Below are 54,621 nucleotides of genomic sequence, written 5' to 3' on the forward strand. Positions count from 1 at the left end.
CGAGATGGTCATGCCCGGCGACAACGTGTCGTTCGGCGTTGAGCTGATCGCACCGATCGCGATGGAGCAGGGCCTGCGCTTCGCGATCCGCGAAGGCGGCCGCACCGTCGGAGCCGGCGTTGTGTCGAAAATCACTGAATAATTCGCGCAAGCGAATGATCAGACGAAAAGGGCGTCCCTCGGGACGCCCTTTTTCGTTTGAGCCATACAGTTCCGAGGTGGGCTTAAACATTTTCGAACCGAGATGACGTTTAGAAAGCTCGCCGTCGTTAAGGGCAAAACGGATTGAGGTTTCTTAATCCAAAGTCCACCTCACCCAAATACAGGAAACCCACATGTGATCTGAAACAAAAAAAGCGGGGCGTGCGCAGGCCGAGCCGCTGACGTAATCAGGAGGAAATCATGTTAGGTTTTGAATTCTTGAACTATGGAACGCAAATCCTTCACAGCAAGGATCTGGAGGACATGCGTGCCGCTATCCTTAGTGACGACGACCAAGAAATCGACTGTGATATCAGTGAGTTTAGCCGCGAGCGTAGGCGGTTCGACGTCCGGCTTGTCGAGCAGCCTAGCAGAATCTGATGCGTTTAAGCGTGTCCAGAACCTGTGTCGTCAACCAGCGTATTCACCGTAACGTGGGGTGAAAACCTTCCAGACCGTTTCGGTTTTCTCTGACTGCTCAATTGTCGCATGTAGGCTGTACACCTCGCCCATAGTCCTTTAGCGCGTTCTTGTTGCGAAGTTGGTCCTGAAGATCAGTACTTGGTGCTGGGTCGTGTCGCTCTTTGAGGTGGGACAAAGCCAACAAACCCCTTGCCAAACCCCACCAACACCACTAATACGCGCGAGTTCTCGATAAGAACGTCAAGGCGGGGTGATTCCCGCCTTTTGGGTTCGAAGAGGGTTGGCGATGCGCGTCTGTCCTCCTCTCAACCTCAACGCCTGATAAAAGGCTGTATCTATGCAAAGCCAAAACATCCGTATTCGGCTGAAGGCATTTGACTATCGCGTTCTGGATGCCAGCACGCAAGAGATCGTCAACACTGCCAAGCGGACCGGCGCGAACGTGCGCGGCCCGATCCCGCTGCCGAACAAGATTGAGAAGTTCACGGTTCTCCGTGGCCCTCACGTTGACAAGAAATCCCGCGACCAGTTCGAGATCCGTACGCACAAGCGTCTCTTGGACATCGTTGATCCGACCCCCCAGACCGTTGACGCGCTGATGAAGCTCGACCTCGCTGCTGGTGTGGACGTCGAGATCAAGCTGCAGTCGTAAGATCGGAGGGTATAGATTATGCGCTCTGGTATTATCGCAAAAAAAGTTGGCATGACCCGCCTGTTCATGGAAGACGGCAAGCAGATCCCTGTGACCGTTCTTCACCTGGACAACCTGCAGGTTGTTGCACAGCGTACCGCTGACAAAGACGGCTACACCGCCGTTCAGTTGGGCGCCGGTGCTGCCAAGGCAAAACGCACCTCGAAAGCCATGCGCGGGCACTACGCCGCTGCAAAGGTTGAGCCCAAGCGTAAGCTGGCCGAGTTCCGCGTCTCCGAAGATGGCCTGATTGATGTGGGCGCCGAGATTTCGGCAGAACACTTCCTGGAAGGTCAGAAAGTTGACGTTTCGGGCACCTCGATCGGTAAAGGCTTTGCCGGTGCGATGAAGCGCTGGAACTTTGGTGGTCTGCGCGCCTCGCACGGTGTTTCGATCAGCCACCGTTCGCACGGTTCGACCGGTCAGTGTCAGGACCCAGGCAAGGTGTTCAAAGGCAAGAAGATGGCCGGTCACATGGGTGCTGCCCGTGTAACCACCCAGAACCTGGAAGTCGTCAAAACCGACGCCGACCGGAACCTGGTCTTCATCAAAGGCGCCGTTCCTGGACCGAAATCGGGCTGGGTCACCGTCAAGGACGCCGTGAAGAAGAAAGCACCGGAAGGCCTGCCTTTCCCGGCTGCTGTGAAATCGGCTGCAACCGAAGCACCTGCGGAAGAAGCTCCCGCGGAAGGTGGTGAAGCATGAAACTTGATGTAATCAAACTGGACGGCGGCAAAGCCGGCGACATCGAGCTGAACGCCGATCTGTTCGGTCTCGAGCCGCGTGCGGACATCCTGCACCGTGTGGTCCGTTGGCAGCGCAACAACGCGCAGGCCGGCACCCACAAGGTCAAGACCCGCTCGGAAACCAGCTACTCGACCAAGAAGATCTATCGCCAGAAGGGCACCGGTGGCGCACGCCATGGTGACCGCAACGCGCCGATCTTCCGTGGTGGTGGTATCTACAAAGGCCCCGTCGTGCGCTCGCACGGCCACGACCTGCCCAAGAAGTTCCGCAAGCTTGGCCTGCGCCACGCTCTGTCGGCCAAAGCCAAGGCAGGTGAACTGGTTGTGATCGAAAACGCCGAAGCCGAAGGCAAGACTGCTGCTCTGGCCAAACAGGTTGCAAACCTGGGCTGGAAACGTGCTCTGGTCATCGACGGCGCGACCGTGAACGAAGGGTTCCTGAAAGCGTCTAAAAACATCGAAGGTCTGGATATCCTGCCGTCGATGGGCGCAAACGTCTATGACATCCTCAAGCGTGACACTCTGGTGCTCACCAAAGCGGCTGTCGAAGCACTGGAGGCTCGTCTGAAATGAGCGCGAAGGCAGAACACTACGACGTGATCCGCAAGCCGATCATCACCGAAAAGTCTACCATGGCGTCAGAAAACGGCGCGGTTGTCTTTGAAGTGGCGATCGACAGCAACAAGCCGCAGATCAAAGAGGCCGTTGAGGCGCTGTTTGGTGTGAAGGTCAAAGCGGTGAACACCACCGTGACCAAAGGCAAGGTCAAGCGGTTCCGCGGCCAGCTGGGTCGCCGGAAAGACGTCAAAAAAGCATATGTGACCCTGGAAGAGGGCAACACAATCGACGTGAGCACCGGTCTTTGATCCGACGCTTACTGCAACTATTCACGGCCTCGGCGGTTCAACCCGCCGGGGCCGATTTCGTTTCAGACCCTGAAACTGTGCGTTCGCAGGTTCTGGATCAAATGCGGGCGTTCAGCGCCGAGCCCTATTTCCAGATTGCCGACGAACAGCTGGGGCTGCTGTCCGTCTTCGATGATCTGAAATATGACCGGGCGGATGTGGACATGATCTCTCCGGCGATGCGCAAGCATGTGGTCGGCAAGCTTGGTCCGCTGGGGTTCCGCCAGACCTCCGGCACGGTATTGGAGCACGCCGAGGCTGATATGCGCGTGCACATCCCCAAGTTTCACGCCCTCGGCGCGTCGCCTTTCGACATCGCGCGCTATACCGAGAAACGCCCGCAGGATTGCTGTCTGCTGACGCCGACGCAGGTGGCCTGTCAGTACGTGGATCACTATGAGTTGGACGAGGCCGTGCAGCGGATTGAGGCGTTGATTGCGAAGCACCCGATCAACCTGCTCAAACTGGCGGATTATCTGGAAGGCAAACCCAAACACCGCGCCTTTCGCGAGGTGCTGGGGCATATCAAACTCAAGCAGAGGATCGCGGTGGAGTCCGAGCCTCTTTGCCGCAGGCGGTCTTTGGGGTGAGTACTGGGTGAAGCCTTTGTTGTGTGATCAATAGACACCCCTGCGATACCGGAGTCTGCGTATGCGACAGAAACGATCAAATCGACTTGTTATTGCGTCTTGATAGTAATCTGCGACGCAAGGACCTCTGCTCTATGCACACAGAGCGCTGAACCCAGAAAGATGATACAACAACAATAAGTTTCAAATACAATGTCATAAGAACCTGAGAAGTGTCACCACCAGTTCGTGGAGGTATCGAAATTGAGATTGTCTGTCTTTTGCGTTTTTACCCTGGCCTTGCCGTTTCCCTGTTTTTCACAGGAATCAACTCCAACCGACATTAAGAATGCCATTCTGACCAGCAGATCAGGCGATTGCGCTGACTACATTGGTAGCTACAAAGCGGACGTCGAGGATATCCAAAAGGGCACCTCCTACGAGGCACAAGTCAAGATAGACGCCGACAACGAGACTTGTACAATTGCTACGAATGGGACGCCCAACCATGACTTCAATGGTGCGACAGCACGTTTTGCCAATGACTTTCGTCCCTTGTTGAGTGAATTCCAAATTGCGCGAAAGCCAGAAAAGGCTACAAACCCGAGTCCCCTCGGCCAACAGGCATACAACGCCATATTGTTGAATGGCGTACCTGTGGATTTGCTTTCGGCAGGTTGCTATCGACCAGATGCTCCCCGAGCTGACAAAAACGGCAACGTGCTTGCTGGTTGTACCATCCGCGACCCCTGGCTGATCGATCCGCCATCTTACGATAAGTACTTTGGGGTTGATTTACATAATGCGCATACACAGCCAGATGGCAGATATCACTACCATTCGAACCCGAACGCACTGTTCAATGACCGACAGTTCGATGCGCCTTCTCCAGTAATCGGTTTTGCGTCAGACGGTTTCCCGATATACGGAACAATCTTCGAGGATAGCGACGGGAAAATTCGAGCGGCCCTCTCGGGCTATGAGTTGAAGTCTACGGAGAGGCCAAAACCGCCGAACGGCCCGGGTGGTATGCCGGATGGCACTTACATTGAAGACTATGAGTTCACAGGCAATGGAGATCTGGATGAATGCAATGGTATGACCGTTGATGGTCAATACGGGTACTATGTCACAAGCTCGTATCCATGGATTCTGAATTGCTACACAGGAACTCCCAACCCTTCGTTCCGAAAGTGATTTGGAAACGGTTGTCCAAAACTGTTCAATCTGTGGCGCCACAGGTAAGAATTAACGAGTGCTACCGAGATTTGCAGCATGCACTTGGCTAGCTTGAAAGAATCCGCCGCCCCCTATAGACACCCACCCCCAACCCTGTTACACGCTCCCAATCTTGCGGCCTCGGATTCGTTCCGGGGCCTCTGATATTTGTAACCGGGGACCTTCGGGGCCCTATACCCTTGGCACCTACGGGGGCCTATCACATAGCGGGGAAACTCCCTGCACTTGCTAAACGGAAGACAGAAAGCATGGCACTCAAGTCGTACAAGCCGACGACGCCGGGCCAGCGCGGGCTGGTGCTGATCGACCGTTCGGAGCTTTGGAAAGGACGTCCGGTCAAGTCTCTCACTGAGGGTTTGACCAAATCGGGCGGCCGGAACAACACCGGACGGATCACTTCACGCCGCCGCGGCGGTGGCGCAAAGCGTCTCTACCGGATCGTTGACTTCAAACGGAACAAATTTGATGTCGCGGCAACCGTCGAGCGGATCGAATATGACCCGAACCGGACCGCATTCATCGCACTGGTAAAATACGAAGACGGCGAGCAGGCATATATCCTGGCTCCGCAGCGTCTGGCTGTTGGTGACAAAGTCGTGGCATCCGCCAAGGCCGACATCAAGCCGGGCAACGCGATGCCGTTCTCGGGCATGCCCATCGGTACCATCGTCCACAACATCGAGATGAAGCCTGGCAAAGGCGGTCAGATCGCACGTGCGGCCGGTACTTACGCTCAGTTCGTTGGTCGCGATGGCGGCTACGCTCAGATCCGTCTGAGCTCGGGCGAGCTGCGCATGGTCCGTCAGGAATGCATGGCCACCATCGGTGCCGTGTCCAACCCCGACAACAGCAACCAAAACCTCGGTAAAGCCGGTCGCATGCGCCACAAGGGCGTTCGTCCGTCGGTTCGTGGTGTTGCAATGAACCCGATCGATCACCCGCACGGTGGTGGTGAAGGTCGTACCTCGGGTGGCCGTACACCGGTTACGCCGTGGGGTAAGGACACCAAGGGTAAGCGTACCCGCAACAAGAACAAAGCGTCCCAGAAGCTGATCATCCGCTCGCGGCACGCCAAGAAGAAGGGACGTTAATCCATGTCTCGCTCTGTTTGGAAGGGTCCTTTCGTCGATGCTTACGTGCTGAAAAAAGCCGAAGCAGCGCGCGAGTCGGGCCGCAACGAAGTCATCAAAATCTGGTCGCGTCGTTCCACCATTCTGCCCCAGTTCGTGGGTCTGACCTTTGGTGTGTACAACGGCCAGAAGCACATTCCCGTCAACGTCTCGGAAGACATGATCGGTCAGAAGTTCGGTGAATACTCGCCGACCCGCACCTATTATGGCCACGCCGCAGACAAAAAAGCGAAGCGGAAGTAAGTCATGGGCAAGGAAAAGAACCCCCGCCGCGTGGCTGAAAACGAAGCAATGGCGAAAACGCGCATGCTTCGCACCAGCCCGCAGAAACTGAACCTGGTTGCGCAAATGATCCGCGGCAAGAAAGTCGAGAAGGCTCTGACCGACCTGACTTTCAGCAACAAGCGTGTCGCGCAGGACGTTAAGAAGTGCCTGCAGTCCGCAATCGCGAATGCCGAAAACAACCACAACCTGGACGTTGACGAGCTGATCGTCGCCGAAGCATGGGTTGGCAAGAACCTGGTCATGAAGCGCGGTCGTCCGCGTGCCCGTGGCCGTTTCGGCAAGATCATGAAGCCGTTCTCGGAGATCACCATCAAGGTGCGTCAAGTTGAGGAGCAAGCCTAATGGGTCATAAAGTAAATCCGATCGGCATGCGCCTGCAGGTCAACCGCACCTGGGACAGCCGCTGGTACGCCGACACCAAGGACTACGGTGATCTTCTGCTGGAAGACCTCAAGATCCGTGAGTTCATCAACAAAGAGTGCAAGCAGGCCGGTGTTGCCCGTGTGATCATCGAACGTCCGCACAAGAAGTGCCGCGTTACGATCCACACAGCACGTCCCGGTGTCATCATCGGCAAGAAAGGTGCAGACATCGAAGTTCTGCGCAAAAAGCTTGCTCGCATGACCGACAGCGAACTGCACCTGAACATCGTCGAAGTGCGCAAGCCCGAGCTTGACGCGCAGCTGGTTGCCGAGTCCATCGCTCAGCAGCTGGAACGTCGTGTTTCGTTCCGTCGCGCAATGAAGCGCTCGGTTCAGAACGCCATGCGCATGGGCGCCCTGGGTATCCGGGTGAACGTCGCTGGTCGTCTGGGCGGCGCCGAAATCGCACGGACCGAGTGGTACCGTGAAGGCCGCGTGCCTCTGCACACTCTGCGTGCCGACATCGATTACGCACATGCCGAAGCGATGACCCCCTACGGGATCATCGGGATCAAGGTCTGGATCTTCAAAGGTGAGATCATGGAGCACGATCCGCAGGCACGTGACCGTAAAGCACAGGAACTCCAGGACGGCCCTGCACCTCGTGGTGCTGGTGGCGGTCGTCGCTAAGGAGGGAAAGATATGCTTCAACCAAAGCGTACTAAATTCCGCAAGATGCACAAAGGCCGGATCAAGGGTCTCGCCAAGGGCGGCTCTGATCTGAACTTTGGCACCTACGGCCTGAAAGCTCTTGAGCCTGAGCGTGTAACTGCACGCCAGATCGAAGCTGCACGTCGTGCCATGACGCGTCACATGAAGCGTCAGGGTCGCGTCTGGATCCGCATCTTCCCCGACACTCCGGTCACTGCAAAGCCGATCGAAGTTCGTATGGGTAAAGGTAAAGGTTCGGTCGACCGCTGGGCATGCAAGGTCAAGCCTGGCCGCGTAATGTTCGAGATCGACGGCGTCAATGACGACATCGCCCGTGAGGCCCTGCGCCTGGCCGCGATGAAGCTGCCAATCAAGACTCGCGTCGTGGTTCGCGAAGACTGGTAATCAGTCCGGGGAAACCCGAACAGCATTGCCCCCGCCGAGAAATCGGTGGGGGCTTTTTCGTTTGTGGCCTCTCGCAAACCCGCTAGGCGCCCAATTCCGAGATTCAATACCGGCATTGCAAAAAAGATGGGGCTCAGGGGTGGCATATTCTCTCATCTGGTGAAAAGAAGCGCTCGCAATACCTTCTCAATCAGAGCTTGGGTCGATCATCCTCCGATACGGCTTGAGCACGAACTGTGCCTTGGCTCTGAAACCCCGCTGAAAGACCGAGGACACGTATGGGCCTTACTTGCCGGGACGTCATGGTCCCCCCTGAAAAACAGAAGACAATTCATCCCGATGACACAGTCGCCAAGGCGTTTGAGATCATCCGCGACAGCCGCGCCCGGTTCTTGCCGGTGGTGGGGGATGACGGTAGCTTCCAAGGCGTTTTCACCGCGCCCACGCTGATCAAGATGATCCTGCCGCGTGCGGCCCGTATTGGTGTTAGCGATGAGACGTCGCGCGTTGCAATCAGCCATCTCAGCTTTATGGATTTGACCAAGGAAGACATCAGCGAACAGATCAAGCGCCTGCACGAAGAGCGGGTCGGAGATCACATGTCGAACCCGGCCAACATCCCGGTTCTCGCACCAGACACGCCGGTGATGGAAGGCATTTTCCTGATCCACAAATTCAAACGCCACGTTTTCCTCGTGGAACCCGAGACCAATCGCTTTGTCGGCTCTGTCAGCCCGAACTCGTTGATTGATCACGCGCTGAGCTAACCCCTAAAGACCGGATCAGACCATTGACCGACCATTCCGTTTCGCATGGAGAACACGCGTTCTCCGTTCCTCAGCTGTTGGGGATTGACCCTCTGTGGGTCGCCACCGGTATCCTGATTGCAGTTTATGCCGTCCTGGTGACCGAAAAAGTAAACCGCGCCATTCTGGCCATGCTGGGGGCATCGCTGATGGTGCTGTTCGGCATCATCAACCAGGAACAGGCTGTCGCGGGCGTTGATGCCAACACATTGGCGCTGCTGATCGGCATGATGGTGATCGTCGGGATCACCAGTAAGTGCGGGTTGTTCCAATTCGTCGCCATCAAGGCCGCAAAGGTGGTCAAGGCCAATCCGACCGGCATTTTGATCATGCTGACGCTGATCACGGCGGTGTTCTCGGCTCTGCTCGACAACGTGACTACCGTTCTGTTGATCGCACCAATCACCTTGCTGATCACGGACGCGCTCGAGACGCGTGTTTACCCGTTCTTCTTTGCCGAGATTCTGGCTTCGAATGTGGGCGGTACGGCCACTCTGATTGGTGACCCGCCGAACATCATCATCGGCTCGGCTGCGGGCCTCAGCTTCAATGACTTCGTGGTCAATCTTGCGCCGATCTCGGCCATCTGTCTGGTGGTGCTGACCGGTATCATTTATTTGATGAACCGCCGCACGCTGGCCGCCATTCCGAAATCGGCCTGCGAAAAGATCATGCGTTTCAACGAAAACGAAGCGATCACCGATGTCGGCCTGATGATCAAATCCCTGTCGGTTCTGGCGCTGACCCTTCTTGGCTTCACGCTTGGCCATGGCTACGGCATCCAGCCGGGCACCTCGGCGCTGGCTGGCGCCGCGCTGTTGATGCTGTTGGCCTATGGGCACCAGCACGGAGAAGAACAGTCCGAATCCGTTCACCACATCTTTGGCGAGGTTGAGTGGATCACCATTTTCTTCTTCGGCGGTTTGTTCGTCATCGTTGCAGGTGTCGAGCATGTCGGCCTGCTTGAGTTCTTCGGTGAGAAAGTGCTGGAGCTGACCGAAGGCGACATGATGTGGACTGCGTTCTTCATCTTCTGGGCCTCGGGTATCTTGTCGGCCATTCTGGATAACATCCCGTTCGTGGCCACGATGATCCCTCTGATCGAGTCCACGGCTGACACGTTCGGCGGGCCTGATGCGATCGAGCCTCTGTGGTGGTCGCTGGCTCTGGGCGCCTGTCTGGGCGGCAACGGGACCTTGCTGGGCGCAAGCGCCAACCTGACGGTTGCTGCCTTTGCCGAAAAGGCCAAGCAGCCGATTGGCTTCGTCAAATTCGCGCTCATGGCGTTCCCGATCATGATCCTGACCCTGATGATCGCCAACGTCTACCTCTGGCTGCGCTACTTCTACTAAAGCGCTTAACGATAAGTCGCACCCAAGCAGCCGCTTTTCTGAGGCGGCTGCTCTCGCCCTTGTGCCTCGGCTGGGATATAGCCGGGGCATGGCACAGATTGAATCACTCTTCGTTACCCGTCTCTATCGCGCAGCTTTGTCCGAGTTCGATCCCAAGATCGACGCGGGCGAGCTGGAAAACTCCTGTCTTGTTATTGCCGAGGATGATGAGGCCGGGCAGGAATGGTGTGAAGAGAATGGCTATCCCGGCTACACCAGCTACGCCTCGCTGACCGATTTGCCCTGGCGCTTCCCGATCTTTAACGATTTGGTAAAGGCGCTGGATCAGCACGTCGCCGTCTTTGCGAAGGATCTGGAATTTGATCTGGGCGAGGGTGCGCTGAAGCTTGAAGACCTATGGATCAACATCCTGCCGGAGGGTGGGATGCATTCCAGCCACCTGCACCCACACAGTGTGATCTCAGGCACGACTTATGTTGCCATGCCCGAAGGGGCGAGCGCGCTGAAGCTGGAGGATCCGCGTTCAGGTCGCATGATGGCCGCGCCGACGCGCCTAAAATTTGGGCGAAAGGACTTGCAACCTTTCATTTATGTTCAACCTCAAGTGGGGGATGTGCTACTCTGGGAGAGTTGGCTGCGCCACGAAGTTCCGATGAATATGGCCGAGGATGATCGGATCAGTGTCAGTTTCAACTATAAGTGGGAATGAGAGTGAAAACCCTCAATGTTGATTAAATTTTTTTTAGGCAGTTCTTTTCTAGTAGCGTTGCTAGCGTCTTCGGTTAGCGCGGAATGTCCCAGTAAAGAACACGTTGATACCGGCATTGTCCTTGTTCGCGAGCCTGGCAAGAATCTGGATGACATTGAATACGTCTCTCATGCAGGGGGTATTCTTGCGAGTACTGTCGACCCGGGGGCAAATGAAACTCGGCGAGAAGTTTATTTTGCCCATCCAATTTTGCCGCCCCAAGGGTTGCCCGACACAAAATGGTTCCGAAGTTATGAGCGAAAATTGGACTCGCTAGATATCCTGGACAGTCAAAAGAAGTGGAACTCAGACTTCGTCGACTATCCCAACACCGACAATGCCCAGTCGGGTTCAATTGAGGTCGAGTTTCAAAGATACCGGATTGAAAGGGTTGGGGCCTGCAAGTATCGAGTTTGGGATGTCCTGCTCAAAGAGAGTGTCGAGGGTTCCCACGCGTTTACTGAGCGGATGTTATATGCCCCTGAGCTGCAAATGGTGCTGAGAAGAGGCGTGGCTGCGGGTGACTCTTTACCTGTATTGGACAGCGGATTTCACCAATTGCAAATCAAAGACGACAATTCATAGGCCTTAGCTTCAACCCGACGTCGGTGAGACACGGTTTTTCTGTCCAATTCGCACCCTAAAACTTCCTCTTGCCACCCACCGCTTAAACCCTTATACGGCGGCATCCTGCAAGTCCCCCGGCCGAGTCGGGGGATTCGCATGTCTATCATTCATCCACCAGGTCCAAGGTGACCCTGTCAGGGGGCCTTCTGGTGTTTTGAGCAAAGGAAAAAGGCGATGAACGCCCAAGAACTGCGTGACAAGACCCCGGACCAGCTCCGCGAGGAACTGGCCAACCTGAAGAAAGAAAGCTTTAACCTGCGCTTTCAACAGGCAACCGGTCAGCTGGAAAACACTGCTGGCATCAAAGCGGCTCGCCGCAACGCTGCCCGCGTCAAAACCATTCTGAACGAAAAGGCCGCTGCTGCGGCATCGGAGGAGTAATCCTATGCCCAAGCGTATCCTGTCCGGCGTAGTCACCAGCGACGCCAACGAGCAAACCGTAACCGTTTCGGTTGAGCGTCGTTTCAAGCACCCGCTGCTGCACAAAACCGTTCGTAAGTCCAAGAAATACCGGGCTCACGACGAAAAGAACGCCTTCAAGGTCGGTGACACAGTCCGCATCATCGAATGCGCGCCGAAATCGAAGACGAAACGTTGGGAAGTTCTGGAAGCGTAAGCCTCCGGGATTTTCCCATTTGTCGAAACCCTGGGGGATCTAACGAGACCAGCCCCCACAGGTCGGGAGAAACCACATGATCCAGATGCAGACCAATCTGGATGTCGCTGACAACTCCGGCGCACGCCGAGTTCAGTGCATCAAGGTCCTGGGTGGTTCCAAGCGTAAATACGCCTCCGTTGGCGACATCATTGTCGTCTCGGTGAAGGAAGCCATCCCGCGCGGCCGCGTAAAGAAAGGTGACGTCCGCAAGGCCGTCGTCGTACGCACCGCCAAGGAAGTCCGTCGCGAAGACGGCACCGCGATCCGCTTCGATCGCAACGCCGCCGTCATCCTGAACAACAACAACGAGCCAGTCGGTACCCGTATCTTTGGCCCCGTTGTTCGTGAACTGCGCGGCAAGAACTTCATGAAAATCATCTCGCTGGCTCCGGAGGTGCTGTAATCATGGCTGCTAAACTCCGCAAAGGCGACAAGGTCGTCGTGCTGGCCGGCAAGGACAAGGGCAAAGAGGGAACCATTTCCTCGGTTGACCCCAAAGCCGGTAAAGCTGTTGTCGAAGGCATCAACATTGCCATCCGTCACACCCGTCAGTCGCAAACTTCGCAAGGTGGTCGTCTGCCTCAGGCAAACCCGATCCAACTGTCGAACCTGGCGCTGCTGGACAAGAACGGCAAAGCAACCCGCGTTGGCTTCCGCATGGAAGGTGACAAGAAGGTCCGCTTCGCCAAGACCACAGGGGACGTGATCGATGCTTGATTCCGCAACCTACACCCCGCGTCTGAAAGCTCAGTACGCCGAAACCATCCGTGCCGCTCTGAAAGAAGAGTTCGGCTACAAGAACGACATGCAGCTGCCCAAGCTGGACAAAATCGTTCTGAACATCGGTTGTGGTGCTGAGGCGGTCAAAGACTCGAAGAAAGCGAAAGCTGCTGTCGAAGATCTGACTGCGATTGCTGGTCAAAAGGCCGTTGCAACCAAGGCGAAGAAGTCGATCGCGGGTTTCCGCGTCCGTGAAGACATGCCGCTGGGCGCGAAAGTGACCCTGCGCGGTGACCGGATGTACGAATTCCTGGATCGCCTGATCACCATCGCGCTGCCGCGCGTTCGTGACTTCCGCGGTGTTAAGCCGTCTTTCGATGGTCAGGGCAACTTTGCCATGGGCATGAAAGAGCACATCGTGTTCCCGGAAATCGACTTCGACAAAGTCGACGAGGTCTGGGGCCTGGATATCGTAATTGCCACCACAGCGAAAACCGACGCTGAAGCGAAGAGCCTGTTGAAAGCATTCAACATGCCGTTCAACGCGTAAGCGCCGGGAGGATTGAGACATGGCTAAGAAAGCAATGATCGAACGCGAAAAGAAGCGCGAACGCCTGGTGGCCAAATATGCCGCAAAGCGTGCCGAGCTGAAAGAAATCGCGAATGACGAGAGCCGCCCGATGGAAGAGCGTTTCAAAGCGCGTCTGAAACTGGCGAAACTGCCGCGCAACAGCTCGGCTACCCGTCTGCACAACCGTTGTCAGCTGACCGGTCGTCCCCACGCTTACTACCGTAAGCTGAAGGTCAGCCGTATCGCGCTGCGCGAGCTGGGTTCTGCTGGTCAGATCCCCGGCATGGTGAAATCGAGCTGGTAAGGGAGACATAGATATGAATGATCCTATCGGCGATATGCTCACCCGTATCCGCAACGCGCAAATGCGCGGCAAGTCCACCGTTTCCACCCCGGCTTCCAAGCTGCGCGGTTGGGTTCTGGACGTACTGGCGGACGAAGGCTACATCCGTGGCTATGAAAAGACGACCGGTGCAAACGGTCATCCGGCCATCGAAATCAGCCTGAAATACTACGAAGGCACCCCTGTCATTCGCGAGTTGAAGCGGGTTTCGAAACCCGGTCGTCGCGTCTACATGGGCGTCAATGACATCCCGCAGGTCCGTCAGGGTCTGGGCGTGTCGATTGTCAGCACTCCGAAAGGTGTGATGTCGGACGCAAACGCTCGCTCCAACAATGTTGGCGGCGAAGTGCTCTGCACCGTCTTCTAAGGAGGTCTGCAATGTCTCGTATTGGTAAAAAACCGGTCGAGCTGCCCAGCGGCGTTACCGCCTCTGTGTCTGGCCAGACCATCGAAGTTAAAGGTCCGAAAGGCACCCGCAGCTTCACCGCCACCGACGACGTGACGCTGTCGGTTGAAGACAACGTGGTCAAGATCGACCCCCGTGGCATGTCCAAGCGTGCCCGCCAGCAGTGGGGCATGAGCCGCACCATGGTTGCCAACCTGGTAACCGGTGTGACCGAAGGCTTCAAAAAAGAGCTGGAGATCCAGGGTGTTGGTTACCGGGCTCAGATGCAGGGCAACACCCTGAAGCTGAACCTGGGTTACAGCCACGATGTTGATTTCACTGCTCCGGAAGGTGTCACCATCACCGCGCCGAAGCAGACCGAAATCGTTGTGGAAGGTATCGACCAGCAGCAGGTGGGCGAAGTCGCGGCCAAAATCCGCGAATGGCGCCGTCCCGAGCCGTACAAAGGCAAGGGCATCCGCTACAAGGGCGAATTCATCTTCCGCAAGGAAGGCAAGAAGAAGTAAGGACGCAAACAATGGCAAACAGCAAAAGAACCCTGTTTCTGAAGCGCCGCCTGCGCGTTCGGAACAAACTTCGCAAAGTCAACGCCGGCCGTGTACGCCTGTCGGTTCACCGTTCGAACAAGAACATCAGCGTTCAGCTGATCGACGACGTTCGCGGCGTGACCCTGGCATCGGCCTCGACCCTGGAAAAAGATCTGGGTGTTGTTGGCAAGAACAACGTCGAAGCGGCCACCAAAGTGGGCGCGGCCATCGCCGAGCGTGCCAAGAAGGCAGGCGTCGAAGAGGCCTATTTCGATCGTGGTGGCTTCCTGTTCCACGGCAAGGTGAAGGCAGTTGCCGACGCCGCGCGTGAAGGTGGTCTGAAGATCTAAGACTTGCGGGCAGCTTTGCGGCTGCCCCGATGATCCGGGGGCCTCGGCAACAGTCGCGGCTCACTTGGATTGAAGCAAACGGCGCCGTATGCGCCACATGAGAAGAGGGATGCCAAATGGCAGAACGTGAAAACCGTCGGGGCCGTGGCCGCGACCGTGAAGAAGCACCGGAATTTGCAGATCGCCTGGTCGCAATCAACCGCGTGTCGAAAACCGTAAAAGGTGGTAAGCGCTTTGGCTTCGCCGCTCTGGTGGTTGTCGGCGATCAGAAAGGCCGCGTCGGCTTTGGTAAAGGTAAAGCGAAAGAAGTACCTGAAGCCATCCGTAAGGCGACTGAGCAAGCCAAGCGTCAGATGATCCGCGTGCAACTGCGCGAAGGTCGTACTCTGCACCACGACATCGAGGGCCGTCACGGCGCTGGTAAAGTGGTTATGCGCACCGCACCTGAAGGTACTGGTATCATCGCCGGTGGTCCGATGCGTGCTGTGTTCGAAATGCTGGGCGTTAAGGACGTTGTGTCCAAGTCGCTGGGCTCGCAGAACCCGTACAACATGATCCGCGCCACCATCAACGGCCTGCAAAAAGAGCAGAGCCCGCGTTCGGTTGCCGCACGTCGTGGTAAAAAAGTTGCCGACATCCTGCCCAAGCGGGACGAAGCACCGGCTGAAGCCGAAGCGTAAGGAGTAGCGAGCAATGGCAAAAACCATCGTCGTCAAGCAGATCGGTTCTCCGATCCGTCGCCCCGCCGAACAGCGCGCAACCCTGATCGGTCTGGGCCTGAACAAGATGCATCGCACCCGTGAGCTGGAGGACACGCCTTCGGTTCGCGGCATGGTCAACAAGATCCCGCATCTGGTTGAGATCATCGAAGAGCGCGGTTAAGCGCCCTCTCGATATGTTTTGGAAACGCCTCTGACCTGTGTCAGGGGCGTTTTCTTTTGCCCGACTGCATCTGCGAATCGCCTCGTTCGATCGCTTGACTCACGCATTGAATAGGGACGAGCGGGCCGCTGAATCCGTTGGCAACAACGGCGCAGAGGTCCTCTTACAAGGTCGAGTTTCAGCTTTCCCAATCCCGAAATTTGTCTTTTCCTAAATGGGGTTAGAAGATCGAATAGAGTTTCGTTTTCGGCTCCACAAACGCTTGCAAAAGCGATTTCGCCTCTGACAGAGTGGCCGGGCAGGAACCGGAAGCAGGGGCTGACTATGGCGCGCGACTATCTCAAAAAGGCGATGCTGACGGCGCAGTCTGATGCGCCTGAGGTTCACGATACGGTCAAGACCATTCTGGCGGAGATAGAAGCAGGCGGCGACGCGAAGGCGCTGGAATATGCGGCCAAGTTCGACAGGTTCGATGGGAACGTTCTGATGACGCAGGACGAGATCGACGCCGCAATTTCGCGGGTGCCCGAAAAGCTGAAGGCGGATATCCGTTTCGCTCATAACAACGTCCGCCATTTTGCCGAGGCGCAGAAGGCCACGATGACCGACGTACAGACCGAGATCGTGCCCGGCGTGATCGCTGGTCAAAAGGCGATACCTGTGGATGCGGCGGGCTGCTATGTGCCCGGCGGTCGGTACAGCCACATCGCCAGTGCAATAATGACCGTGACAACTGCCAAAGTGGCCGGATGTCGCCACATCATCGCGTGTTCTCCTCCGAAACCAGATGAAGGCGTTGCGCCTGCAGTAGTCTATGCAGCCCATATCTGTGGGGCCGACAGTATTCTGGCGATGGGAGGTGTGCAGGGTGTCGCCGCAATGCGATATGGCCTGTTCGGCCTGCCACGCGCAAATATCCTTGTAGGGCCGGGGAACCAATTCGTCGCGGAGGCCAAGCGCATCCTCTACGGTGAGGTTGGCATCGACATGATCGCAGGTCCGACCGACAGTCTAGTTCTCGCCGACAGCAGTGCAGATCCGCTTGTAGTGGCGACCGATCTCGTCAGCCAGGCGGAGCACGGGTATAACTCTCCTGTCTGGCTGGTGACAGATGACCGGGCGCTTGCGCAGAATGTCATGACACTGGTGCCCGAGTTGATTGCAGATCTTCCTGACCTGAACCGAGAGAACGCGGCTGCTGCGTGGCGTGACTATGCCGAAGTCATCGTATGTTCGGATCGCGAAGAGATGGCCGCTTGTTCCGATGACTACGCGCCGGAACACCTGACAGTCCAGGCCGAGGATCTGGAATGGTGGCTGGATCGCCTGACCTGCTATGGCTCTTTGTTTTTGGGGGAAGAGACCACGGTATCTTACGGGGACAAGGCGACGGGAACCAACCACGTACTCCCGACATCGGGGGCGGCCAGCTACACGGGCGGGCTAAGCGTCCACAAATACATGAAGATCGTGACATGGCAGCGGGCGACTCGAGAGGGCTCGAAACCCATTGCCCTGGCGACCGCCCGGATTTCGCGTGTAGAAGGGATGGAGGGGCATGCGCGGGCGGCCGATGTACGCCTCGCCAAGTATTTCCCGGATGAGGAATTTGATCTGCGTGCCGAGGGATGATCGGTCCAACCACCACCTGCCAAACTGTTCTCTGGCCTTGATACCGCACTGGGTACTATCCTTGGCTTGATAGGGCCGACCGGGTCGAAAGGAGTTTGACATGTACAAGAAAGTTCTCGTTCCAATGGCGCTGGATCACGATATCTCGCAACACACTCTGGAAGTGGCGCGTGCCTTGTCTCAGGGCGGCGGAGAGATCATTGCTCTGCATGTCTACGAAATGCCGCAGGGCTCGGTCAGTGCGTTTCTGGACAAGGATCTGGTGGCAGAAGGATATCGCCGCGCCCGACTGGAACTTTCGCGCAAAGTCGAAGGGTTGGAAGGGGTGAGTTCCGAACTCGTGAAGGGCCACACAGCACGCACGATCATAGATTATGCGGCTGAGAACGGTGTCGATTGTATCGTCATCGGGTCTCACAAGCCCGATCTCAGCGACTATTTCCTGGGCTCCACCGCGTCGCGCGTGGTGCGTCATGCCCCTTGCGCGGTGCATGTGTACCGCAGGTGACAACCGTCAATCACGCCCTTGGGCGACAACAATAGGACTTACAGCCGGAAGATGAATATAGACAAGAAGATCACCGACGATCTGGTGGCGAATGATATTTCGTTCGTGACCACCGTCCCCTGCAAACAACTGGCTGGTGTCATTGACGAGATCGACCAGCGCGAAGGCATTTATCACATCCCGTCAAACAAAGAGGACGAAGGGATGGGCCTGTGCGCAGGTGCATGGATGGGTGGCAAACGGCCCGCCATTATCATGCAGAACACAGCGATCGGGGTGACGATCAACACATTGGCGACTCTGATCCAGTACTACCGGATGCCACTGCCGATGCTGATCTCGTACCGAGGCGAACTGCGCGAGCCGATTGCATGTCAGGTTGAGATGGCCGTTCACACCAAAGCATTGCTGGCGCAGCTCAATATTCCGACTTACCACTTTCACCATCAGGCGGATGTGGCCGAGCTGGATGCAATCCTGAAATACACATTCATGTGCAACAAGCCGGTTGCCATTCTGACCGATGCCAACTTCTGGGGAGGCTATGGCGACCAATGATCCGTTCTGAAATCCTGAAAGAAATCGCTCCGATCCTGCGGGATCAACTGGTGGTTTGTAACATCGGCATTCCCAGCCAAGAGCTGCACGCGATTGATGACCAGCCAACGAATTTCTACATGCTGGGCACGATGGGGTTGGCCTCATCCATTGGCCTGGGGTTGGCCTTGTCCCAGCCCAAGCCGGTGATCGTGATCGACGGGGACGGGTCCGTTCTGACCAATCTGGGAACGCTACCGACCATCGCGAACAACGTGGCTGACAACTACATCCTCCTGATCGTCGACAATGGCTCATACGGGTCCACCGGGGATCAGCCGACCTATGCGGGGTTGAAGACGTCATTGGCGAAAATGGCGGCTGCGGCAGGATGTGAGCGTGTGATTGAATGTGCCGCCGAAGATACCGGTCGCGTGTTGCAAGAGGCACTGGACGCCCGGCAGATGACCATCATCGTCAGTAAATGCGAAAGCGGCAATGCCAAGATGCCGCCGATCACGATGGACCCTGTAGTGATCCGAGATCGTTTCATGAAAGCCGTACAGGCTTGAACACTTCTTCGGTTTTGCCGAATGCACTGATCAAAGCCGTCCTTTGCAGGCGGCTTTGGCACTAAATGTCTAGCGCGACAGAAGACGCCGTTTCTCCGCCATGACCTCGCGGCGCTGCTGTTCTATCCCCGTCCTGAACGAGCGCTCGACAAAGTCGATATGGTCCAGCGCGGCTTGTTCGGCGCGCTTTTCGTCTCCGTCAATCACCGCTTGACCCAGGGCAAGGTGCTGATCCAGCAGCTGTTTGCCCGAACCGTCAATCGATTTCAGGAAACTGCGGTTGTAGAAAACACCTCGCTTGGTCAATTCGTAGATCGAAGCCATCATATGGATCAAAGTGGCGTTCTGGCTGGCGTCGACGATGGCCGCATGCAGGGCGAAATCCGCCTCGCGTGAGGCTTGCGCATCGTTCGCCTCCCACGCTCGAACATTCTCGTCGAGGATTTCGGCGATCCTCTCCTTGTCGGCTTTGGTGGACCTGCGGGCGGCGAGACGGGCGGCAAAGCCTTCTTGTTCGCGGCGGTATTCCAGGTGGTCGAAAAAGGCAGGCTCGTGCCGTTCGTAGAGCGCCAGAAGGGCCGGCAACATCGCTTGCCCGGTCAGGGCGGCGACAAAGGTCCCCTCACCATGCTGAGTGGTGACCAGCCCGCGCTCTTCCAGTACGGCCAGTGCTTCGCGCAGCTTCGGCCGTGAGACCCGAAGCATCTCGGCCAGATCCCTCTCGGACGGCAGCTTGCGGCCCTGTTTCAGAATGCCCGACGCGATGAGGTCTTCGATCTGCGCCACTACGGCGTCGGCCAGCGATTCGTGTCCGACCGGTTCAAAAATCGCCTTGGTGTTCATGGGATATACCTAAGTAAGATGCCGAAGTGAGATATATTGGTAAATAAATGTAACCATATTGGTGCGTTTTTCAAGCATTCAGTCCGAGCATGGAAATACATCTTAATGCGCTCAACCAAATAAGAATTTCCGAAAACACGTAGGTTTCCATCGAAACGGAGTGCACCCAGCCAGGAACACTTCTGCAGTTCCAGTGGTAAACAAAATTATTGACTGAGCAGCACTGGTAAAGTTAGTGAACCACTAATGCAAACCCGCAAGGGTCTGCGTTTGTGTTTGAGGCAGATGCCCGACCCACCCAGGAGGAGACATTATGAAAAAGACCCTGACGAGCCTTGCCGTAGCCGCCAGCCTGATGGCCGCACCTGCGGTTGCTAAAGATAAGCTGCTGTTGAAAACCCCGATTGCGTTCTCGACCGAACTGCCTGGTCTTGGTTCGCCAATCCCGCGCGTTGCCGAGCAGTTGGACCTGATGTCGGGTGGTACGCTGAAGATGAAGGTATATGAGCCAGGCAAACTGGTTCCACCGTTCGAAATTCTAGACGCGGTTTCGACTGGCAAGATCAACTCCGGCTACACCACCGCTGGTTACTGGGCGGGTAAAATCCCGGCTGCTCCTCTGTTCTCGGCCGTTCCTTTCGGCCCTGAGGCGGGCGAATACATGGCGTGGCTCTACTACGGCAACGGCATGACGCTGTACCAAGAGATGTATGATCAGGCGGGCTACAACGTCCACGTGATCCCTTGCGCAGTCATCGCCCCCGAGACCTCGGGCTGGTTCGCGACTGAAATCAACTCACCTGAAGACCTGAGCGGTCTGAAGATGCGTTTCTTCGGTCTGGGCGGCAAGGTTATGCAGAAACTGGGTGTTGCGACCTCGTTGCTGCCCGGGGGTGAGATCTTCCCGGCGCTGGAAAAAGGTGCGATCGACGCGACCGAGTTTTCGATGCCCGCCATCGACGCACGTCTGGGCTTCCACAAGCTGGTCAAGTTCAACTACTTCCCCGGCTGGCACCAGCAAGCGACCGTGTTCGAATTGATGATCAACAAAGACGTCTGGGCAGAGACCAGCGACCAGCACAAGGCCATCATCGAAAACGCCTGTAAGGCTTCGATGGCCGACAGCTTTGCCGAAGGCGAAGCGATCCAGCACGCAGCGCTGATCGACAACGTTGAAAACAACGGTGTCACCCTCAAGCAGTGGTCGCCCGAGATGTTGGATACCTTCCGCAGCACTTGGGAAGAGGTCGCCGCCGAAGAGGCCGCAAATGACGCCTTCTTTGCCAAGGTTCTGGCCGACATGACCGAGTTCCGTGACGGCTACAATCTCTGGAAGACCAACGCCTTCCTCCCACGTCAGTAACTTCCTCACTGACGTCTCTGGGGCAGCGGACACTGCTGCCCCAGTCGATTTCTGATCTTCGGATTTTTCCAAACTTTCACCGCCCTTGCACAGGGCCGCCGGGCGAGGAATGACCATGAGCAATCCAAATACCACCAAAGATCCGGTTGAGGCCTATGAAGGCATCCTGGAGCATCCCGATACCGACCGCCAAAAGATCGCCGTAGCCATTGATACCAGCGTCAAGGCTGTTGGCCATGTCGTCATGTGGGCGAATGTTCTGCTGATGGCAGCGATTTTTTCGCAGGTCGCGCTGCGCTATCTGCTCAGCCAGAACTACCCCAAACTGGATGAGATTCAGTGGCACTTCTACGGCATCGTTACGATGATCGGCATCTCATATGCCTTGATCACAGACAGCCACGTGCGCGTCGACGTTCTGCATATGCAATTGTCCCGCCGGGCGCAGCGGATCATCGAGGTGATCGGCATTCTGACCCTGCTGACCCCGTTCATCTATCTGATGATCGACCAGGGCTATGACTATTTCTACGAAAGCTTCCGCGTCAACGAACGCTCGGACAGCCCCACCGGTCTGCCTGCGCGTTGGGCCTTCAAGGCGGTCATTCCGATCAGCTTTGTTCTGTTGGCGCTGGCTGCTCTGGCACGGTTGATCCACGACGGGCACGCACTGATGTACGGACCGGCTTCGGAACGAGAGGGCGCTCCGCTGCGTCGTATCCTGCTGGTTCTGGCTGTGTTTGCCGCCGTCTGTGTGGGCCTGACCTTCCTGGTCGAAACGACCGAGGAAAAGCTGGTCATCGCGATGTTCCTGACCTTCATCGCGCTGCTCTTTACCGGCTATCCGGTGGCTTGGGTGCTGGCAGGTGTGGGCGTCGCCTACTGTGGTCTCGCATATCTGTTCGACAATGACCTGATGCTGTGGACCGGTTTGGAGAGCACCTTTACCGGGCTTGACTACCTGACCCTGGGCGCCGTGGTGAACCGGGTCTACGCGACCATGTCCAACGCGGTTCTGGTCGCGCTACCTATGTTCATCTTCATGGGCCTGATGCTGGACGAATCCGGTGTGGCCGAGCGTCTGATGACCTCGATGCAGCGCCTGTTCGGCACCGTGCGGGGCGGCCTTGCCATCACCGTGACCTTGATCGGGATCATTCTGGCGGCCTCGACCGGTATTATCGGTGCCTCCGTGGTGTTGCTGGGTGTGCTGTCTTTGCCGTCGATGATGCAGCAGAAATATCAGCCGACGTTGGCGGCGGGCGTGGTCTCTGCCTCTGGCACGCTGGGTATCCTAATCCCACCCTCGATCATGCTGGTGATTATGGCCGACCAGATGGCACTATCCGTCGGAGACCTGTTCATGGCCGCCGTCTTTCCCGGTGTGATCATCGGGGGGCTATACCTGACCTACATCTTCATTCTCGCACAGGTGAAGCGTGACGCGGCCCCCGTGCCAGAAGGCGCGAAAGCGCCCGACTGGGATGCTGTCAAAGACGTTCTGATCGCGGTCATTCCAACGCTGCTGCTGATCCTCGCGGTTCTGGGCTCGATCTTCGGAGGTCTGACCACTCCGACCGAGGCCTCGGGCATCGGCGCCTTGGGCGCGACGCTGCTGGCGCTGGGATATCGCAAGCTGACCTTCGCGAAATTGTGGAACGTGCTGGTTTCGACCTTCAACACCACCGCCTATATCTTCGCGATCTTCCTTGGCGCGACGGTATTCTCCTATGTGCTGCGGGAACTTGGCGGCGATGAACTGATCGAACATGTGGTCCAATCCACCGGCTTTGGTGCCAATGGCACGATCCTGTTCATCCTGTTCATTGTTTTCCTGCTGGGTTTTGTTCTGGACTGGATAGAGATCACCCTGATCGTGCTGCCTCTGATGCGTCCGATCGTGAACGGCTTGGGCATCGACATTCCGGGCTTCGGAGTGCTGGATGAACCCGCGCTGGTCTGGTTCGTGATCCTCGTGGCGGTGACGCTGCAAACCAGCTTCCTTACCCCGCCGGTTGGCTTCGCGCTCTTCTACCTGAAAGGTGTCTGCCCGCCCGAGATCAAGCTGATGCATATCTACAAAGGCATCATCCCCTTTGTGCTGCTACAACTGACCGGATTGGCGCTTGTCTTCCTATGGCCGACACTCGCCACCTGGCTGCCCTCTGTGGCGTACTAAGGAGATCACGCTATGCGTCTCAAGCATTGCCACAACTTTCACGACTTCCGGCAGCTGGCCAAGCGCCGCCTGCCGGGGCCAATCTTCAACTATATCGATGGCGGCGCGGATGATGAGGTAACCTATCGCCAGAACACCGCGGCCTTCGACCGCTGCGATCTGCTGCCCTCGGTTCTGCGTGGAGTGAAGGACGTGGACATGTCCGTCACCGTGATGGGCCAAAAGCTGGATATGCCATTCTACTGCTCGCCGACCGCTCTGCAGCGGCTGTTCCACCATCAAGGCGAACGCGCCGTGGCCGCTGCAGCCGAGAAATATGGCACCATGTTCGGTGTGTCTTCGCTGGGCACCGTTTCGCTTGAAGAACTGCGCAAGAAGCACAAGAACCCGCAGGTTTATCAGTTCTACTTCCACAAAGATCGAGGCCTGAACGCGGCCATGATGCAACGCGCGAAAGAGGCCGGGGTCGAGGTCATGATGCTGACCGTCGACAGCATCACCGGCGGCAACCGCGAGCGTGACCTACGAACCGGTTTCTCGATCCCGTTCCGCTTGACACTGGGTGGCATGATCCAGTTTGCGATCAAGCCGATGTGGGGGATCAACTATGTCACCCACGAAAAGTTCCGCCTGCCGCAATTGGAAGAGCATGTGGATATGGGCGGTGGTGCCAGCTCGATCGGCGGCTATTTCACCGAGATGCTGGACCCTTCGATGAATTGGGATGACGTAGCGCAGATGGTGCGCGATTGGGACGGTCAGTTCTGCCTCAAGGGGATCATGACAGTCGAAGATGCCAAGCGTGCGGCTGAGATTGGCTGTACCGGGATTATTCTGTCGAACCATGGCGGGCGGCAGTTGGATGGCTCACGCACGCCGTTTGATCAACTGGCCGAAATCGTAGATGCGGTTGGCGACAAGCTGGACGTGATCATGGACAGTGGCATTCAGCGCGGTACTCATGTGCTGAAGGCGCTTTCGATCGGCGCGAAAGCGGTCGGTGTTGGACGTCAGTACCTGTATCCTCTGGCCGCCGCTGGTCAGCCGGGTGTCGAACGCGCGCTGGGCCTCATGCGGGCCGAGATCGAACGCGACATGAAGCTGATGGGTGTGACTAGAATCGACCAACTGAGCCGCGAGAATATCCGTTTCCGCGCCGCATAAAGACACGAGGGATGCCATGACCAATGACGCGTTGATTGAACATTTCCGCTCTGTCGTTGGAACGCGGCATGTCCTGACTGGCGAACGCGCGACGGAACGGTTCCGGCGTGGCTTTCGCTCGGGCGAGGGTGAGGCGCTGTGCGTCATCCAGCCCGGCAGCCTTCTGGAGCAGTGGAAAGTCCTGAAGGCCTGCGTTGCAGCCGATAAGATTGTCATCATGCAGGCGGCCAATACCGGCCTAACCGAAGGGTCGACCCCCTCGGGCAGCTATGACCGCGACGTGGTGCTGATCAACACACGCCGCATGGACACTCTGGTGCCGCTGAACGACGGCGAGCAGATCGTCAGCTTTCCCGGCGCCACCCTGTTTGCACTGGAAAAACTGTTGGCCCCACTGGGTCGAGAGCCGCATTCGGTGATCGGCTCCTCATGTATAGGCGCGTCGATTGTGGGCGGGGTCTGCAACAACTCGGGCGGGTCACTGGTGGAACGCGGCCCTGTTTACACCGAACTCTCCGTCCACGCGCGGATATCCGAGAAGGGCGAGCTGGAGCTGGTCAACCATCTGGGAATTGATCTGGGCGACACGCCGGACGAGATCCTGGCAAATCTCGATGCAGGCACGTTCGACCGCAACCCGGGGGCCACGAACAAACGCGCCTCGGCCAGTGACTACGCGCAGATCGTGCGCGACGTCGACGCCGAAACGCCTGCGCGGTTCAACGCGGACAAGGCCAAGCTGTTCGAATCCGCTGGCTCGGCGGGCAAGCTGGCCGTCTTTGCCGTACGGCTTGATACGTTCCCAAAGAACGAGGCCGAGAAGGTCTTTTACATCGGAACAAACAGCCCCGATGATCTGGCCGCCCTGCGCCGTCACATCCTATCCGAATTCAAGTCGCTGCCCGTTTCCGCCGAATACATGCAGCGCGAGGTGTTCGACATCACGGCGCGTTACGGTAAGGATACGGTCGTGATGATCGACAAACTGGGCACTGACCGGCTGCCGATGTTCTTTGCGCTCAAAGGCGCAGTCGATGCCCGCCTGCGCCGAATTCCCTTCCTGCGCAACTTCACTGATAGATTTATGCAGATGGCGGTCTCGGTCTGGCCGCGTGTCTTGCCAAAACGGATGGTCGAGTTTCGCGACCGCTTCGAACACCATCTGATCCTGAAGATGAAGAACGAAGGGATTGCCGAGGCTGCTGAATGGCTGCCCATATTCCTCAAAGATCGTGACGGCGATGCCTTCGAATGCACTCCACGAGAGGCCAAGATCGCAGGGTTGCACCGCTTTGCCGCCGCCGGAGCTGCGGTCAGGTACATGGCACTGCATTGCAATGAGGTGGAAGACATCATTGCGCTCGATGTGGCTTTGCGGCGCAACGATCAGGACTGGCTTGAGACGCTTCCGCCAGAGATTGAGGACCAACTGGTCCACAAGCTCTACTACGGTCATTTCATGTGCCACGTGATGCATCAGGACTACGTGGTCAAAAAAGGCGCTGACCCAAAGGCTTTGAAAGCCGCGATGTTGGAGTTGTTCGACAGGCGCGGCGCGGAATACCCCGCCGAACACAATGTGGGGCATTTGTACAAGGCCAAGCCCGATCTGGCAGCCCACTACAAATGCTGCGACCCGACCAATTCCTTCAATCCGGGGATCGGCAAAATGTCCAAAGCGCAGAACTACGCCGAGCCCGAATAACTCGGACGCATGGTGCGTATGGTCAGGGCCTTGATCGCCCCTCAAACCTGAGGTCAAGCGCGGGTTTCACTGCTTCGTTGAGGCAAAAAAATCCAGCCCTACGGGAATCCCCCAATTTCGCCATCTGTCGCGTCCCGATAAACAAGTGACAACAACTGGCCCCAAAGGGCCACACAGAGTTTCCCCGATGAGGGGCTGGTCCATACCCCCTCGGCCGGCCCCTCAATAATTTTCAGGGTATGCGCTGAGGCCTATTTCACCTGAGCAGACATCTGCACAATCTGCGCGACCAGGGGCGGAATCTCCTCCGCCTTGTCATAGGCAACGTCGTGCGGAATATCTGTCACGGGCGACTTCCGATACCCCCGCGTGAACAGCAGAAAGGGGATCTCGGCGCGCTCGGCTGTTTCTGCGTCCACCTCGCTGTCGCCCACGAAAACACGCGACCCATGTGTCGGCAGCGCGTCAAAGCTTGCAAAAAGATGCTGAGGGTCGGGTTTCCTTGTGGTCAGGCTGTCTCCACCCAGAACCGCGTCGAAATATTGCGACAGGTCCAGTGCGTCGAGGATATGCCGGGCAGGGGCCTCGGGCTTGTTGGTGCAGACGCCCAGTGTATGCCCCTGCGACCGCAAGCTGGCCATAGCCTGAGGAATGCCGGGATAGGGCACCGTCGTCTTGCTGGCCCCTGCCGTGTAATGCGCGAGCGTCACTTTCGTTAGCTCTTCGTGACGGTCCAAGGGCAATTCGCAGTGCCGGATCATACGCTCGACCAGCTTGGGGAGTCCATTGCCGACGAATCGCCCGATCACCTCTCGCGGCAGAGGGGGCAGGTCGAGATCGCTCAGTGTCTGGTTTGCGGCTGCAACGATGTCGCCCAAGCTGTCGACCAGAGTTCCGTCCAGATCAAATACAATTGCCGCGCCCATTGTAACCTCGGTGTTTTGCCTATGCGGTCAGGCCTAACCTGCCCGCCGAGAAGGCGCAACACGACATCTTTCTGCAAGCGCAAATGCGCGGCTTGACAATCCTTACTAAAATAATCAGAATAAGAGCAGAAGCCGACAGCCACCCCGGACTCGGGTCAGCCAGGTCATTGAGAAAGCGAACAGATCAGGCCCTTGCCTGAGATACTCCGGAGTTGTCAAATGAACGCGCAGACCCCTATCGCCACCCAGTCCTTTGCCGTATCCGTGCTGCCTTCGCACAAGGCCGAAGAGCTGACCAAAGGCGGCAATCTCGCCCATATCGAACTGGGTGATCAGCTTTATACGCTGCGCATTACCCGTGCAGGCAAACTGATCCTGACGAAATGAGCAGCCCGTCGTCCCGGGGTGGCGCAGCGGTTGGCCGCCTGACAGACCTTGCCCCAATCGAAGCAGGTGCGGTGATGTATCTGCGCCTCTGGAGCGAAGGCGCGAGAGGCCGCGCAGATGTTGCCAGTGATTTCGACATCGCCTTGGGCGCCGATCAAGGGCGCGCCGCGATGTTGACCTTGGATCGACTATGTTCGCTTTGCGCCAGCCACGGTCGCCGTCCATTGATCCGCCATGGATTGGGATGTGCCTGTCTGGGCGCGGATGAGAATTGTTTTGCCCAGATGATTGCGGCCGCATCTGAGGGCGCGCGGGAAGACGCGATGATGATGGCCTCACTGATCGTGCGTCCGGATTTTGCGCCGGCGCTTGCCTCTTTGTCAGAAGAGCTGGGGATGGCCTTGCGCCGCATGACAGCCGCCGTTCCAATACCGACAACCGGTCATCAGACCCCCTCGCCCGTGTTGCATTGATCGGCAAATGAAACCCCGGCGGTCGCGCCGGGGTTTCTACCTAGCAGCAGCCACATCCCGCGTGATGGTGATCGTGGTCGCAAACCGGGGCAGGGGAATAGTCGCCGACGCCTTTCAGAACATCGCGCAACGCCCATAGGATCATATCCACATCCTCGACCTCAATGGTCAGGGGCGGGCGGATTTTCAGTATGTTGTCTTTCGGGCCTTCACTGCCGATCAGGATACGATGATCGCGCATCTGGTTCTTCACAAAGCTGCAGATCTCGGTCCCTTCCGATCCATCCGGATTGATCAGTTCAACCCCCAGAAACAGACCCATCCCGCGCACGTCGCCAACGCAGCCGAACTCGGATTCGATCTGACGCAGACCCGCCATCAGACGGTCGCCCATGGCGCGGGCATTGTCCTGCAGGCCTTCGTCATCGACGATGTCCAGAACCTCTTTCCCGATGCGGCAGGACAAGGTCGAGCCGCCGAAGGTCGAGAAGAACTCGATCCCGTTGTCAAAGCTCTGGGCGATTTCCTTTGTCGTCACTAGCACGCCCAGAGGGTGACCGTTGCCGATCGGTTTACCCATGACAACGATATCGGGCAGCGCGCCTTGGTGTTCGAAACCGAAATAGTATTCGCCCAGCCGTCCAAGCCCGGTCTGGACCTCATCCGCGATACAGACACCGCCAGCCGCGCGGATTTTCTCATACACTGCAGGTAGATAGCCTTTCGGCGGAATGATCTGCCCACCGACCGAGGGGAAGGTCTCGGCGATGAAACCGGCCACGCCTTGACCCTTTGCCTGCAGAGCAGCTACCGCCGGGTCGACGAGATCTGCGTATTTTTGCGCGCGGTCGGCGTCGTCACGTTTGAACGAGCCTCGGTAGTCATCCGCGACCTCGACCAGCTCGACCCAATCAGCCTGACCGATCCCGCCGGGTTTGTTGAACTTGTAGGCCGAGATCGCCACAGCCGCGTTCGTGTTGCCGTGATAGCCGTGATCGGGGGTCACGATCCCCTTGGCGCCGGTATGGGCGCGGGCCAGACGCAAGGCCAATTCGTTGGCTTCGGTGCCTGAATTGACGAAAAAGCAGACCTCAAAGTGATCCGGCAGCTTCGACAACACCTTGTCGGCAAATGCGGTCTGCGCCGGGTGTAGATAGCGGGTGTTCGAGTTCATTCGCTTCAGCTGATCCGCCGCGACGGCCTGAATGCGTGGGTGTGCGTGGCCCACATGTGGGACGTTGTTATAGGCGTCCAGATAGGGGCGCCCCCATTCGTCGAACAGGTGGTGTTTCCAGCCGCGCACCAACATGACCGGGTCATTGTAGGTCAGGCTCAGATTGCCGCCGAAATGATCGTGACGCCCTTGCAGAACGGCCTGTTTGTCGGTCGGCTGATAGCAAACCTTGTCATCGGCCAGATTCAGCAAAGCCGCCGGGTTTGGACAGACCGCGTTCCATAGTTCTAGCTCATCGGGATCGGCGACACCGGGCCAGTCAGCCTCCATGCCATCGGTTGTCAGAGCGACTTGGAAATGCACATGCGGGGCCCAACCACCGTTCTGCGAGGCATCCCCAAGGCGTACAAACGCAGCGCCCTGCGCAACTGGATCGCCCGGTTTCAGACGATCGCAAACCTCTGGGTCCAGATGGCCGTAGAGCGTATAGAACGGATCCCCCTCGGGCGTTTCATGATGCAGGATCACCACCCCGCCATAGTCGAGATGGCTGTCTCGGTTCTCGACCACTTCGACCCGGCCGCTCATCGGGGCGTGCAAAACCGTGCCAGCAGGTGCGAAGACGTCCACGGCCAGATGCACCGTGCGCCGGTCCGAGGCCTTCCACGGCCCCTTGCGGAACCCGGGCTCCGCGTAGATCAGGCGGGGTTCATTGTAATATCCCAGCCACAGGCCCTCACCAAATTCCTCACCCACCCGCGCGGCTTCTTCGAGCGGCATATGAAACGGGTTCTGCGGCCAAGTGGAATTCTCAACAGAAAGAGACCCCATCGGCGCGCTGCTCAGGTCCTGGCCAAACATCTCGGCAAAGTGGCCGCGATGGTCTGAGAGGTAGGCATGAATGCGCTCGGCCCCATCGACCACCGGTAAGCCGCAGGCACCGCGCAAGCGGGCGGACATCAGGCCGCCATTGACGGCTTCGTTCTCAAGAAACCGCCAGGCCGGGGCCTGACTGATGGTCACATAGGGATCATCGGGGTTTTCTGCCGTCATCAGGGTCGAGTTCACTACGGACACCGCGAGCCGCATGCGCAGCAGGGGCCAGATCAGATCGACCTCCTCGGCGCTCAGCCGATTGGCGGCGTGATAGCCTCGGACCAGAGCGGTCAGCGCGCGTTCGGGTTTCGGGTGATCCAGAACGATATAGGCCCCGGCAATGGCCACCTCGCATACGCGCGGCGCGGCGCACATGTCGCCCAGGTCGATCAGGCCGGATACGGTGCGCCGTTCGCTCAGCTCACCTTCGACTAGGATGTTGTAGTCATTGGCGTCGTTGTGAATGGCTTGCGTGGGCCGGCTTTGCAGCGTTTCCGAGATCGCGGAGAAGCCCTGAACGATCTCTTCTAAAATAGCGCGGCGGGACGGGTCGCTGACCGCGTCCAGCTGATCCGCGATCCAGTCACCTTGCATCAGGTCCCATTTGAAATCGTCCCGCTGCAGGCTGTCATGCGCAAACCCGGCCAGAGCGCGATCGGTCGCGCCCAGTACACGCCCCAGCTTCAGGATCAAATCTTCGGATTTCGGCTCGACCTTGGCGTAACACTTACCCGGAAGGCGCTCCAACAACCAAGCCAAACGCAGGTGACCGTCCTGATCTTCGATCTCGGGCAGGACAGCACCATCCAACGAGGGGAATACCTTGGGGAAGGGCAGCCCCGGAGCCTCAGACGCGATATGTTCGAGCGCCTTGACTTGAAGGTCGACGAACTCTGGCTCGCACCCCGCGCGCATGACTTTCAGGACATAATCCTGACCGTTCTTCGCTTCGACCAGAAAGTTCAGGTCATACTCTCCGTCCAGCCGTGTCAGACGGGCCTCCAACCCCCAAAACTTGCGCAGAGCATCTGCCCAGAAATCACTCATGTCTTTCATTCCCATCCCTATCCGCCGCGCAACGCGGATCTCTTCATCTGGCTAAAAATATCCTCGGGGGTGAATTGGCCCATAGGGCCAAGAGGGGGCAGACAGCCCCCTTAATCCAACGCCCGCAACCGCTTGATCAGCGACGAGGTATCCCACCGCCCACCACCAAGTTTTTGCACATCCTTGTAGAATTGATCGACCAGCGCGGTGACAGGCAAGGACGCGCCCGTCTCATTGGCTGTGCCGAGACAGATGCCCAGATCCTTGCGCATCCAGTCTACCGCAAAACCGTGGTCGAAATGGTCGTCAAGCATGGTCTCGTACCGGTTTGCCATCTGCCAGCTACCTGCCGCGCCTTGGCTGATCACCTCAACCACCGCGCGCCCGTCCAGACCGGCCTTTTCGGCAAAATGCAGCGCTTCGCTGAGGCCCTGAACCAGACCGGCAATCGCGATCTGGTTGCACATCTTGGTCATTTGACCGGCGCCGCTTTCGCCAATCCGGCGGCAGATTTTCGAATAAACCTGCATGATCGGCTCGGCCGCATCAAACACCGCTTGATCGCCGCCGCACATGATCGACAGCACGCCATTCTCGGCCCCGGCTTGACCGCCGGAGATCGGCGCGTCGACAAATGAGATCCCTTGCCCTTTGGCCGCCTCGTAAAGCTCGCGCGTCACCTTGGCGGAAACGGTGGTGTGATCTACAAAAATCGCGCCATCGGACATCCCGGCGAAAGCACCATCCGCGCCTGTGCACACCATTCGCAGGTCGTCATCATTGCCAACACAGGACATGACAAATTCTGCCCCCTCCGCAGCTTCTTTGGGAGATGTCGCCATTGCGCCGCCATGTTGGGCCACCCAGGCTTCGGCTTTTGAGGCGGTCCGATTGTAAACGGTGACCTGATGCCCTGCAGCCTGAAGGTGCCCAGCCATGGGATAACCCATGACACCCAAACCAAGAAACGCGACTTTTGCCATGGGATGATCCTCTCCGCTGACCGGCATTGCTTGATTGCCGGAGTGTTTGGCACTGACAAAGCAAAGCCTGCGCGAAAGGGCAACCCCGTGTTAGCTGTTCCCGCCTAGATCCTTCAGGATCGGGCAATCCGGTCGGTCGTCTCCGGCGCAGGCCTCGATCAAATGACTCAGCGTGTCGCGCATCGCTTTGAGATCGGCGATTTTTGCGTCAATCTGCGCCAGATGATCCCGTGCAACTTGCTTTACATCCGCGCTCGCCCGGCTTTCATCTTCATAGAGCGCCAGCAGTGTGCGGCAGTCTTCGATGGTAAACCCCAAGGCGCGGGCGCGGCCTAGAAAGGTTAGCTTGTGGATGTCCTGTTCGCGAAACCGGCGATAGCCGTTGTCATCTCGCAGAGGTTTTATCAGCGCGATATCCTCATAGTAGCGGATCGTTTTCGCAGGCAGTCCGGTACGGGTTGAGACATCGCCGATATTCATGCGCGGGCCTCCTTCGCTGCTTTCTGCGCGCCTTCCGCGACGTCGGGGCGGACCCATCGCAGACGCAGCGCATTGGTGACGACAAAGACGCTGGACAGGGCCATCGCGCCCGCCGCAAGCACCGGGGACAGCAATGGCCCACCAAAGGGATACAGCACTCCGGCGGCCACCGGTATCAGCAATGTGTTGTAGCCAAATGCCCATCCGAGGTTCTGGCGGATGTTGCGCATGGTCCGGTGGCTGATGTCGATCGCGTTCACAACGCCGCGCAGATCGCCGGACATTAAAACTACATCGGCGGCCTCGATCGCGACATCCGTTCCGGTGCCGATGGCGACGCCGACATCAGCTGCCGCTAGGGCAGGGGCGTCGTTTATCCCATCGCCCACAAAGGCGAGCGCGCCGAATTCGCTGCGCAAGCCCTCCAATGTTTTCTGTTTGTCACCGGGCAGCAGGTCGGCGGCCACGTGATCAAGGCCCAGCCTGTCGGCCATCGCTTGCGCCGTCTGCGCGTTGTCTCCGGTTACCATGGCAAGCGTCAGGCCCATATCGTGTAGCTTGGTCAGCGCCTCGGCCGTGCCCGGCTTAACAGGGTCCGAGACAGCTAGACTGGCCGCCGCCACCCCATCAATGGCCAAGAACAGAGGGGTCGCCCCTTGAGAGGCCCGTGCATCGGCGTCTGGCTTCAGGTCCGAGATATCCACGCCTTTCTGATGCATCAATTTGTATGAGCCAATCAGCAGATCGTGCTCCTCTGCGCGGCCCTGAAGGCCAAGGCCGGTGAGGGACTGAACCTGAGAGACCTCGGGTAGAACAGAGGGCCCAGCGCGGGTGATCGCAGTGGCGATAGGGTGTTCTGAGCGCGCCTCGATCGCGGCGGCGAGCCGCAGAACCTGATCCCGCTCAAAGTCGTTGGTGGTTGTCACGTGGTCAAGTTCGGGTCGTCCAAGCGTCAGCGTGCCGGTTTTGTCGAAGGCGATCACCTTGGTCTGCTGCAAGTGTTGCAGCGCATCGCCCTTGCGGAACAAAACACCCAGTTCTGCCGCGCGGCCTGTTCCCACCATGATCGAGGTCGGCGTGGCCAGACCCATGGCGCAGGGGCAGGCGATGATCAGGACCGATACCCCGGCCACCAGCGCCAGCGGCAGTGACGGAGAAGGCCCTAAGATCAGCCAAACAGTGATGGTCAAAGCCGCAACCAGCATCACGGCTGGAACAAAGCGGTAGGTCAGCCGGTCGACCAGGCTTTGGATGGGCAGCTTTGCCCCCTGGGCCTGTTCCACCATCGCTATGACCTGGGCCAGAACCGTATCCGCACCAACGCGAGTCGCCTGCACACGCAGCGCGCCGGTTCCGTTCACGGTGCCCCCCACCACGGGGTCGCCAGCGGATTTGCCAACCGGTACCGGCTCTCCCGTAATCATGCTTTCATCGACGTAAGAGGTTCCGTCGAGGATATCTCCATCCACCGGAACGCGTTCTCCGGGACGGATTTGCAGCAGGTCACCCACCGCTATTTCGGCAATGGGGCGATCCTCGGTTGCGCCATTTTGTTCGACGCGCGCGGTCTTGGGCTGAAGCCCGATCAGCGCGCGGATGGCCGCGCCGGTTTTGCCTTTGGCGCGCGCCTCCATCATGCGGCCCAGAAGGATCAGCACAATGATCACGGCCGCAGCCTCAAAATACACATTAGCTGTTCCCTGCGGCAGCAGGTCGGGCGCGAAAGTCGAGATGATGGAGAACAGATAGGCCGCCCCCGTCCCCAAAGCGACCAGAGCGTTCATGTCCGGCATCCCGCGCAACAGCGACGGAATGCCCTTGGCGTAAAATATGCGTCCCGGACCAATCAACAGGGCCGTGGTCAGGGCAAACTGGATCAGATAACTGGTCTGCTGTCCGAGGGTTGCGTGAACCCAATGATGGAAGGCTGGAACCATGTGCCCGCCCATCTCCAGAACAAATACGGGCAGGGCCAAAATGGCAGCCAGTACTGTCGCACGTTTCAAGTTGCGCGCCTCATCCGGCGCATCATGGAATCGGGTTTCCGACCCCGGAGACGTCTTAAGCTGCGCGGGAAACCCAAGCTGACTTGTGATCTGTGCCAGCGCCTGCGGCGTGGTTGCGCCCTCGATGTAGGTGACCGATGCGCTTTGGTTGGCAAGGTTCACACTCGCCTCAAGAACGCCGGGGCTGGCTTGCAGAGTACGTTCGATTTTGGCCACGCAGGACGCGCAATTCATCCCGGTGATCCGCAAAGCGGTCTGATGCGTTGCGGCCGGATAACCCGCTGCCTCCAACGCATCGCTGAGGGCGGAGACCGGTCCGTCAAACGTAACCTGAGCCGTCTTGGTCGCAAAATTGACCGAGGCGTCCTGCACGCCGGGCACAGCCTGCAAGGCAGCCTCGGCGCGCCCAACGCATGAGGCACAACTCATGCCCGTGATTTTCAATTGAGTGCTTTGGGTCATGCGACTCATCCCGACAGATATCTTGCTATCCACATGGGGGTTCCAGTGACGGGAAGGTCAAGAGGTGTTGTGTGGTTTTTAGCGGCCCTCGCGCTGAAATAGGCTTTCAAGCAAGGATTGGGCATTGGGGCTCTCGGGGGCCGACCGCACCGCATCAGGTGAGGCAAAAAAGCCAAACAGTACCACAAGCAACAAAAAGGCAGACCCGATGATCAAGGCCGAGACGTTCTGCAAAGCTGAGCGTATCATACTTTCGCCTGTTCACGTGGCCACCGCCGCAGTCAGTAAAGCGAGCACCAAAATGATTGGGACATATTGCGTGGCAACAAAGCTGGAATGGCGTTTCATCGTCAGATCCTAGGGTGTACTGATCGGTAACCCTTTAAAAAATGATCTCACTGGCTATGATTTGCAAGAGATCACGTCGCAAAAAAGTGAAGTCGTTGTGGGGTTTTGGTTAACGAAGTGCAGTGACGTGAAGAAACCGCAATGGAAGTGGGATAAAATGTACAGTCTGGTACACTCAGGTGCTTTCTGATGCGTCCAAACAAACGCGATGAACTGGTGCGCAAGGCGATGGAGGTCTTCTACCGAGACGGGTTCCACGCGACCGGCATGGATAAACTGGTGGTGGAAACCGGTGTGTCCAAGACCTCGATGTACAAACACTTCCGTACCAAAGAAGATCTGATCCTGGCCGTTCTTCGCCTACGGGATGAAAGTTTCCGCAATCGGATCCTGCGACGGGTTGAGCAGATTGCAGACACGCCAGCCGGGCAATTGATTGCCACTTTCGACGCTTTTAAAGAGTGGTTCGAAGAGGACGATTTCCGCGGATGCATGTTCCTGAAGGCCGCGGCCGAGTATCAGAACGCCAGCCATCCAATCCATGTGCAGGCAGCAGAACATAAACGGGTTATGTTGGAACACCTGACCTCGTTGGCGCGCCAATCCGGCGCACATGCGCCAGAGCTTCTGGCCCGTCAGATTGTTTTGCTGCAAGAGGGCGCGATCGTTTCGGCGGTTTTGTTGAAGAACGGTAATCCGGCTGAAGACGCCAAGGTCGCCGCGCAAATGCTGCTGGATGCTGCGCTGACCCGAAAGAACGCTGCGTTGCATTGACGGAACGCGGCGTTACGTGGATTGGCCTATCTACGGTGCCGCGATAGCCTTTCAGGTAACACCTGATCGGAGAATACCAAATGTCGCTTTTTACCTCGACCGCAGCTTGGGTCACTGACGAACACCGGATGTTTGCCGAAATGGCGGGGCGGTTTCTGGATGATGAACTGGTTCCCAATGCCGAAACCTGGGCCGAGAATGGAATCGTAGACCGGGCATTCTGGCACAAAGCCGGGGAAACCGGTCTGATGGCGGGTGCGATCCCGGAAGAATATGGCGGCGTCGGCGGGGACATGGGGTTTGACTCGGTCACTCTGTACGAACAGACGGCGCGTGGGGACGCCGGATGGGGATATGGGATCCAGTCAATCGTGACGCACTACATCACGGCCTATGGCAGCGAAGACCAAAAACAGCGTTGGTTGCCCAAGCTGGCCTCGGGCGAGATGGTAGGGGCTTTGGCCATGACCGAGCCGGGCACGGGTTCGGATGTGCAGGCGGTGCGAACCTCGGCTGAGAAGGACGGCAATTCCTATCGCCTGAACGGGTCGAAGATCTTCATCACCAACGGTCAGAGCGCGGATCTGGTCATCGTTGCCGCCAAGACGGACAAGACCTTGGGTGCCAAGGGGGTATCTTTGATTGTGGTTGAGACGGACGGGGCCGAGGGTTTCCGGCGCGGGCGCAACCTCAAGAAGCTGGGCATGAAGGGCAATGACACCGCCGAGCTGTTCTTTGAAGATGTCAAAGTACCGATGACCAATTTGCTCGGCCCGGATGAGGGGCAAGGGTTCTACCAGTTGATGAAACAGCTTCCATGGGAGCGTTTGACCATCGGTATCATGGCGCTGGGCGCGATTGACTTCGCCATCGCCGAAACGGTGAAATACGTGCAGGAGCGCAAGGCCTTTGATCAGCGCGTTATGGATTTCCAGAACACGCGGTTCAAACTGGCTGAGTGCAAAACCAAGGCGGAAGTGCTGCGCAGTTTCGTGAATGATTGCATTGGCAAGCTGGAGGCGGGTGAATTGGATGCCGCCACCGCGTCTATGGTCAAATACTGGGGCTCTGAGGTCCAGAACGAGATCATGCATGAATGCCTGCAGCTTTTTGGCGGCTACGGCTTCATGATGGAATACCCGATCGCCCGCCTTTATGCCGATGCCCGCGTGCAGATGATCTATGGTGGCACCAATGAGGTCATGAAGGAGCTCATCGCGCGCTCGATAGACATCTGAAGTTCTCCCGCCCGTCGTCGAGGTTCCTGTCGGAACGTCTCCTCCCGTTGGGCCGGGCAGTTTTTCAGTTGGCGGCTTGTTCGGATATCTATGTGATTTCCGGGTCCAGCTGCCGTTCGAGCCATGCTCGAAATGACTTCAACGGTTCGGATTCGATCCTGTTCTTGGGCCATACCAAGTAGTACGCGCCCAAGCTGACCTCTGGCCCGTCCCATGCCAAGGCAAGGCGACCGGTTTTGAGGTGTTCTTCGACGAGATAGCTGGGGAATAGGCCAACACCCAACCCATGGATCGTGGCCTGTATCATCGTTGAAAACTGATCGAACAGCATCCCGCGCGACCCGCTGACAGGATGACCATGAGCAGTAAACCAGCGCTCCCAACCGTCAGGGCGCGTTTCCATGTGCAATAGGGGCGCCAGCTCCAGCCAGTCGAATTGATCACTCTGGTCGGGCAGAAGGTCAGGCGCGCAGACGGGCACGACATACTCCGTCATGATCTTTAGGTAGTTGACGCCGCTCCAATTCTGGCGACCAAAGTGAAAAGCCGCGTCGAAGGCTTCGGTCTCGAAATCGAAGGGCCGCAATCTTGTGTTCAGGTTGACTGTGACTTCAGGGTGATTGCGGGCGAAGTCCTGAAGGCGCGGGGCCAGCCAATGCATCCCGAATGCCGGCAGAATGGAAAGGTTGAGGGAACCTCCGGTTGGGTTGGCCTTCAGTTTCAGCGAGGCCTGCGCCAGTTGATGCAGAGCTGTGCGGGCCGTCTGGACATACTCCTGCGCGGCCGGGGTCAGGTGCAACCGCATCTGGGTGCGTTGGATAAGTTCGATGCCCAACTGCTCCTCCATCGTTTTCAGCTGGCGGCTGATGGCGCTTTGCGTCAGTGACAGCTCCTCGGCGGCCGCAGACGCGCTGCCCAGCCTGTCCACGGCCTCGAGCGCGAGCAGGGATGAAATCGACGGAAGAAAGCGTCGGGGCGCGATCATATTACATTTCCTCATACCTTTGGGTTTGATTATCACTGGCTTTTTCCCGACACCAGCCGGATATACTGGCCTTTGACGCGCGCGCCCGCGCCGTTCGAAAACAAGACCCGCGGACAGCCCCGCACCATTTGAGAAGGCCGAGCTATGGATCGCGCGCAGATCGTCCATGAGAATTTCCTATCCCGCGTGGCAAACCGGGATTTCCGCGAGGGCGCCCCCCCGGTCGGTGGCTTGAGCCATGCAGATGCGGTGTCGCTCTATCGTTCGCAAGTTCTCAGCCGGGCGCTGGATCGCACCAGCCGGGCGATGCAGAAGGCGGGGCAGGGGTTCTATACCATTGGCTCATCGGGTCATGAGGGTATGGCTGCGGTGGCCCACGCCCTGCGCCCGACGGATATCGCCTTTTTGCACTACCGCGATGCGGCGTTCCAGATTGCCCGGGCCGAGCAGGTTCCGGGCCAACAGATCGCTTGGGATATGCTGCTGAGCTTTGCGTGTTCGAAAGAGGACCCGACCTCGGGCGGGCGTCATAAGGTTCTTGGCTCGAAAGCCCTGATGATCCCGCCTCAGACCTCGACCATTGCCAGCCATCTGCCCAAGGCGGTTGGGGCGGCCTATGCTTTGGGGGCCGCGCGGCGGCATGACCCCGAGCATCGGGTGCTGCCCGAAGATGGCATCGCCATGTGTTCCTTCGGGGATGCCTCGGCCAACCATTCGACCGCGCAAGGGGCGATCAACACGGCGGGTTGGACCAGCGTGCAATCCACGCCGCTGCCTTTGTTGTTCGTATGCGAGGACAACGGTATTGGGATCTCGGTGAAAACGCCGAAGGGCTGGATCGAGGCGTCGATGGCGCATCGCCCAGGCATCAAGTATTTTCAGGCCAATGGGCTGGACATCTACGAGACCTACGCCGTGGCACAAGAAGCCGCGCATTATGTCCGCACGCGCCGTAAGCCCGCCTTTCTGCACCTGCGGACCGTACGCCTCTACGGTCATGCCGGGGCGGATGTACCGACCACATATCTGAGCAAGGCGGAGGTTGAGGCGGATGAGGCAAATGATCCGCTTCTCCATTCCGTTCGCCTGTTGGATCAGGCGGGGGCGTTGGCGCCGGAGGAGGCGTTGAAAATCTATCAGGACAGCTGCGCCCGTACGGATCGTGTGGCCGCCGAAGCTGCTACGCGCCCGCATTTGTCGACCGCGCAGGATGTCATGGCCAGCCTGATCCCGCCCAAACGTGACTGCAAGCCAACGAACGGCCCCAGCGAGGATGCGCGGGCAAAAGCGTTCGGGGGCGACATGCGCGCAATGGCCGACCCGCAGCCCATGAGCCGCCTGATTAACTGGGCGCTGACCGATCTGATGCTGGAACATGGCGAGATCGTCTGTATGGGCGAGGATGTGGGCCGCAAAGGTGGCGTCTATGGCGTAACGCAGAAACTGCAGCAGCGGTTCGGTCAGGACCGTGTGATTGACACCCTGCTGGACGAACAGTCGATCCTCGGCCTTGCCATCGGCATGGGGCACAACGGGTTTGTGCCGATCCCCGAAATCCAGTTCCTCGCCTATCTGCACAACGCCGAAGACCAGATCCGCGGTGAGGCTGCCACATTGCCCTTCTTCTCGAATGGGCAATTCACCAACCCGATGGTGCTGCGGATTGCTGGGCTTGGGTATCAAAAAGGCTTTGGAGGGCATTTCCACAACGACAACTCTCTGGCCGTTTTGCGCGACATTCCGGGTGTGATCATTGCCTGCCCCTCGACCGGGGAGGACGCCGCACAGATGCTGCGTGAATGCGTTCGGCTGGCGCGGGAAGAGCAGCGGGTCGTTGTGTTCCTCGAGCCGATTGCGCTTTATCCCATGCGGGATCTGAGTGCGGCGCAGGATGGGGGCTGGATGACGACCTACCCCTCGCCCGACCGGCGGATTGCGCTGGGCGAGGTTGGCGTGCATGGCGACGGCGTTGATCTGGCCATCGTAACCTACGGCAACGGCCACTACCTGTCGCGTCAGGCGCTGCCTGAGCTGCAGGCGGCCGGTGTGAACGCTCGTATCATCGATCTGCGCTGGTTGGCCCCACTACCGGCCGAGGCGCTGCTAGAGGCGACCAAAGATTGCAAACACGTCCTGATCGTGGATGAATGCCGCCGCACAGGCAGCCAATCCGAGGGGCTGATGACCCTCTTCCGCGAAGAAAGCGCCCAGACGCGGGTCGCCCGCGTTGTGGCTGAGGATTGTTTCATCGCGACCGGCCCGGCCTATGCCGCGCCGCTGCCGTCGAAGGACGGTATCGTCGCTGCGGCCCTGGCCCTGACCGGAGTGCGGAAATGACCCGAACGGCTGTCGTGATCTGCCCCGGTCGGGGCACCTATAACAAGCCCGAGTTGGGCTATTTGCACCGTCATCACGCGGACAAGATGCCGATGTTCCAGCGGTTTGATGCCCTGCGCGCCGAGGCCGGACAAGAGGGGGTAACCGCACTTGACGGGGCCGCGCGCTTTGCGGTCAGCACCTATTCGCGTGGTGATGTGGCCTCGCCTCTGATCTATGCGGCCGCGCTGGCGGATGCGCAGTCGCTGGCGGATGATATCGAGGTGGTGGCCGTGACCGGAAACTCGATGGGTTGGTATATCGCACTGGCCGCCGCTGGTGCACTGAGCGCTGAGAACGGGTTCCGCGTGGTGAACACCATGGGCACTCTGATGCAGGAACATCTGATCGGGGGGCAGTTGGTCTATCCCTTCACCGATGACAGCTGGGTCGACAGTGCGAACCAGAAACAGGCGTTGTTGCAGGACGTCTCTGACATCAACGCGGTCGAAGGGCAGGATCTGGCGCTGTCGATTGATCTGGGCGGTATGCTGGTGCTGGCCGGGAATGAGGCCGGTCTCGCAGCGTTCGCGGCATCTCATCCCACCGTTCAGGACCGTTTTCCCATGCGGCTGCCGAACCATGCGGCGTTCCATACCGCTCTGCAGGCTCCGATTGCCGCCGAAGGTCGGGCACGGCTGAAGGCCGAGCTGTTCGGCCAAACACGACACCCGATGATCGACGGGCGTGGCAAGATCTGGTGGCCGGGCGCCACCGATACCGAGGCGCTGTGGGATTATACGCTGGGTCATCAGGTGACCGAGCCTTACGATTTCACCCATGCCATTCAAACCGCTGCGCGAGAGTTTGCACCGGACCTGTTCATCGTGACGGGGCCGGGGGCGACACTAGGTGGTGCGGTGGCGCAGTCTTTGACCATGGCAGGGTGGAGCGGCATGACTGACAAGGCCTCATTCATCGCGCGGCAAGAGGCCTCACCTATTCTGTTGGCCATGGGGCGCGAGGATCAGAGGGCTCTGGCGACAGGCTAGGCCCTGCTTCAGGTCTCGGCCTGAATAGTGCTGGCGAGGGTTTCGATCCGGTCGCGCAGCCAGCGATGGGCCGGGTCATTGGCCGAGCGCTGGTGCCAGACCATGTAGATCGAGACAGGCTCGCAGTCGAACGGCAAGGGTGCGCAATCCAGCGCGGCCAGTGGTCCGTTTTTCATCAGCGCCGTGTCGGTGGAAATAAGGGGGCTGCCCGCGATGAAAGACGGGATAGCATTGAAATGAGGCAGCACGACGGTTGGCGAACGGATCTGGCTTTGATCCACGCCGCGCATCACCGCGCGGGCATTCCGTCCGTCGGGAAAGCGAACCTCGACATGCTCACTCTGACAATAGGCCTCCCACGTCTCGGGCGCGGTGCGCTGGCTGCGGTCATAAAACACCATCAAATGGCTTGAGATCAGCCGTTTCTGAAAGATGTCAGGCCCGTCCGGCGGCAGCGGCGTCAGCATCAGTTGGCACCGGTCGCTGCGCAGCAGGTCCGGCCCCGGTACGCCGGATGAGATGAATTCTAACTGCAGCCTGATCCCCTCGGCGCGGGTCGCGCGCAGGAGGTCGGGAAAAATCAGCTCTCGCGGCATATCGTTGGTGGCGATGCGGATTTCCATCTGCTCTGACAGGGGATCAAAGGGGCGTTCATCCGTCAGGGCGCGCATGCCGTCCAGAACGCTGCGGACCGGCTCTTGCAGGGCAAGCGCGCGTTCGGTCGGAGTCAGGCCCTGACCGGATCGTACGAATAGCGGATCGCCCAGCACCTGCCGCAGCTTGGCCAATGTGTGGCTGATGGCCGACTGTGTGACCCCCAGCCGATCCGCCGCTTTCGAGACCGAGCTTTCCTCGAGTATCGTCAGAAAGATACGCAGGACCTTGCCGTCCAGATCAGTGAAATCGATTTTGCTCATACAATCTATGATTAAGTATGAATGGTTTTGCTGTCGAGAGGGCGCTAGGTCAGTCGCAAACAAGGGGCACGCATATGGGACTTCGCTTTTTCTCGGACAAGAACCGACCGGTTCACATGGGGTCGTACCCGTTGGAGCGTCTGGCGCGTCAGCAGGTGATGCCCGACCTGTCCCAACTGCCCCCGATGCCAGAGCTTAGCTTTCATCGGCCTGACCGGCCCGAGAGCATCGTGAACGCGATGGGTGAGTTTCAGGCTATGCTGGACACGATCCGGGATGGGCTGGTGAACCCTGTCGCTTCGGACATCCCGCAGGGCCCGCAGGCACGGGCAGATCACCTCAAGGCTTTTGGGTATTTCAACGATGCCTCGATGATGGGATGCGGGCCGCTGCCGCCCGAGGCGCTGTTGGACCAGCCGCGCCGCAACCCAGATATCGACCGCCTGGCCCATGCATTGAAAACCCGCCAGACCAAAACGCTGGCCTCGGGGATCGACGTTATCATGGCCGACCTCAAGGAAAGCATGGAGGCCGCGCCGCGTCCGATGGCCTCGCATCGTCATGTTCTGGTATTCCTGTATGAACATAACCGTGATCCGAACCCGGACGAGCCGGGGTCTGAATGGATCATAGATGCGCAGGACCACCGGGCCTGCCTGCTGGCGACCGAGAATGCCGTTGTGATTGCCAATTACATCCGGTTGCTGGGGTTCGATGCGCGGGCGCATACGGCGATGTCTACCGAGGTGGATCTGGGCAAGCTGGCGGTCGCGGCCGGTTTGGCCACTGTCGAAGACGGTGCGCTTGTCGCACCATGGCTGGGCCGCCGTTTTGGTCTGGCCGCTGTCACGACAGAGATGGAGATTGCCCACGATCAGCCCCTGCAACCAATGGCGCAGCAACCGTGGTTCCGGACCCAAGGCCCTGCGTGGTGGCTGGGCACTGGATTCGCCAAGAACGCTCTGAACCGCGACGCCTATGCCAAACGTCGCTACGTGGACGGGGCGCATCCCTTTGAGCGGCTCAAGCGCGTCGAGACGCCCACCACTTATATTGATGAAGCCAACGTTGCGCGCGTTCCCAAGCGGGCCGACATGTTCGCGCGGGCGCAGTTCGGCGACATGGGCAAACACCTGCAGGACGCGGCCAAGGGTGGATATTACGTGCGCAAATCGGCCCCCAGCTTCGCGCAGCGCCGGGCGCTGGGCGCGTTTGTTCTGTTGCAGGACGGCGAAAGCGCAAAGGTCTCGCCCCCGACCGATGCCGAGCGCAATGCCGCCAATATCAAGGCCGCCAGCTATTTTCTTGGAGTTGATGCGGTCGGCCTCAGCCGTTGCCCGGACTGGGCGTGGTATTCCCATGATGCGACAGGGGAAGAGATCACTCCGCCCCATGATCAGGCCATCAGCATGATCATCGACCAGGGCTATGAGACGATGGAGGGCGCAAGCGGTGACGATTGGATCAGCGTTGCACAATCCATGCGCGCCTATCTGCGGTTTTCACTGCTGGGTGGCGTGATCGCGCAGCAGATTCGCAACCTCGGCTACAAAGCCAAGGCCCATACTGTGATGGATGGTGAGGTGCTGCAGCCGCCGCTGTTGCTGCTATCGGGATTGGGCGAGGTCAGCCGGATCGGCGAGGTCATCTTGAACCCTTATCTCGGCCCGCGCCTTAAATCCGGGGCGGTGACAACTGATATGCCGATGGCGCATGACAAGCCGATTGATTTCGGCCTGCAGAGTTTCTGCGAAAGCTGCAACAAATGTGCCCGCGAATGCCCCTCGGGGGCGATCACCGCCGGGCCAAAGCTGATGTTCAACGGCTATGAAATCTGGAAATCCGACAGCCAGAAATGCGCGACCTATCGCGTGACAACGCCCGGAGGGTCGATGTGCGGGCGCTGCATGAAGACCTGCCCGTGGAACCTTGAGGGGATTTTCAAAGAACGCCCCTTCCGTTGGGCGGCGATGAATATTCCTCAGGCGGCCCCAGCATTGGCGAAACTGGATGATGCGGTGGGCAATGGTGGCCTGAATGACGTTAAAAAATGGTGGTGGGATATCGAGCTGCAGTCGGATGGTGCCTACCGCCCCTCTGTGCATCCGCTGAACCGGCGCGACCTGCAACCCGATCTGGATCTGAAATACGAAGATCAGACGCTGGCTGTTTACCCCGCCTATCTGGCCCCGCATCCCTGGCCCTATCCCTTTGCCATGGACCGCGAAGCGGGGATTGCCGCCTATGAGGCGATGGTCAGCGCCGAGGAATACAAGGCGCGCAAAGCGGCGGGCGACATATCGGTTGTCCATCGCTATGAGATAGCAGGCGATGCGCCGGTCATGCGGGTCGAATTGACCAAGGTCGACAAGATGACGGCTGATGTGACCAAGTACGAATTCTCGACACTGGACGGCTCTCCTTTGCCCGAATGGACCGCAGGCGCGCATCTGGATGTGTTGGTCGCGCCCGAGTTTCTGCGCCAGTATTCAATGTCCGGTGACCCCTCGGACCGGGCAACCTATCAGATAGGTGTCTTGCGTGAGGATGAGGGGTGCGGTGGTTCGGCTCTGCTGCATCGCATCTTCAACGAAGGCCGCAAGGTTTTCATCTCGAAGCCGATCAATCACTTCGAGCTGGATGAGACCGCGACAAAAACCTTCCTGATGGGTGGCGGGATCGGCATCACTCCGATGATTGCATTTGCACACCGTCTGCATGCGCTGGGCAAACCGTTCGAGTTGCACTACTCGGCCAGTACCCGCGCCGGGGCAGGGTATCTGGAAGATCTGGCCGCGACGCCGTGGGCAGAAAAAGCGCATTACCATTTCTCGGATGAAGGCACGCGGGCCGATCTAAATGCGATCCTCACAGGCTATCAGGACGGCTGGCACGTCTATGCCTGCGGACCCGATCGCTTCATGGACGGTGTCATGCAAGCGGCTGAGCGGCAGGGTTTCCCGGACGAAGCGCGGCATCTGGAGTATTTCTCGGTCCCCGAGCAACCGGAGTATGAAAACTTCCCATTCACCGTGAAGCTGGCGAAATCCGGCCAGGAACTGACCGTGCCGGAAGACAAGGACGCTGCGCAGGTGTTGAATGAGGCGGGTATTCGCGTGGATGTTAAATGCGCCGATGGCATCTGCGGCGTCTGCAAATGCGGTGTTGTTTCGGGTGAAATCGAACATCGCGATTTTGTCCTGTCCAACAAACAACGAGAGAGCGCTATCATTTTGTGCCAAAGCCGCGCCGCGCAACCGGATGGCGTGATTGAGATCGATCTCTGACCCGAGGTCGAAAAACGACATGAAGTTGTAGAAAAATTGGTCGCTCCGGCCATGGACGCCGGGGGGTTGCTGCACTAACGTCCCCTCTGAACCCAGTGAATCCTGATTGACAGGTGCGAGGTATTTTCATGGATTATCACAGCCCCGCCAGCTTTGCCGAGGCGTCGGCTCTGGCTGCAAACGCGACGGGCACGACACGGTTTCTGGCAGGTGGCACCGATGTGTTGGTGCAGTTGCGCTCAGAATTGGTGACGCCCGATACGCTGATCGACATCAAGAAAATCAACGGTGTGGATCAGATCACGAAAAACGCCGATGGCAGCTGGACACTTGGTGTCGCTGTCACCGGCGCTGAAATGAGCGAGCACCCCCAGCTGGGCCGCGACTGGCCCGGTGTGGTCGAGGCGATGGACCTGATCGGATCGACTCAGGTGCAGGGCCGCGCGACACTGACGGGCAACCTGTGCAACGGCTCTCCGGCGGCGGATTCGGTGCCTGCGATGGTTGCGGCGGGTGTAAAGGTCACCGTGACTGGCCCGGAAGGCGCGCGCGAGGTGGCGGTCGAAGACATCCCCACCGGCCCCGGCAAGACGTCGCTGGCGAAGGGTGAAGTTGTTTCGGCCGTCAACATCCCCGCGCGGGGCGAGAATGGCGGCGACGCCTATCTGCGCTTCATCCCGCGGACCGAAATGGACATCGCTGTGGTCGGCGTAGGTGTCAGCCTGCGTCTGGACGACGACATGATCACCGAGGCACGCGTGTCTCTGGGCGCTGTCGCCCCGACCGTTTTGCTGGTTGAAGACTGTGCCAAAGCTATCATCGGCAGCGCGCTGGATGACGCCGCGTTGGATGCGTTGGCCGCGTCCGCTTCGGCGGCCTGCAACCCGATTGACGACAAACGCGGCACAATCGAATTCCGCACCGAGGTCGCTGGTGTTCTGGCTAAGCGCGCCGCGAAAATAGCCTATGCCCGCGCGAAGGGAGAAGACGCATGAGCAAGCTCCACGTATCCACCACCGTGAACGGGGACACGGTCGAATACCTCTGCGACCCGCGTGAAACGCTGTTGGACTGTCTGCGCGACAAGCTGAATCTGACCGGCGCGAAAGAGGGCTGCGGCACCGGCGATTGCGGCGCTTGTTCCGTCACCGTCGATGGCCGTCTGGTCTGTTCCTGTCTGATGCTGGGTGTTGAGGCCGAGGGCAAGACTATCGAAACCGTTGAAGGCATCGCGGATGGCGACGTTCTGCACCCGCTGCAGAAGAAGTTCATCGAACACGCGGCGCTTCAGTGCGGCATCTGCACCCCGGGCATTCTGGTGGCGGCCAAGTCGCTGCTCGAGAAGAACCCAAGCCCGACCGAAGAGGAAACCCGGTACTGGCTGGCAGGCAATCTCTGCCGCTGCACCGGCTATGACAAGATCATTCGCGCCGTGATGGAAACGGCGGAAGAGCTGCGGGAGGCTTCGTAATGGCACTCGACGATCGCAAATCTGTATTCACTTTCGTTGGCACGCGCCCGGATCGCCCTGACGGGTTAGACAAGGTCACGGGCCGCGCCAAATTCGGGGCTGATGCCTATGCGCCCGGCATGTTGCACGGAGCGGTTCTGCGCTCGCCCCATGCACACGCGCGGATCGTGAAGATCGACACCTCGAAGGCCGAGGCGCATAAGGAAGTCAAAGCCGTCGTCACCCGCGCGGACTTTGCCGATGTCCCGTTTAGACCCGGTCTCGAGGGCGAGTTCTGGAACGTGCTGGAAAACGTCATGGCGGGCGAAAAGGCGCTCTATGATGGCCACGCCGTTGCTGCGGTTGCAGCCACGTCGGCCCTGGCAGCGCGGGATGCACTCAAACTGATCGAGGTCGAATACGAAGTTCTACCCCATGTGACCGACGTGGACAAAGCGATGGCCTCGGATGCGCCTGTTATTCGGGAAGGCGCGGCGGACTATTCGGTGCCCGAAGGGCTGCACCCGAACGTCGTACGTTACCACGAAAGCGGTCACGGAGATGTCGAGGCCGGGTTTGCCGACGCGGATCTGGTCATCGAAGACAGCTTTGTTACCGAAGCGACCCATCAGGGCTATATCGAACCGCACGCCTGTCTGGGCATGCTGGGCAATGACGGCAAGGGTGAGCTGTGGTGCACTACGCAAGGCCACTGGATCGCGCAGAAGACCTGCGCCGCGCTGCTGGGGATCGAGACCTCGCAACTTCGCGTCACCGCGTCCGAGATTGGTGGTGGTTTCGGCGGCAAAACCACTGTCTTCATCGAACCCGTTGCGCTTGCGCTGAGCCGCAAAGCCAACCGTCCGGTCAAGATTGTTATGACGCGGTCTGAGGTGTTCCGGGCGACAGGCCCGACCGCTTCGGCGTCGATGGACGTCAAGATCGGCATGAGGAAGGACGGGACCATCTCGGCAGCACAAGGCGTGTTCCGCCTGCAGGGCGGGGCCTTCCCCGGTGCGCCGGGCGATATGACCGCCATGTGCGCCTTCGCGCCCTACAACCTGACCAACGTCAAGCAGATCGGCTATGATGTGATGTCGAACCGTCCGAAACAGGCTGCTTACCGCGCGCCAGGCGCACCCATGGGCGCCTTCGCAGTCGAGTCGGTGATTGATGAGCTGTGCAATAAGCTGGGTCTCGATCCCGTTGATGTCCGCCTGAAAAACGCCGCGCATGAAGGGACCAAGGCCAGCTATGGCCCGACCTACGAACGCATTGGTCTGGTCGAAACGCTGGAGGCTGCCAAGGCGCACCCGCACTATTCGGCCCCGCTGAAGCCGGGGCAGGGGCGCGGGATTTCCTGCGGGTTCTGGTTCAACCACGGCGGTGAGACCTCTGTATCCTTGGCCCTGTCCGAAGATGGCTCGGCCCAGCTGATGGTGGGAACGCCGGATATCGGCGGTTCTCGCGCGTCGATGGCGCTGATGGCGGCCGAGGTGTTGGGCATCCCATACGAGAACATCCGCGTCACCATCGCTGATACGGCGACGCTGGGCTACAACGACGTCAGCCACGGCTCGCGCGTGACCTATGCGTCGGGTCTGGCGACCATCAAAGCCGCCAAACACGCGGTTGAGAAACTGTGCGAACGCGCAGCAGCCAAGTGGGGTATCCCGGTTGAGGCGGTGAAGTGGGAGGACGGCTGCGCCGTGCCCTCAGGCCCCAATGCAGGCGATTTCGACCCGCTGGCCCTGTCCGACATCACGGCAGATATGGGGCGCACCGGCGGCCCGATCTCGGGCCATTTCGAGGCAACTCCGGAAGGTGCGGGTGTGTCCTTTGGTACTCATATCGTCGATGCCGAGGTTGACCCGGAAACCGGCAAAACCAGCGTGACCCGCTACACGGTCATTCAAGACGCCGGCAAGGCGATCCACCCGACGTACGTGGAAGGCCAGTTCCAGGGCGGTGCTGCGCAAGGCATCGGCTGGGCGCTGAACGAGGAGTATATCTACGGCGAGGACGGGCGGTTGCAGAACTCGATCTTCCTCGACTACCGGATTCCCGTTGCCAGCGACCTGCCGATGATCGACACGGTGATTGTCGAAGTGCCCAATCCCGGTCACCCGTTTGGGGTGCGCGGTGTGGGGGAAACCGGCATCGTGCCGCCTCTTGCCGCCATCGCCAACGCGGTTTCCAACGCGGCGGGTGTGCGGATGAAGCAACTGCCGATGTCGCCTCCGCGCATTCTGGCCGCGCTCAAAGGCAATGGTTGAGGTTCACCTCTGGTCCGGCCTCCGGTCTTTGACCGGGGGCTTGGCCGTCGTCGAGGTCGAGGCCAAAACAACCGGAGAGTTGCTGCGCGCCCTGGTGCGCGCGCATCCGCAATTGCAGGCCCCTATTGAGGCGGGCGTCTCAATCGCGATCGACGGGCGCGTGATTGCAACGGGCCTGACGGAACCAATCCCGGAAGGTAGCGAAATCTATCTAATGCAGAGGCTGCGCGGCGGTTAAGGTTTAGGCGACCACGGTTCGCGCCCGACCATCCGGTCGGCCTCGGCCGTGATGTCATTCATGTGCTGCTCAAGGTTTTGGCGCAGGGTTTCAATCTGCTCTTCGCTGGCCTTGCGCGGGACAGTCTCGGTCCATTCGCGGCATAAAAATACACCTTCGTTGCGCCAGGGGCGGGGCATCAACAAGCGGTCCCATGTACCGGCCTCTCTGCCATGACGGGCCGAGAAGGTGATTCCGAACACACGTTTGCCTGATGTGCGCGCCCAGACCAGAGGCACGGTCGACAGCACCCGTTCTGGCCCGCGAGGTCCGTCGGCAGCGATGCCAATGGAGATCCCCTGTTTCATCTTGCCCAGAACTTCACGCGACACTGCAACGTTGCTTTTGTGTTTGCTGGCCATGGCGATCGTGTCCATGCCAAAAAGCTTTTGCACGCGGCCCACCATGCTGCCCGCCCGCGCCGAGGACGTGATCGAGCAGATCTGCGCCTTGTCCAGAGGGAAGAAATAGGGTGACTGCGCCAGTCGCTGATGCCACAGAACAACGATGACCGGTTCGCCCTGTTCGGCCAGCTGGTCCAGTTCTTCATAGCCGATGCGCTGCCATTTGGTGTTGCGGTTGACCATCCGAATATAGCTCGCAATACGGCGCGCTGCCCAGTTTAAAACGGCTTCGCTGTCGGCGATCTTTTTGCGGATACTCACGGATGGGTCCCTCATACTGACCAAACCGTGTCTTATAGAACTCAACGCCGCGTGCAACTTGTTTGTCTTGTCGAGAAGTGGTCGAGAAACTGAAAAAGCCTCTTGAGTCCGCCGCGCGGCTGGCATATCTGAGGCTCAGCCTAGGGGTATAGCTCAGTTGGTAGAGCGACGGTCTCCAAAACCGTAGGTCGCGGGTTCGAACCCTGCTGCCCCTGCCATTCAAAACTTCCTAAAACTTGAATATTCGCTTTCGCGGCGGCGTCGAATCCCAGACTTGCCGAACGAAATTCCATTCGATGTTCCTCAGGGGTCTTTAAAGCGGCGGCCATATTGTGCAGTGGGTCAGGATTTGACGTAGCGTCCCGAAATTTCTTCTGCCTCGCCGCAGTTGACGCAAACGTAAGCTTCGGCTTGATTTTTTGTTTTGCATGCACAAAGGTGACGAAAACCGGCGTTTTCTCCCCCCTTACGTCTCAAAATGAAATCCCTAAATGCACCTCGTCGCTGCGGGGTGCCACTCACGGACTGTGATCCTTGAGCTTCGGCCAACCACTGAGGTTCGGATCGGCCCCGCAGTGACAAGACTTGCACAGTTCATAGGGAGGGAAGGAATTTGATACAGAGTTTTTGGTCGATCTTTCGCGACCCTCGCGCGCACGCGGCACGACTGACGCGGCCTCGACCAAAAGAGACCTGTGCTGTGGATGAAGAAGCAAGCGAACCCACGGCGAAAGAGGCCGAATTCCGGAGCCTGTTTGAAACGACATTGTTGGAAATGAAACAGCCGCAAACATGCGATGAGGGCACTGACACTTGCCGAATGTAGGTCCGCGTCGAACAAGCTTAACCCGATAGGGCGCAAATGCACCATGTTTCGTATCAAATCGATCTCTGTGTTGCTGAGCGGAGAACGTGGCGATATGCACTGAAGACAATATTTGATTTGTATTCAAAGGTGTTGAATGGGATTGAGAAGCCTGATTGCCGAAAAGATTGCCTCACGTGTTCTTGGCAACGGCAAAACCCGGCGCGCGGTCATGAATCAGCTGCTTGATAAGGATACTCTGTTGTTTCGGGACTTGGGCGATCATGCCTTTGCCTTCTTTCCAACGGATGCAATCGGACGTTCACTTTTCCAGAACGGTGAATTTGCCCGCGGCTCAGTCACGGATTTGCGGACGTTTCTTGAACAGAACAATGCCTATAAGCCCGGCATGTCCGTTCTAGAGGTTGGGGCCAATATCGGCACCCAAACCGTCTACTTTTTCCTCGACCTCCAGTGTGACGCCGTCGTTGCGATCGAGCCAGACCCGGACAATATGAACCTGCTACGTCACAATCTTGCGTTGAATGGGCTGACAGACAAAGTGGAGATTTTGGGTGTCGCGGCCTCGAACACGAGTGGAACGGCGGAATTTACCCGAGATCTGTTCAACCGAGGTGGCTCACGTCTGGGGGCCAAACGCACAAGCGGCAAAACCCGAGAGAGTTTTTCAGTCGAGATCATCCGGATTGACGATCTGGTGCAGTCGGGCGCCCTTCAGGCTGATCAAATTGGGCTGGTTTGGATGGATGTTGAGGGCCATGAGCTATCCGCCCTGAAGGGGATGAAGCAACTCATCGCAGACCATAGGCCACCCATATTTCTGGAATACACGCCAGACGGAGAGCACAGTACCCAGCAAGAGCTGTGTGACCTGCTGTTTGACAACTATTGGGGCGTATATCGTCATGCTGGGGGCTTTCACTCTGTATCGCGGGACGAGTTTGCGGAGATCGAACATCAGGTCGATCTGTTAGTTATCTGAAACCCACCCGATCTCAAAGCAGGGCGGCGACTGTCTTTCCTCTGCCTGCGGGATAGCCTAAAGTCCCCGCAAATCGCAGACACCGGGAATGAGGATACATGTCGCGTTTCGATGGATATTTCCTGCGGCAGTTGCTGGTGCTGTTTGGCTTTTTCACTCTGGTTCTGGTCGGTGTTTTCTGGATCACGCGGTCCGTCAGCCTGTTTGACCGTGTTATCAGTGGCGGCCAGTCGGCGGTTGTTTTCCTCGAATTCACCGCTCTGACGCTTCCGACCCTGATCCGGACAGTGATGCCGATGGCTGTGTTCGCTGCGGCCGTTTACGCCACGAACCGCCTCAGCCGGGAAAGTGAGATGACGGTCATGCTGGCGACCGGCTCTAGCCCTTGGCGCCTCGCGCGGGCTGTGGTGCTGTTCGGTCTTGTCACAGGGATGATGATGGCGGCGATCAGCGTTTTCCTGCGCCCCGCCTCGGTCGAACAGCTCGAGATCCGGCAGGCCGAGGTTGCGGGTGATGTCACCGCCCAATTGCTGAACGAAGGTGAGTTTCTGCATCCCGCCGACGGTGTCACGGTCTATATCGGTCGGATTGATCTGGACGGGACTTTGCACGAGGTCTTTGTCTCAGACCGGCGAGACCCAGCGAATTCTGTCAGCTATTCAAGTTCAACGGCGTATCTGGTGAACAATGCGGTCGGCATCAACCTTGTCATGCTGGATGGGGTGGCGCTGCGTCTGGACAAGGACGGGCGCACCCTGTCATCGACCCTGTTTCAGGACGCCTCTTACGATATCTCGGCGCTGACCAGTACCGGCGGTATGACTACCCGTAGCCTTGAAGCGATCCCCACAATGGAATTGATCCGGGACCGCGAGGCTATCGCCAGCGCCGAAGGCTTCAGCCCAGGTGAACTGACGGATGAGTTGCACCAGCGATTCTCGTGGATCGCGATTTGCGTGGCAGTCGGGCTGGTCGGATATGCCACCCTGATGTTGGGCAGTTTCTCGCGGTTTGGGTTGTGGCCGCAGATTCTGGGGGCGTTTACCATTCTGGTTCTGCTGGAAGGCGTTCGGGGGTTTGTCTCTCCGGTCGTGATAGATGAGCCGGGTCTTTGGGTCGTTCTCTATGCACCGGCGGTCGTTGGTATCCTGATCTCGTGCCTGTTCCTGGCGGTTGCGGGACGCCCAATCTGGCGCCGTTCCGGGGCTGAGGTCGCTGTTTAGGCAGGGTCTCGCAGAACCTGCAGGCAGTCTAGAATATCCTCGAACGCAGAGCTGTCGGGGCGGGTTGTGAGATAAAGCGGCAACATTAGGTCTGGACTCGGCTCAACCCGCACCAGCGCGCCAGAGCGAATATGCTCTGCGGCCAAATAGGCGGGAAAAAACCCACGTCCCCCTCGTTTGAGGACATAGCGCAGGGCCATCATGCAATTACCCAGAAAGACCGTCTGCCCCTCTGCCTTGCGGGCCGTAGTCCGCACATGGTCCTGATAAGCGGCGCCAAGTTCGAGATTGACGAATACCGAGTTGTCGACCAAAGCATCCGCGGTTTCGACCAGAATCAACCGCTCTGGTGGAAGGGTTTCAAACATCACCCGCCTGTCTGAAGGCTTTTCATGGGTCAGCGCGGCGTCCAGCACATGTGTTGCGACCGCGTCCACCATATCCAGATCATGATCGTAGTTCAGCGTCAGCAGCAATTGGCCAAGATGCTGTTCGAAACGTATGGCGAGATCGACCAGCAAGGGGTCCCAAACGCTGAGCTGCGCCCCCAGCCTCAGTGCCGGGCGATTCTGGTTTTGCGTGGGCAAATCAGTCGAAGCATAGGACCAGAGTGAGAGCATCTGCTCGGCGTAAGGGCGAAATTGGCGCCCGAAATCCGTGAGTGCCGTGCCTCCGGCGCCGCGCGTGAAAAGAGGCTTTCCGGTGGCGTCCTCGATCTGCCTTATGCGCGCGCTGACAGCCGTTTGGGTCACATTCAGCTTGCGTGCTGCTGCGTGAAACCCTCCGGTCTCAGCAACGCATAGAAACGTTTCAAAAGCTTTGATCTGCATAGCGGCAGTATTTTTTGATCGTTTTGATAAAATCAATTCATTTTTTTCAGTAGGTAAGTCGAGATATCCTGTTCCCGATTAGGACAAAGGACATGCTATGCTGGACAAAAGCCACAAGCCGACCTGGACCAGTTTTGAAGAGGCCACAAAGGCCGACTGGGACGCCGTTATGGACTATGAAGAGGCCTATAATGCCGCTTT

The 54,621-nt window shown here is 58.4% G+C and carries 59 protein-coding genes, 1 tRNA gene and 1 pseudogene (1 of these 61 only partly in view); 50 read left to right on the plus strand and 11 right to left on the minus strand.

The window, feature by feature from the left end; translation table 11 throughout:
- From ACR0NO_RS20405 to comE, 31 genes are all read left to right on the plus strand, one after another.
- Nucleotides 1–142: EF-Tu C-terminal domain-related protein (locus ACR0NO_RS20405; protein WP_480723619.1), on the plus strand; the 142-nt coding region annotated here is incomplete at its 5' end.
- An 819-nt stretch (nt 143–961) separates the two neighbouring features.
- Entirely contained in the window at nt 962–1,276 is a 315-nt protein-coding gene (gene rpsJ, locus ACR0NO_RS20410; RefSeq protein WP_008756422.1) for a 30S ribosomal protein S10, read from the plus strand.
- An 18-nt stretch (nt 1,277–1,294) separates the two neighbouring features.
- Nucleotides 1,295–2,020: a 50S ribosomal protein L3 gene (gene rplC, locus ACR0NO_RS20415; RefSeq protein ID WP_008758167.1), complete on the plus strand. Its 726-nt coding sequence runs from the start codon at nt 1,295–1,297 to the stop codon at nt 2,018–2,020.
- Entirely contained in the window at nt 2,017–2,634 is a 618-nt protein-coding gene (gene rplD / locus ACR0NO_RS20420) for a 50S ribosomal protein L4 (RefSeq protein ID WP_008756644.1), read from the plus strand. Before rplC ends, rplD begins: the two co-directional genes overlap by 4 nt.
- Entirely contained in the window at nt 2,631–2,927 is a 297-nt protein-coding gene (locus ACR0NO_RS20425) for a 50S ribosomal protein L23 (protein WP_008757532.1), read from the plus strand. The genes rplD and ACR0NO_RS20425 overlap by 4 nt, the downstream gene beginning before the upstream one ends.
- Nucleotides 2,924–3,556 (plus strand): hypothetical protein, encoded by a 633-nt coding sequence (locus ACR0NO_RS20430; protein WP_480725350.1) that lies wholly within the window; start codon nt 2,924–2,926, stop codon nt 3,554–3,556. Before ACR0NO_RS20425 ends, ACR0NO_RS20430 begins: the two co-directional genes overlap by 4 nt.
- 243 nt (nt 3,557–3,799) lie before the next feature.
- The gene (locus tag ACR0NO_RS20435; RefSeq protein ID WP_480725352.1) at nt 3,800–4,732 is read left to right on the plus strand and encodes a YHYH protein; all 933 of its coding nucleotides are present in this window, start codon (nt 3,800–3,802) and stop codon (nt 4,730–4,732) included.
- Nucleotides 4,733–5,022: 290 nt separating this feature from the next.
- Nucleotides 5,023–5,865: a 50S ribosomal protein L2 gene (gene rplB / locus ACR0NO_RS20440; RefSeq protein ID WP_120633917.1), complete on the plus strand. Its 843-nt coding sequence runs from the start codon at nt 5,023–5,025 to the stop codon at nt 5,863–5,865.
- A gap of 3 nt (nt 5,866–5,868) precedes the next feature.
- Nucleotides 5,869–6,147 carry a 30S ribosomal protein S19 gene (rpsS, locus tag ACR0NO_RS20445; protein WP_005980699.1) on the plus strand — a complete coding sequence of 93 codons (279 nt, stop codon included), beginning with the start codon at nt 5,869–5,871 and terminating at the stop codon, nt 6,145–6,147.
- A gap of 3 nt (nt 6,148–6,150) precedes the next feature.
- Nucleotides 6,151–6,531 (plus strand): 50S ribosomal protein L22, encoded by a 381-nt coding sequence (rplV, locus tag ACR0NO_RS20450; RefSeq protein WP_039538267.1) that lies wholly within the window; start codon nt 6,151–6,153, stop codon nt 6,529–6,531.
- Nucleotides 6,531–7,241, plus strand: a complete 711-nt coding sequence (rpsC, locus tag ACR0NO_RS20455) for a 30S ribosomal protein S3 (RefSeq protein WP_008758042.1) — start codon at nt 6,531–6,533, stop codon at nt 7,239–7,241. The genes rplV and rpsC overlap by 1 nt, the downstream gene beginning before the upstream one ends.
- Nucleotides 7,242–7,253: 12 nt before the next feature.
- The gene (gene rplP / locus ACR0NO_RS20460; protein ID WP_058283513.1) at nt 7,254–7,667 is read left to right on the plus strand and encodes a 50S ribosomal protein L16; all 414 of its coding nucleotides are present in this window, start codon (nt 7,254–7,256) and stop codon (nt 7,665–7,667) included.
- Between the two features lie 302 nt (nt 7,668–7,969).
- Entirely contained in the window at nt 7,970–8,434 is a 465-nt protein-coding gene (locus ACR0NO_RS20465; RefSeq protein WP_170380522.1) for a CBS domain-containing protein, read from the plus strand.
- A 23-nt stretch (nt 8,435–8,457) separates the two neighbouring features.
- A complete protein-coding gene (locus ACR0NO_RS20470; protein WP_170380523.1) occupies nt 8,458–9,825 on the plus strand; it encodes an ArsB/NhaD family transporter in 1,368 nt (455 codons plus the stop codon).
- Between the two features lie 88 nt (nt 9,826–9,913).
- Nucleotides 9,914–10,534, plus strand: a complete 621-nt coding sequence (locus ACR0NO_RS20475) for a 2OG-Fe(II) oxygenase family protein (RefSeq protein WP_480725354.1) — start codon at nt 9,914–9,916, stop codon at nt 10,532–10,534.
- A gap of 15 nt (nt 10,535–10,549) precedes the next feature.
- A complete protein-coding gene (locus tag ACR0NO_RS20480) occupies nt 10,550–11,158 on the plus strand; it encodes a hypothetical protein (RefSeq protein ID WP_480725356.1) in 609 nt (202 codons plus the stop codon).
- A 216-nt stretch (nt 11,159–11,374) separates the two neighbouring features.
- A complete protein-coding gene (gene rpmC / locus ACR0NO_RS20485; RefSeq protein WP_010437082.1) occupies nt 11,375–11,581 on the plus strand; it encodes a 50S ribosomal protein L29 in 207 nt (68 codons plus the stop codon).
- 4 nt (nt 11,582–11,585) lie between these two features.
- Nucleotides 11,586–11,816 carry a 30S ribosomal protein S17 gene (rpsQ, locus tag ACR0NO_RS20490; protein WP_152459158.1) on the plus strand — a complete coding sequence of 77 codons (231 nt, stop codon included), beginning with the start codon at nt 11,586–11,588 and terminating at the stop codon, nt 11,814–11,816.
- A 76-nt stretch (nt 11,817–11,892) separates the two neighbouring features.
- On the plus strand, nt 11,893–12,261 hold the full coding sequence (rplN, locus tag ACR0NO_RS20495; protein ID WP_008757934.1) for a 50S ribosomal protein L14: 369 nt from the start codon (nt 11,893–11,895) through the stop codon (nt 12,259–12,261).
- A 2-nt stretch (nt 12,262–12,263) separates the two neighbouring features.
- Nucleotides 12,264–12,575 carry a 50S ribosomal protein L24 gene (gene rplX, locus ACR0NO_RS20500; protein WP_170356681.1) on the plus strand — a complete coding sequence of 104 codons (312 nt, stop codon included), beginning with the start codon at nt 12,264–12,266 and terminating at the stop codon, nt 12,573–12,575.
- Complete coding sequence (rplE, locus tag ACR0NO_RS20505) at nt 12,568–13,128, plus strand: 50S ribosomal protein L5 (protein ID WP_170642086.1); 561 nt, start codon at nt 12,568–12,570, stop codon at nt 13,126–13,128. Before rplX ends, rplE begins: the two co-directional genes overlap by 8 nt.
- A gap of 19 nt (nt 13,129–13,147) precedes the next feature.
- Nucleotides 13,148–13,453 carry a 30S ribosomal protein S14 gene (gene rpsN, locus ACR0NO_RS20510; RefSeq protein WP_068340744.1) on the plus strand — a complete coding sequence of 102 codons (306 nt, stop codon included), beginning with the start codon at nt 13,148–13,150 and terminating at the stop codon, nt 13,451–13,453.
- Nucleotides 13,454–13,466: 13 nt separating this feature from the next.
- Nucleotides 13,467–13,859 carry a 30S ribosomal protein S8 gene (gene rpsH, locus ACR0NO_RS20515; RefSeq protein WP_170373360.1) on the plus strand — a complete coding sequence of 131 codons (393 nt, stop codon included), beginning with the start codon at nt 13,467–13,469 and terminating at the stop codon, nt 13,857–13,859.
- Nucleotides 13,860–13,870: 11 nt separating this feature from the next.
- Nucleotides 13,871–14,404, plus strand: a complete 534-nt coding sequence (gene rplF / locus ACR0NO_RS20520) for a 50S ribosomal protein L6 (RefSeq protein WP_170373361.1) — start codon at nt 13,871–13,873, stop codon at nt 14,402–14,404.
- Nucleotides 14,405–14,415: 11 nt separating this feature from the next.
- Nucleotides 14,416–14,775 (plus strand): 50S ribosomal protein L18, encoded by a 360-nt coding sequence (gene rplR / locus ACR0NO_RS20525; protein ID WP_039523386.1) that lies wholly within the window; start codon nt 14,416–14,418, stop codon nt 14,773–14,775.
- A gap of 116 nt (nt 14,776–14,891) precedes the next feature.
- On the plus strand, nt 14,892–15,455 hold the full coding sequence (gene rpsE / locus ACR0NO_RS20530) for a 30S ribosomal protein S5 (protein ID WP_170356677.1): 564 nt from the start codon (nt 14,892–14,894) through the stop codon (nt 15,453–15,455).
- 13 nt (nt 15,456–15,468) lie between these two features.
- The gene (gene rpmD, locus ACR0NO_RS20535) at nt 15,469–15,657 is read left to right on the plus strand and encodes a 50S ribosomal protein L30 (RefSeq protein ID WP_074736195.1); all 189 of its coding nucleotides are present in this window, start codon (nt 15,469–15,471) and stop codon (nt 15,655–15,657) included.
- 324 nt (nt 15,658–15,981) lie between these two features.
- Nucleotides 15,982–17,289: a histidinol dehydrogenase gene (hisD, locus tag ACR0NO_RS20540; RefSeq protein WP_480725358.1), complete on the plus strand. Its 1,308-nt coding sequence runs from the start codon at nt 15,982–15,984 to the stop codon at nt 17,287–17,289.
- Between the two features lie 100 nt (nt 17,290–17,389).
- Nucleotides 17,390–17,797: a universal stress protein gene (locus ACR0NO_RS20545; protein ID WP_170380527.1), complete on the plus strand. Its 408-nt coding sequence runs from the start codon at nt 17,390–17,392 to the stop codon at nt 17,795–17,797.
- 51 nt (nt 17,798–17,848) lie between these two features.
- Nucleotides 17,849–18,355, plus strand: a complete 507-nt coding sequence (locus tag ACR0NO_RS20550; RefSeq protein WP_170468582.1) for a sulfopyruvate decarboxylase subunit alpha — start codon at nt 17,849–17,851, stop codon at nt 18,353–18,355.
- Complete coding sequence (comE, locus tag ACR0NO_RS20555; protein ID WP_170494501.1) at nt 18,352–18,906, plus strand: sulfopyruvate decarboxylase subunit beta; 555 nt, start codon at nt 18,352–18,354, stop codon at nt 18,904–18,906. The genes ACR0NO_RS20550 and comE overlap by 4 nt, the downstream gene beginning before the upstream one ends.
- Before the next feature lie 69 nt (nt 18,907–18,975).
- Here comE and ACR0NO_RS20560 read toward each other — a convergent pair whose 3' ends face one another.
- Nucleotides 18,976–19,749: a FadR/GntR family transcriptional regulator gene (locus ACR0NO_RS20560; protein WP_170468578.1), complete on the minus strand. Its 774-nt coding sequence runs from the start codon at nt 19,747–19,749 to the stop codon at nt 18,976–18,978.
- Nucleotides 19,750–20,062: 313 nt separating this feature from the next.
- On the opposite strand from ACR0NO_RS20560, the gene ACR0NO_RS20565 reads away from it, so the two are divergent.
- The 4 genes from ACR0NO_RS20565 (at nt 20,063) to dld (ending at nt 26,160) form a co-directional block, all read left to right on the plus strand.
- Entirely contained in the window at nt 20,063–21,112 is a 1,050-nt protein-coding gene (locus ACR0NO_RS20565; RefSeq protein WP_209255313.1) for a TRAP transporter substrate-binding protein, read from the plus strand.
- A 115-nt stretch (nt 21,113–21,227) separates the two neighbouring features.
- Nucleotides 21,228–23,291: a TRAP transporter large permease subunit gene (locus ACR0NO_RS20570; RefSeq protein ID WP_170380532.1), complete on the plus strand. Its 2,064-nt coding sequence runs from the start codon at nt 21,228–21,230 to the stop codon at nt 23,289–23,291.
- Nucleotides 23,292–23,303: 12 nt separating this feature from the next.
- A complete protein-coding gene (locus ACR0NO_RS20575; RefSeq protein ID WP_170681397.1) occupies nt 23,304–24,455 on the plus strand; it encodes an alpha-hydroxy acid oxidase in 1,152 nt (383 codons plus the stop codon).
- A 16-nt stretch (nt 24,456–24,471) separates the two neighbouring features.
- Nucleotides 24,472–26,160: a D-lactate dehydrogenase gene (gene dld / locus ACR0NO_RS20580; RefSeq protein WP_480725360.1), complete on the plus strand. Its 1,689-nt coding sequence runs from the start codon at nt 24,472–24,474 to the stop codon at nt 26,158–26,160.
- A gap of 251 nt (nt 26,161–26,411) precedes the next feature.
- On the opposite strand, the gene gph is transcribed toward dld, so the two are convergent.
- On the minus strand, nt 26,412–27,086 hold the full coding sequence (gene gph, locus ACR0NO_RS20585) for a phosphoglycolate phosphatase (protein WP_480725361.1): 675 nt from the start codon (nt 27,084–27,086) through the stop codon (nt 26,412–26,414).
- Between the two features lie 219 nt (nt 27,087–27,305).
- Between gph and hemP the strand changes: the two genes are divergently transcribed.
- Nucleotides 27,306–27,473, plus strand: a complete 168-nt coding sequence (gene hemP / locus ACR0NO_RS20590) for a hemin uptake protein HemP (RefSeq protein ID WP_170468565.1) — start codon at nt 27,306–27,308, stop codon at nt 27,471–27,473.
- The gene (locus tag ACR0NO_RS20595; RefSeq protein WP_480725362.1) at nt 27,470–27,946 is read left to right on the plus strand and encodes a hypothetical protein; all 477 of its coding nucleotides are present in this window, start codon (nt 27,470–27,472) and stop codon (nt 27,944–27,946) included. Before hemP ends, ACR0NO_RS20595 begins: the two co-directional genes overlap by 4 nt.
- 40 nt (nt 27,947–27,986) lie before the next feature.
- Here the strand turns inward: ACR0NO_RS20595 and ACR0NO_RS20600 are convergent, their stop codons facing one another.
- From ACR0NO_RS20600 to ACR0NO_RS20620, 5 genes and pseudogenes are all read right to left on the minus strand, one after another.
- Nucleotides 27,987–31,052, minus strand: a complete 3,066-nt coding sequence (locus ACR0NO_RS20600; RefSeq protein WP_480725363.1) for an aminotransferase class III-fold pyridoxal phosphate-dependent enzyme — start codon at nt 31,050–31,052, stop codon at nt 27,987–27,989.
- Nucleotides 31,053–31,153: 101 nt separating this feature from the next.
- A pseudogene (locus tag ACR0NO_RS20605) lies at nt 31,154–32,092 on the minus strand (NAD(P)-dependent oxidoreductase); the annotation flags it as partial.
- Nucleotides 32,093–32,116: 24 nt separating this feature from the next.
- The gene (cueR, locus tag ACR0NO_RS20610) at nt 32,117–32,506 is read right to left on the minus strand and encodes a Cu(I)-responsive transcriptional regulator (RefSeq protein ID WP_170484511.1); all 390 of its coding nucleotides are present in this window, start codon (nt 32,504–32,506) and stop codon (nt 32,117–32,119) included.
- Entirely contained in the window at nt 32,503–34,974 is a 2,472-nt protein-coding gene (locus tag ACR0NO_RS20615) for a heavy metal translocating P-type ATPase (protein WP_480725365.1), read from the minus strand. Before ACR0NO_RS20615 ends, cueR begins: the two co-directional genes overlap by 4 nt.
- A 78-nt stretch (nt 34,975–35,052) precedes the next feature.
- Complete coding sequence (locus ACR0NO_RS20620) at nt 35,053–35,223, minus strand: hypothetical protein (protein WP_480725366.1); 171 nt, start codon at nt 35,221–35,223, stop codon at nt 35,053–35,055.
- 288 nt (nt 35,224–35,511) lie between these two features.
- On the opposite strand from ACR0NO_RS20620, the gene ACR0NO_RS20625 reads away from it, so the two are divergent.
- Both ACR0NO_RS20625 and ACR0NO_RS20630 read left to right on the plus strand, forming a co-directional pair.
- A complete protein-coding gene (locus ACR0NO_RS20625; protein WP_480725368.1) occupies nt 35,512–36,096 on the plus strand; it encodes a TetR/AcrR family transcriptional regulator in 585 nt (194 codons plus the stop codon).
- A gap of 80 nt (nt 36,097–36,176) precedes the next feature.
- Nucleotides 36,177–37,334, plus strand: a complete 1,158-nt coding sequence (locus tag ACR0NO_RS20630; protein WP_480725369.1) for an acyl-CoA dehydrogenase family protein — start codon at nt 36,177–36,179, stop codon at nt 37,332–37,334.
- 88 nt (nt 37,335–37,422) lie between these two features.
- On the opposite strand, the gene ACR0NO_RS20635 is transcribed toward ACR0NO_RS20630, so the two are convergent.
- Nucleotides 37,423–38,319, minus strand: a complete 897-nt coding sequence (locus ACR0NO_RS20635) for a LysR substrate-binding domain-containing protein (protein WP_480725370.1) — start codon at nt 38,317–38,319, stop codon at nt 37,423–37,425.
- 144 nt (nt 38,320–38,463) lie between these two features.
- On the opposite strand from ACR0NO_RS20635, the gene ACR0NO_RS20640 reads away from it, so the two are divergent.
- Together ACR0NO_RS20640 and ACR0NO_RS20645 are read left to right on the plus strand one after the other, a co-directional pair.
- A complete protein-coding gene (locus ACR0NO_RS20640; RefSeq protein ID WP_480725372.1) occupies nt 38,464–40,656 on the plus strand; it encodes a dehydrogenase E1 component subunit alpha/beta in 2,193 nt (730 codons plus the stop codon).
- Nucleotides 40,653–41,687, plus strand: coding sequence for an ACP S-malonyltransferase (locus ACR0NO_RS20645; RefSeq protein WP_480725374.1), 1,035 nt, complete (start codon nt 40,653–40,655; stop codon nt 41,685–41,687). The genes ACR0NO_RS20640 and ACR0NO_RS20645 overlap by 4 nt, the downstream gene beginning before the upstream one ends.
- An 8-nt stretch (nt 41,688–41,695) precedes the next feature.
- Here the strand turns inward: ACR0NO_RS20645 and ACR0NO_RS20650 are convergent, their stop codons facing one another.
- Nucleotides 41,696–42,604, minus strand: coding sequence for a LysR family transcriptional regulator (locus tag ACR0NO_RS20650; protein WP_480725375.1), 909 nt, complete (start codon nt 42,602–42,604; stop codon nt 41,696–41,698).
- A gap of 74 nt (nt 42,605–42,678) precedes the next feature.
- Here ACR0NO_RS20650 and ACR0NO_RS20655 point away from each other — a divergent pair, with 74 nt between their 5' ends.
- From ACR0NO_RS20655 to ACR0NO_RS20675, 5 genes are all read left to right on the plus strand, one after another.
- A complete protein-coding gene (locus ACR0NO_RS20655; protein WP_480725377.1) occupies nt 42,679–45,891 on the plus strand; it encodes a reductive dehalogenase in 3,213 nt (1,070 codons plus the stop codon).
- Between the two features lie 128 nt (nt 45,892–46,019).
- The gene (locus tag ACR0NO_RS20660; protein WP_480725379.1) at nt 46,020–46,886 is read left to right on the plus strand and encodes an FAD binding domain-containing protein; all 867 of its coding nucleotides are present in this window, start codon (nt 46,020–46,022) and stop codon (nt 46,884–46,886) included.
- Entirely contained in the window at nt 46,883–47,362 is a 480-nt protein-coding gene (locus tag ACR0NO_RS20665; protein WP_170484530.1) for a (2Fe-2S)-binding protein, read from the plus strand. The genes ACR0NO_RS20660 and ACR0NO_RS20665 overlap by 4 nt, the downstream gene beginning before the upstream one ends.
- A complete protein-coding gene (locus ACR0NO_RS20670; RefSeq protein ID WP_480725380.1) occupies nt 47,362–49,617 on the plus strand; it encodes a xanthine dehydrogenase family protein molybdopterin-binding subunit in 2,256 nt (751 codons plus the stop codon). The genes ACR0NO_RS20665 and ACR0NO_RS20670 overlap by 1 nt, the downstream gene beginning before the upstream one ends.
- The gene (locus ACR0NO_RS20675) at nt 49,610–49,855 is read left to right on the plus strand and encodes a MoaD/ThiS family protein (protein WP_480725382.1); all 246 of its coding nucleotides are present in this window, start codon (nt 49,610–49,612) and stop codon (nt 49,853–49,855) included. The genes ACR0NO_RS20670 and ACR0NO_RS20675 overlap by 8 nt, the downstream gene beginning before the upstream one ends.
- Here ACR0NO_RS20675 and ACR0NO_RS20680 read toward each other — a convergent pair.
- Nucleotides 49,852–50,559, minus strand: a complete 708-nt coding sequence (locus ACR0NO_RS20680; protein ID WP_170556445.1) for a DUF374 domain-containing protein — start codon at nt 50,557–50,559, stop codon at nt 49,852–49,854. The two genes, ACR0NO_RS20675 and ACR0NO_RS20680, sit on opposite strands and share 4 nt — an antisense overlap.
- 142 nt (nt 50,560–50,701) lie before the next feature.
- Between ACR0NO_RS20680 and ACR0NO_RS20685 the strand changes: the two genes are divergently transcribed.
- The 3 genes from ACR0NO_RS20685 (at nt 50,702) to lptF (ending at nt 53,590) form a co-directional block, all read left to right on the plus strand.
- A tRNA-Trp gene (locus ACR0NO_RS20685) sits at nt 50,702–50,777 on the plus strand.
- Nucleotides 50,778–51,596: 819 nt separating this feature from the next.
- Nucleotides 51,597–52,367, plus strand: coding sequence for an FkbM family methyltransferase (locus tag ACR0NO_RS20690; RefSeq protein WP_480725384.1), 771 nt, complete (start codon nt 51,597–51,599; stop codon nt 52,365–52,367).
- Between the two features lie 98 nt (nt 52,368–52,465).
- Nucleotides 52,466–53,590, plus strand: coding sequence for an LPS export ABC transporter permease LptF (lptF, locus tag ACR0NO_RS20695; protein WP_480725385.1), 1,125 nt, complete (start codon nt 52,466–52,468; stop codon nt 53,588–53,590).
- On the opposite strand, the gene ACR0NO_RS20700 is transcribed toward lptF, so the two are convergent.
- Nucleotides 53,587–54,420 carry a LysR family transcriptional regulator gene (locus tag ACR0NO_RS20700; protein WP_480725387.1) on the minus strand — a complete coding sequence of 278 codons (834 nt, stop codon included), beginning with the start codon at nt 54,418–54,420 and terminating at the stop codon, nt 53,587–53,589. The genes lptF and ACR0NO_RS20700 overlap by 4 nt on opposite strands.
- Before the next feature lie 97 nt (nt 54,421–54,517).
- On the opposite strand from ACR0NO_RS20700, the gene ACR0NO_RS20705 reads away from it, so the two are divergent.
- Nucleotides 54,518–54,621: the 5' portion of an HD domain-containing protein gene (locus ACR0NO_RS20705; protein ID WP_480725389.1), read on the plus strand. It continues 487 nt past the right edge of the window; only the first 104 of its 591 coding nucleotides appear in the window; it begins with the start codon at nt 54,518–54,520; its stop codon lies beyond the right edge, outside the window.

This window comes from Ruegeria sp. CL3, assembly GCF_056536505.1.

What these genes read in the sequence shown, in the direction of transcription:
- ACR0NO_RS20630 (WP_480725369.1), top strand. Translation starts at nt 36,177, where the DNA reads ATGTCGCTTTTTACCTCGACCGCAGCTTGGGTCACTGACGAACACCGG.
- ACR0NO_RS20545 (WP_170380527.1), top strand. Translation starts at nt 17,390, where the DNA reads ATGTACAAGAAAGTTCTCGTTCCAATGGCGCTGGATCACGATATCTCG.
- rplX (WP_170356681.1), top strand. Translation starts at nt 12,264, where the DNA reads ATGGCTGCTAAACTCCGCAAAGGCGACAAGGTCGTCGTGCTGGCCGGC.
- rplP (WP_058283513.1), top strand. Translation starts at nt 7,254, where the DNA reads ATGCTTCAACCAAAGCGTACTAAATTCCGCAAGATGCACAAAGGCCGG.
- ACR0NO_RS20615 (WP_480725365.1), bottom strand. Translation starts at nt 34,974, where the DNA reads ATGACCCAAAGCACTCAATTGAAAATCACGGGCATGAGTTGTGCCTCA.
- rpsC (WP_008758042.1), top strand. Translation starts at nt 6,531, where the DNA reads ATGGGTCATAAAGTAAATCCGATCGGCATGCGCCTGCAGGTCAACCGC.
- ACR0NO_RS20655 (WP_480725377.1), top strand. Translation starts at nt 42,679, where the DNA reads ATGGGACTTCGCTTTTTCTCGGACAAGAACCGACCGGTTCACATGGGG.
- rpsE (WP_170356677.1), top strand. Translation starts at nt 14,892, where the DNA reads ATGGCAGAACGTGAAAACCGTCGGGGCCGTGGCCGCGACCGTGAAGAA.
- hemP (WP_170468565.1), top strand. Translation starts at nt 27,306, where the DNA reads ATGAACGCGCAGACCCCTATCGCCACCCAGTCCTTTGCCGTATCCGTG.
- rpsH (WP_170373360.1), top strand. Translation starts at nt 13,467, where the DNA reads ATGAATGATCCTATCGGCGATATGCTCACCCGTATCCGCAACGCGCAA.
- ACR0NO_RS20640 (WP_480725372.1), top strand. Translation starts at nt 38,464, where the DNA reads ATGGATCGCGCGCAGATCGTCCATGAGAATTTCCTATCCCGCGTGGCA.
- ACR0NO_RS20465 (WP_170380522.1), top strand. Translation starts at nt 7,970, where the DNA reads ATGGTCCCCCCTGAAAAACAGAAGACAATTCATCCCGATGACACAGTC.
- rplD (WP_008756644.1), top strand. Translation starts at nt 2,017, where the DNA reads ATGAAACTTGATGTAATCAAACTGGACGGCGGCAAAGCCGGCGACATC.
- ACR0NO_RS20670 (WP_480725380.1), top strand. Translation starts at nt 47,362, where the DNA reads ATGGCACTCGACGATCGCAAATCTGTATTCACTTTCGTTGGCACGCGC.
- ACR0NO_RS20665 (WP_170484530.1), top strand. Translation starts at nt 46,883, where the DNA reads ATGAGCAAGCTCCACGTATCCACCACCGTGAACGGGGACACGGTCGAA.
- rplV (WP_039538267.1), top strand. Translation starts at nt 6,151, where the DNA reads ATGGGCAAGGAAAAGAACCCCCGCCGCGTGGCTGAAAACGAAGCAATG.
- ACR0NO_RS20690 (WP_480725384.1), top strand. Translation starts at nt 51,597, where the DNA reads ATGAATCAGCTGCTTGATAAGGATACTCTGTTGTTTCGGGACTTGGGC.
- ACR0NO_RS20480 (WP_480725356.1), top strand. Translation starts at nt 10,550, where the DNA reads ATGTTGATTAAATTTTTTTTAGGCAGTTCTTTTCTAGTAGCGTTGCTA.
- ACR0NO_RS20425 (WP_008757532.1), top strand. Translation starts at nt 2,631, where the DNA reads ATGAGCGCGAAGGCAGAACACTACGACGTGATCCGCAAGCCGATCATC.
- ACR0NO_RS20700 (WP_480725387.1), bottom strand. Translation starts at nt 54,420, where the DNA reads ATGCAGATCAAAGCTTTTGAAACGTTTCTATGCGTTGCTGAGACCGGA.
- ACR0NO_RS20635 (WP_480725370.1), bottom strand. Translation starts at nt 38,319, where the DNA reads ATGATCGCGCCCCGACGCTTTCTTCCGTCGATTTCATCCCTGCTCGCG.
- rpmC (WP_010437082.1), top strand. Translation starts at nt 11,375, where the DNA reads ATGAACGCCCAAGAACTGCGTGACAAGACCCCGGACCAGCTCCGCGAG.
- ACR0NO_RS20650 (WP_480725375.1), bottom strand. Translation starts at nt 42,604, where the DNA reads ATGAGCAAAATCGATTTCACTGATCTGGACGGCAAGGTCCTGCGTATC.
- ACR0NO_RS20570 (WP_170380532.1), top strand. Translation starts at nt 21,228, where the DNA reads ATGAGCAATCCAAATACCACCAAAGATCCGGTTGAGGCCTATGAAGGC.
- gph (WP_480725361.1), bottom strand. Translation starts at nt 27,086, where the DNA reads ATGGGCGCGGCAATTGTATTTGATCTGGACGGAACTCTGGTCGACAGC.
- rplC (WP_008758167.1), top strand. Translation starts at nt 1,295, where the DNA reads ATGCGCTCTGGTATTATCGCAAAAAAAGTTGGCATGACCCGCCTGTTC.
- ACR0NO_RS20565 (WP_209255313.1), top strand. Translation starts at nt 20,063, where the DNA reads ATGAAAAAGACCCTGACGAGCCTTGCCGTAGCCGCCAGCCTGATGGCC.
- rplB (WP_120633917.1), top strand. Translation starts at nt 5,023, where the DNA reads ATGGCACTCAAGTCGTACAAGCCGACGACGCCGGGCCAGCGCGGGCTG.
- ACR0NO_RS20660 (WP_480725379.1), top strand. Translation starts at nt 46,020, where the DNA reads ATGGATTATCACAGCCCCGCCAGCTTTGCCGAGGCGTCGGCTCTGGCT.
- rpsQ (WP_152459158.1), top strand. Translation starts at nt 11,586, where the DNA reads ATGCCCAAGCGTATCCTGTCCGGCGTAGTCACCAGCGACGCCAACGAG.
- ACR0NO_RS20625 (WP_480725368.1), top strand. Translation starts at nt 35,512, where the DNA reads ATGCGTCCAAACAAACGCGATGAACTGGTGCGCAAGGCGATGGAGGTC.
- comE (WP_170494501.1), top strand. Translation starts at nt 18,352, where the DNA reads ATGATCCGTTCTGAAATCCTGAAAGAAATCGCTCCGATCCTGCGGGAT.
- hisD (WP_480725358.1), top strand. Translation starts at nt 15,982, where the DNA reads ATGGCGCGCGACTATCTCAAAAAGGCGATGCTGACGGCGCAGTCTGAT.
- cueR (WP_170484511.1), bottom strand. Translation starts at nt 32,506, where the DNA reads ATGAATATCGGCGATGTCTCAACCCGTACCGGACTGCCTGCGAAAACG.
- ACR0NO_RS20675 (WP_480725382.1), top strand. Translation starts at nt 49,610, where the DNA reads ATGGTTGAGGTTCACCTCTGGTCCGGCCTCCGGTCTTTGACCGGGGGC.
- rplR (WP_039523386.1), top strand. Translation starts at nt 14,416, where the DNA reads ATGGCAAACAGCAAAAGAACCCTGTTTCTGAAGCGCCGCCTGCGCGTT.
- rplE (WP_170642086.1), top strand. Translation starts at nt 12,568, where the DNA reads ATGCTTGATTCCGCAACCTACACCCCGCGTCTGAAAGCTCAGTACGCC.
- ACR0NO_RS20575 (WP_170681397.1), top strand. Translation starts at nt 23,304, where the DNA reads ATGCGTCTCAAGCATTGCCACAACTTTCACGACTTCCGGCAGCTGGCC.
- rplF (WP_170373361.1), top strand. Translation starts at nt 13,871, where the DNA reads ATGTCTCGTATTGGTAAAAAACCGGTCGAGCTGCCCAGCGGCGTTACC.
- rpsS (WP_005980699.1), top strand. Translation starts at nt 5,869, where the DNA reads ATGTCTCGCTCTGTTTGGAAGGGTCCTTTCGTCGATGCTTACGTGCTG.
- dld (WP_480725360.1), top strand. Translation starts at nt 24,472, where the DNA reads ATGACCAATGACGCGTTGATTGAACATTTCCGCTCTGTCGTTGGAACG.
- rpsN (WP_068340744.1), top strand. Translation starts at nt 13,148, where the DNA reads ATGGCTAAGAAAGCAATGATCGAACGCGAAAAGAAGCGCGAACGCCTG.
- ACR0NO_RS20600 (WP_480725363.1), bottom strand. Translation starts at nt 31,052, where the DNA reads ATGAAAGACATGAGTGATTTCTGGGCAGATGCTCTGCGCAAGTTTTGG.
- ACR0NO_RS20560 (WP_170468578.1), bottom strand. Translation starts at nt 19,749, where the DNA reads ATGAACACCAAGGCGATTTTTGAACCGGTCGGACACGAATCGCTGGCC.
- ACR0NO_RS20550 (WP_170468582.1), top strand. Translation starts at nt 17,849, where the DNA reads ATGAATATAGACAAGAAGATCACCGACGATCTGGTGGCGAATGATATT.
- ACR0NO_RS20645 (WP_480725374.1), top strand. Translation starts at nt 40,653, where the DNA reads ATGACCCGAACGGCTGTCGTGATCTGCCCCGGTCGGGGCACCTATAAC.
- lptF (WP_480725385.1), top strand. Translation starts at nt 52,466, where the DNA reads ATGTCGCGTTTCGATGGATATTTCCTGCGGCAGTTGCTGGTGCTGTTT.
- ACR0NO_RS20620 (WP_480725366.1), bottom strand. Translation starts at nt 35,223, where the DNA reads ATGATACGCTCAGCTTTGCAGAACGTCTCGGCCTTGATCATCGGGTCT.
- ACR0NO_RS20475 (WP_480725354.1), top strand. Translation starts at nt 9,914, where the DNA reads ATGGCACAGATTGAATCACTCTTCGTTACCCGTCTCTATCGCGCAGCT.
- rpsJ (WP_008756422.1), top strand. Translation starts at nt 962, where the DNA reads ATGCAAAGCCAAAACATCCGTATTCGGCTGAAGGCATTTGACTATCGC.
- ACR0NO_RS20595 (WP_480725362.1), top strand. Translation starts at nt 27,470, where the DNA reads ATGAGCAGCCCGTCGTCCCGGGGTGGCGCAGCGGTTGGCCGCCTGACA.
- rplN (WP_008757934.1), top strand. Translation starts at nt 11,893, where the DNA reads ATGATCCAGATGCAGACCAATCTGGATGTCGCTGACAACTCCGGCGCA.
- rpmD (WP_074736195.1), top strand. Translation starts at nt 15,469, where the DNA reads ATGGCAAAAACCATCGTCGTCAAGCAGATCGGTTCTCCGATCCGTCGC.